This window comes from Sphingomonas sp. IBVSS2, assembly GCF_002127225.1.
Taxonomy (GTDB): Bacteria; Pseudomonadota; Alphaproteobacteria; order Sphingomonadales; family Sphingomonadaceae; genus Sphingomonas.
Genome location: NZ_NFUR01000003.1, coordinates 169,880 through 225,870, shown reverse-complemented (window position 1 = coordinate 225,870; position 55,991 = coordinate 169,880). Strand labels below are relative to the sequence as shown.

Annotated in this window: 55 protein-coding genes (2 of these 55 running past the window's edge); 31 read left to right on the top strand and 24 right to left on the bottom strand. The window is 68.3% G+C overall.

Translation table 11 applies throughout. From position 1 onward, the window contains the following. Positions 1 to 228 carry the 3' end of a TetR/AcrR family transcriptional regulator gene (locus tag CAP40_RS11215; RefSeq protein ID WP_086129606.1) on the top strand. The gene continues 1,011 nt to the left of window position 1, outside the view, so 228 of the gene's 1,239 nt are visible here — the last part of the coding sequence; the start codon falls outside the window, past its left edge; it ends in the stop codon at positions 226 to 228. Here CAP40_RS11215 and CAP40_RS11210 read toward each other — a convergent pair. Continuing rightward, complete coding sequence (locus tag CAP40_RS11210; protein WP_086129605.1) at positions 174 to 1,121, bottom strand: AraC family transcriptional regulator; 948 nt, start codon at positions 1,119 to 1,121, stop codon at positions 174 to 176. The genes CAP40_RS11215 and CAP40_RS11210 overlap by 55 nt on opposite strands. A 150-nt stretch (positions 1,122 to 1,271) precedes the next feature. Here CAP40_RS11210 and CAP40_RS11205 point away from each other — a divergent pair, with 150 nt between their 5' ends. Next, positions 1,272 to 1,997, top strand: coding sequence for an SDR family oxidoreductase (locus CAP40_RS11205; protein WP_086129604.1), 726 nt, complete (start codon positions 1,272 to 1,274; stop codon positions 1,995 to 1,997). A 39-nt stretch (positions 1,998 to 2,036) separates the two neighbouring features. Here the strand turns inward: CAP40_RS11205 and CAP40_RS11200 are convergent, their stop codons facing one another. The 8 genes from CAP40_RS11200 to CAP40_RS11165 all read right to left on the bottom strand — a co-directional run bounded on the left by CAP40_RS11200 (position 2,037) and on the right by CAP40_RS11165 (position 13,414). Beyond that, complete coding sequence (locus tag CAP40_RS11200; protein ID WP_086130071.1) at positions 2,037 to 3,110, bottom strand: PepSY domain-containing protein; 1,074 nt, start codon at positions 3,108 to 3,110, stop codon at positions 2,037 to 2,039. 14 nt (positions 3,111 to 3,124) lie between these two features. Further along, on the bottom strand, positions 3,125 to 5,356 hold the full coding sequence (locus tag CAP40_RS11195) for a TonB-dependent receptor (protein ID WP_086129603.1): 2,232 nt from the start codon (positions 5,354 to 5,356) through the stop codon (positions 3,125 to 3,127). A gap of 123 nt (positions 5,357 to 5,479) precedes the next feature. Further along, positions 5,480 to 6,625, bottom strand: a complete 1,146-nt coding sequence (locus CAP40_RS11190; protein ID WP_086129602.1) for an MFS transporter — start codon at positions 6,623 to 6,625, stop codon at positions 5,480 to 5,482. Positions 6,626 to 6,642: 17 nt separating this feature from the next. Next, positions 6,643 to 7,416, bottom strand: coding sequence for a DeoR/GlpR family DNA-binding transcription regulator (locus CAP40_RS11185; protein WP_086129601.1), 774 nt, complete (start codon positions 7,414 to 7,416; stop codon positions 6,643 to 6,645). Positions 7,417 to 7,471: 55 nt separating this feature from the next. Then, positions 7,472 to 7,846, bottom strand: coding sequence for a hypothetical protein (locus CAP40_RS11180; RefSeq protein WP_086129600.1), 375 nt, complete (start codon positions 7,844 to 7,846; stop codon positions 7,472 to 7,474). 121 nt (positions 7,847 to 7,967) lie between these two features. Beyond that, the gene (locus CAP40_RS11175; RefSeq protein WP_306298571.1) at positions 7,968 to 10,739 is read right to left on the bottom strand and encodes a TonB-dependent receptor; all 2,772 of its coding nucleotides are present in this window, start codon (positions 10,737 to 10,739) and stop codon (positions 7,968 to 7,970) included. A gap of 289 nt (positions 10,740 to 11,028) precedes the next feature. Beyond that, complete coding sequence (locus CAP40_RS11170; protein WP_086129599.1) at positions 11,029 to 12,099, bottom strand: acyl-CoA dehydrogenase family protein; 1,071 nt, start codon at positions 12,097 to 12,099, stop codon at positions 11,029 to 11,031. 94 nt (positions 12,100 to 12,193) lie between these two features. Further along, positions 12,194 to 13,414 carry an acyl-CoA dehydrogenase family protein gene (locus CAP40_RS11165; protein ID WP_086129598.1) on the bottom strand — a complete coding sequence of 407 codons (1,221 nt, stop codon included), beginning with the start codon at positions 13,412 to 13,414 and terminating at the stop codon, positions 12,194 to 12,196. Positions 13,415 to 13,639: 225 nt separating this feature from the next. Between CAP40_RS11165 and CAP40_RS11160 the strand changes: the two genes are divergently transcribed. From CAP40_RS11160 to CAP40_RS11135, 6 genes are all read left to right on the top strand, one after another. After that, on the top strand, positions 13,640 to 14,866 hold the full coding sequence (locus tag CAP40_RS11160; protein WP_179188114.1) for a TCR/Tet family MFS transporter: 1,227 nt from the start codon (positions 13,640 to 13,642) through the stop codon (positions 14,864 to 14,866). A gap of 73 nt (positions 14,867 to 14,939) precedes the next feature. After that, positions 14,940 to 16,463 (top strand): class I adenylate-forming enzyme family protein, encoded by a 1,524-nt coding sequence (locus CAP40_RS11155; protein WP_086129597.1) that lies wholly within the window; start codon positions 14,940 to 14,942, stop codon positions 16,461 to 16,463. Continuing rightward, entirely contained in the window at positions 16,460 to 17,233 is a 774-nt protein-coding gene (locus CAP40_RS11150) for a thioesterase family protein (RefSeq protein ID WP_086129596.1), read from the top strand. The genes CAP40_RS11155 and CAP40_RS11150 overlap by 4 nt, the downstream gene beginning before the upstream one ends. Before the next feature lie 109 nt (positions 17,234 to 17,342). Further along, entirely contained in the window at positions 17,343 to 17,768 is a 426-nt protein-coding gene (locus tag CAP40_RS11145; RefSeq protein WP_086129595.1) for an EF-hand domain-containing protein, read from the top strand. Positions 17,769 to 17,857: 89 nt separating this feature from the next. After that, positions 17,858 to 18,577 carry a response regulator gene (locus tag CAP40_RS11140; protein WP_086130068.1) on the top strand — a complete coding sequence of 240 codons (720 nt, stop codon included), beginning with the start codon at positions 17,858 to 17,860 and terminating at the stop codon, positions 18,575 to 18,577. Between the two features lie 97 nt (positions 18,578 to 18,674). After that, complete coding sequence (locus CAP40_RS11135; RefSeq protein WP_086129594.1) at positions 18,675 to 20,087, top strand: ATP-binding protein; 1,413 nt, start codon at positions 18,675 to 18,677, stop codon at positions 20,085 to 20,087. Positions 20,088 to 20,112: 25 nt separating this feature from the next. Here CAP40_RS11135 and CAP40_RS11130 read toward each other — a convergent pair whose 3' ends face one another. Beyond that, entirely contained in the window at positions 20,113 to 21,228 is a 1,116-nt protein-coding gene (locus tag CAP40_RS11130; protein WP_179188112.1) for a purine nucleoside permease, read from the bottom strand. 141 nt (positions 21,229 to 21,369) lie between these two features. Between CAP40_RS11130 and CAP40_RS11125 the strand changes: the two genes are divergently transcribed. Continuing rightward, entirely contained in the window at positions 21,370 to 21,816 is a 447-nt protein-coding gene (locus CAP40_RS11125; protein WP_086129592.1) for a hypothetical protein, read from the top strand. A 135-nt stretch (positions 21,817 to 21,951) separates the two neighbouring features. On the opposite strand, the gene ndk is transcribed toward CAP40_RS11125, so the two are convergent. Next, the gene (gene ndk / locus CAP40_RS11120) at positions 21,952 to 22,374 is read right to left on the bottom strand and encodes a nucleoside-diphosphate kinase (protein WP_086129591.1); all 423 of its coding nucleotides are present in this window, start codon (positions 22,372 to 22,374) and stop codon (positions 21,952 to 21,954) included. A gap of 162 nt (positions 22,375 to 22,536) precedes the next feature. After that, entirely contained in the window at positions 22,537 to 22,980 is a 444-nt protein-coding gene (locus CAP40_RS11115) for a DNA polymerase III subunit chi (RefSeq protein ID WP_086129590.1), read from the bottom strand. A gap of 120 nt (positions 22,981 to 23,100) precedes the next feature. Between CAP40_RS11115 and CAP40_RS11110 the strand changes: the two genes are divergently transcribed. The 4 genes from CAP40_RS11110 to rsmA all read left to right on the top strand — a co-directional run bounded on the left by CAP40_RS11110 (position 23,101) and on the right by rsmA (position 28,695). Then, on the top strand, positions 23,101 to 25,401 hold the full coding sequence (locus CAP40_RS11110; RefSeq protein ID WP_256924150.1) for an LPS-assembly protein LptD: 2,301 nt from the start codon (positions 23,101 to 23,103) through the stop codon (positions 25,399 to 25,401). A gap of 96 nt (positions 25,402 to 25,497) precedes the next feature. After that, positions 25,498 to 26,886, top strand: a complete 1,389-nt coding sequence (locus CAP40_RS11105; protein WP_256924149.1) for a peptidylprolyl isomerase — start codon at positions 25,498 to 25,500, stop codon at positions 26,884 to 26,886. Between the two features lies 1 nt (position 26,887). Further along, complete coding sequence (pdxA, locus tag CAP40_RS11100; RefSeq protein WP_086129588.1) at positions 26,888 to 27,883, top strand: 4-hydroxythreonine-4-phosphate dehydrogenase PdxA; 996 nt, start codon at positions 26,888 to 26,890, stop codon at positions 27,881 to 27,883. Further along, entirely contained in the window at positions 27,880 to 28,695 is an 816-nt protein-coding gene (rsmA, locus tag CAP40_RS11095; RefSeq protein WP_086129587.1) for a 16S rRNA (adenine(1518)-N(6)/adenine(1519)-N(6))-dimethyltransferase RsmA, read from the top strand. Before pdxA ends, rsmA begins: the two co-directional genes overlap by 4 nt. Positions 28,696 to 28,760: 65 nt before the next feature. Here rsmA and CAP40_RS11090 read toward each other — a convergent pair whose 3' ends face one another. Together CAP40_RS11090 and CAP40_RS11085 are read right to left on the bottom strand one after the other, a co-directional pair. Then, on the bottom strand, positions 28,761 to 29,276 hold the full coding sequence (locus CAP40_RS11090) for a lipopolysaccharide assembly protein LapB (RefSeq protein WP_179188110.1): 516 nt from the start codon (positions 29,274 to 29,276) through the stop codon (positions 28,761 to 28,763). A 29-nt stretch (positions 29,277 to 29,305) separates the two neighbouring features. After that, entirely contained in the window at positions 29,306 to 30,490 is a 1,185-nt protein-coding gene (locus CAP40_RS11085; protein WP_086129586.1) for an RsmB/NOP family class I SAM-dependent RNA methyltransferase, read from the bottom strand. 101 nt (positions 30,491 to 30,591) lie between these two features. On the opposite strand from CAP40_RS11085, the gene purT reads away from it, so the two are divergent. Beyond that, on the top strand, positions 30,592 to 31,761 hold the full coding sequence (gene purT / locus CAP40_RS11080; RefSeq protein ID WP_086129585.1) for a formate-dependent phosphoribosylglycinamide formyltransferase: 1,170 nt from the start codon (positions 30,592 to 30,594) through the stop codon (positions 31,759 to 31,761). 15 nt (positions 31,762 to 31,776) lie between these two features. On the opposite strand, the gene CAP40_RS11075 is transcribed toward purT, so the two are convergent. Beyond that, positions 31,777 to 32,685 (bottom strand): AraC family transcriptional regulator, encoded by a 909-nt coding sequence (locus tag CAP40_RS11075; protein ID WP_086129584.1) that lies wholly within the window; start codon positions 32,683 to 32,685, stop codon positions 31,777 to 31,779. Between the two features lie 98 nt (positions 32,686 to 32,783). On the opposite strand from CAP40_RS11075, the gene CAP40_RS11070 reads away from it, so the two are divergent. Then, positions 32,784 to 33,533 (top strand): SDR family oxidoreductase, encoded by a 750-nt coding sequence (locus CAP40_RS11070; RefSeq protein ID WP_086129583.1) that lies wholly within the window; start codon positions 32,784 to 32,786, stop codon positions 33,531 to 33,533. Between the two features lie 96 nt (positions 33,534 to 33,629). Further along, entirely contained in the window at positions 33,630 to 34,391 is a 762-nt protein-coding gene (locus tag CAP40_RS11065; protein ID WP_086129582.1) for a class I SAM-dependent methyltransferase, read from the top strand. Between the two features lie 12 nt (positions 34,392 to 34,403). Here the strand turns inward: CAP40_RS11065 and CAP40_RS11060 are convergent, their stop codons facing one another. The 4 genes from CAP40_RS11060 to CAP40_RS11045 form a co-directional block, all read right to left on the bottom strand. Further along, a complete protein-coding gene (locus tag CAP40_RS11060) occupies positions 34,404 to 35,417 on the bottom strand; it encodes a phosphatase PAP2 family protein (protein ID WP_256924148.1) in 1,014 nt (337 codons plus the stop codon). Positions 35,418 to 35,504: 87 nt separating this feature from the next. Beyond that, the gene (guaB, locus tag CAP40_RS11055) at positions 35,505 to 36,962 is read right to left on the bottom strand and encodes an IMP dehydrogenase (protein ID WP_086129580.1); all 1,458 of its coding nucleotides are present in this window, start codon (positions 36,960 to 36,962) and stop codon (positions 35,505 to 35,507) included. After that, the gene (locus tag CAP40_RS11050; protein WP_179188108.1) at positions 36,931 to 37,410 is read right to left on the bottom strand and encodes a hypothetical protein; all 480 of its coding nucleotides are present in this window, start codon (positions 37,408 to 37,410) and stop codon (positions 36,931 to 36,933) included. The genes guaB and CAP40_RS11050 overlap by 32 nt, the downstream gene beginning before the upstream one ends. 57 nt (positions 37,411 to 37,467) lie before the next feature. Continuing rightward, a complete protein-coding gene (locus CAP40_RS11045) occupies positions 37,468 to 38,307 on the bottom strand; it encodes a CoA ester lyase (protein ID WP_275912950.1) in 840 nt (279 codons plus the stop codon). 78 nt (positions 38,308 to 38,385) lie between these two features. On the opposite strand from CAP40_RS11045, the gene CAP40_RS11040 reads away from it, so the two are divergent. From CAP40_RS11040 to CAP40_RS11015, 6 genes are all read left to right on the top strand, one after another. Continuing rightward, positions 38,386 to 39,378, top strand: a complete 993-nt coding sequence (locus CAP40_RS11040; RefSeq protein ID WP_086129578.1) for an SPFH domain-containing protein — start codon at positions 38,386 to 38,388, stop codon at positions 39,376 to 39,378. Between the two features lies 1 nt (position 39,379). Further along, positions 39,380 to 39,829 (top strand): NfeD family protein, encoded by a 450-nt coding sequence (locus CAP40_RS11035; protein ID WP_086129577.1) that lies wholly within the window; start codon positions 39,380 to 39,382, stop codon positions 39,827 to 39,829. Positions 39,830 to 39,854: 25 nt separating this feature from the next. Beyond that, positions 39,855 to 41,675: a DUF885 family protein gene (locus tag CAP40_RS11030; protein WP_086129576.1), complete on the top strand. Its 1,821-nt coding sequence runs from the start codon at positions 39,855 to 39,857 to the stop codon at positions 41,673 to 41,675. Next, positions 41,675 to 42,043: a DUF2809 domain-containing protein gene (locus CAP40_RS11025; protein ID WP_086129575.1), complete on the top strand. Its 369-nt coding sequence runs from the start codon at positions 41,675 to 41,677 to the stop codon at positions 42,041 to 42,043. Before CAP40_RS11030 ends, CAP40_RS11025 begins: the two co-directional genes overlap by 1 nt. Before the next feature lie 32 nt (positions 42,044 to 42,075). Continuing rightward, positions 42,076 to 42,909, top strand: a complete 834-nt coding sequence (locus CAP40_RS11020) for a helix-turn-helix transcriptional regulator (protein ID WP_144034326.1) — start codon at positions 42,076 to 42,078, stop codon at positions 42,907 to 42,909. A gap of 61 nt (positions 42,910 to 42,970) precedes the next feature. Further along, a complete protein-coding gene (locus CAP40_RS11015; RefSeq protein WP_179188106.1) occupies positions 42,971 to 44,674 on the top strand; it encodes a serine hydrolase in 1,704 nt (567 codons plus the stop codon). A 49-nt stretch (positions 44,675 to 44,723) separates the two neighbouring features. Here the strand turns inward: CAP40_RS11015 and CAP40_RS11010 are convergent, their stop codons facing one another. Together CAP40_RS11010 and CAP40_RS11005 are read right to left on the bottom strand one after the other, a co-directional pair. Then, on the bottom strand, positions 44,724 to 45,044 hold the full coding sequence (locus tag CAP40_RS11010; protein ID WP_086129572.1) for a hypothetical protein: 321 nt from the start codon (positions 45,042 to 45,044) through the stop codon (positions 44,724 to 44,726). A gap of 103 nt (positions 45,045 to 45,147) precedes the next feature. Beyond that, the gene (locus CAP40_RS11005; RefSeq protein WP_086130064.1) at positions 45,148 to 46,755 is read right to left on the bottom strand and encodes a phosphoenolpyruvate carboxykinase; all 1,608 of its coding nucleotides are present in this window, start codon (positions 46,753 to 46,755) and stop codon (positions 45,148 to 45,150) included. A gap of 175 nt (positions 46,756 to 46,930) precedes the next feature. Here CAP40_RS11005 and CAP40_RS11000 point away from each other — a divergent pair, with 175 nt between their 5' ends. The 8 genes from CAP40_RS11000 to CAP40_RS10965 all read left to right on the top strand — a co-directional run bounded on the left by CAP40_RS11000 (position 46,931) and on the right by CAP40_RS10965 (position 52,821). Further along, complete coding sequence (locus tag CAP40_RS11000) at positions 46,931 to 47,638, top strand: response regulator transcription factor (RefSeq protein WP_086129571.1); 708 nt, start codon at positions 46,931 to 46,933, stop codon at positions 47,636 to 47,638. Continuing rightward, the gene (locus tag CAP40_RS10995; RefSeq protein WP_086129570.1) at positions 47,607 to 49,187 is read left to right on the top strand and encodes a stimulus-sensing domain-containing protein; all 1,581 of its coding nucleotides are present in this window, start codon (positions 47,607 to 47,609) and stop codon (positions 49,185 to 49,187) included. The genes CAP40_RS11000 and CAP40_RS10995 overlap by 32 nt, the downstream gene beginning before the upstream one ends. Further along, complete coding sequence (locus CAP40_RS10990; protein ID WP_086129569.1) at positions 49,187 to 49,612, top strand: HPr kinase/phosphorylase; 426 nt, start codon at positions 49,187 to 49,189, stop codon at positions 49,610 to 49,612. Before CAP40_RS10995 ends, CAP40_RS10990 begins: the two co-directional genes overlap by 1 nt. After that, the gene (rapZ, locus tag CAP40_RS10985; protein ID WP_086129568.1) at positions 49,609 to 50,538 is read left to right on the top strand and encodes an RNase adapter RapZ; all 930 of its coding nucleotides are present in this window, start codon (positions 49,609 to 49,611) and stop codon (positions 50,536 to 50,538) included. Before CAP40_RS10990 ends, rapZ begins: the two co-directional genes overlap by 4 nt. Position 50,539: 1 nt before the next feature. Next, a complete protein-coding gene (locus tag CAP40_RS10980) occupies positions 50,540 to 50,947 on the top strand; it encodes a PTS sugar transporter subunit IIA (RefSeq protein WP_086129567.1) in 408 nt (135 codons plus the stop codon). Between the two features lie 14 nt (positions 50,948 to 50,961). Continuing rightward, a complete protein-coding gene (locus tag CAP40_RS10975) occupies positions 50,962 to 51,216 on the top strand; it encodes an HPr family phosphocarrier protein (protein ID WP_373384898.1) in 255 nt (84 codons plus the stop codon). Positions 51,217 to 51,249: 33 nt separating this feature from the next. Continuing rightward, entirely contained in the window at positions 51,250 to 52,050 is an 801-nt protein-coding gene (locus tag CAP40_RS10970) for an RNA methyltransferase (RefSeq protein WP_086129565.1), read from the top strand. Between the two features lie 75 nt (positions 52,051 to 52,125). Next, complete coding sequence (locus CAP40_RS10965) at positions 52,126 to 52,821, top strand: META domain-containing protein (protein WP_086129564.1); 696 nt, start codon at positions 52,126 to 52,128, stop codon at positions 52,819 to 52,821. Between the two features lies 1 nt (position 52,822). Here the strand turns inward: CAP40_RS10965 and CAP40_RS10960 are convergent, their stop codons facing one another. From CAP40_RS10960 to recR, 3 genes are all read right to left on the bottom strand, one after another. Further along, on the bottom strand, positions 52,823 to 54,100 hold the full coding sequence (locus tag CAP40_RS10960) for a DNA recombination protein RmuC (RefSeq protein WP_256924147.1): 1,278 nt from the start codon (positions 54,098 to 54,100) through the stop codon (positions 52,823 to 52,825). 196 nt (positions 54,101 to 54,296) lie between these two features. Next, positions 54,297 to 54,824, bottom strand: coding sequence for a peptide deformylase (def, locus tag CAP40_RS10955; protein WP_086129562.1), 528 nt, complete (start codon positions 54,822 to 54,824; stop codon positions 54,297 to 54,299). 181 nt (positions 54,825 to 55,005) lie between these two features. Then, positions 55,006 to 55,602: a recombination mediator RecR gene (gene recR, locus CAP40_RS10950; protein WP_086129561.1), complete on the bottom strand. Its 597-nt coding sequence runs from the start codon at positions 55,600 to 55,602 to the stop codon at positions 55,006 to 55,008. Positions 55,603 to 55,715: 113 nt separating this feature from the next. Here recR and fmt point away from each other — a divergent pair, with 113 nt between their 5' ends. After that, positions 55,716 to 55,991: the beginning of a methionyl-tRNA formyltransferase gene (gene fmt / locus CAP40_RS10945; RefSeq protein WP_086129560.1), read on the top strand. Its footprint extends 663 nt past the window's final position; 276 of the gene's 939 nt are visible here — the first part of the coding sequence; it begins with the start codon at positions 55,716 to 55,718; its stop codon lies beyond the right edge, outside the window.

Genomic DNA, 55,991 nt, shown 5'->3' with positions numbered 1-55,991 from the left:
TCGAACCGCATCGCCCGCCGCTTCGCCGGCATGCTGTCGGACGGCATCGCCCAGGGCTCGATCCGCGCGATCGACCCGCTGGTCGCCTCGCAGACGCTGATGGCGCTCCAGAATGCCGCGTTCGACATGCGCAAATGGGCCAGCACCATGCCGCGCGAGCGCGCGGTGGCCTTCTATGCCTCCACGCTGGCGTTCGGCCTGTTCGACGATCGGGTACTGGCGGGGTAGAGCGCCTCCACCAGTTCCCCTTCGGCCTGCAACCGCTCCATATCCTGTCTTGGCGGCGCCCCGAACAATCGGCGATATTCCCGGCTGAACTGCGACGGACTGTCATAACCCACCGCGAACCCCGCCGATCCCGCGCTCGCGCCTTCGGCCATCATCAGCCGCCGCGCTTCCTGCAGGCGGAGCTGTTTCTGATATTCGAGCGGGGTCATCCGCGTCGCTGCCTTGAAATGCGCGTGCAGCGAAGAGGCGCTCATCCCGGCGGCGGCGGCGATCTCCTCGATCCGCAGCCGTTGGTCGAACCCGGCCCGGATGCGCGCGATCGCCCTGCGGATCTGGCCAAGATGGCTATCCCCCTTCGCCATGCGCCGCAGCGTCGCGCCATGCGGACCGGTAAGCAGCCGGTAGACGATTTCCCGCTCGATCAAGGGCGCCAGCGCGCCGATGCTCGCAGGCCGGTCGAGCAGCTTGACCAGCCGGCACGCGGCATCGATCAAGTCGGCATCGCCCGGATACACCGCCATGGCCGGTAGGTCTGCGCCCGAAATGGCCTGGCCCTCCGCAATCATCAGATCGGCAAGCGCTGGCAGGTCGAGATCGATCTTGCAGCAAAGATAAGGCGCATCCGCGCTCGCCTCGAGCACATGTCCGACCAGCGGCAGGTCCACCGAGACCAGCAGATAGCGCGACGCATCATAGATCACGCTATGATCGCCCAGCGACACCTGCTTCGATCCCTGGGCAATCAAGCAAAGCGAAGCCTCATAGACCGACGGCACCGGCATGCTCGGCTGGTCCGCCCGGATGAGCGTCAACCGCTGAACGGCTGTTCCCACCATTCCGCCTTCAGGCACGTGCCGCAGGATCGCGGCGGCAAGATCGGTGATATGGTGCATTCCCCTGCTTCCCGCATACGAAAGCAGTCCGCAATTGCTTTCGCACAACTCTGGAGGATCGTACAAAGCCTCCGGGCAATTGCTCTACCGCCCGGGCCCGCCCGTGCCCCACATCCCCGCTCGTCATTCCAAACGAGAAGGAGCCCCCTCATGACGGGACTGAGCGACAAGACCATCCTCATCACCGGTGCCTCCAGTGGCATCGGCGAAGCCACGGTCCGCGAGTTGGCCGCGACCGGTGCCCGGCTGTTCATCGGCGCCCGGCGCGGCGACCGGCTCCAGGCGCTCGCCGACGAACTCGGCGCCAACATCGCCTGGCGAGAGCTCGACGTCACCGATACCGCGAGCTTCAACGCCTTTGCCGACGCCGCCGAGGCGAAGTTCGGCCGGATCGACGTGTTGATCAACAATGCCGGTGTGATGCCGCTCTCCCCCCTCGCCGCGCTCAAGATCGACGAGTGGAAGCGGATGATCGACGTCAACATCCACGGCGTGCTCAACGGCATCGCAGCGGTGCTGCCCCGCTTCGTGGCCCGCCGGAATGGCCATATCGTCAACGTCGCATCGGTGGGCGCGCACCTCGTGCTGCCGACTGCCGCAGTCTATTGCGGCACCAAATACGCGGTCTGGGCAATCACCGAAGGCCTGCGCCAGGAACATGACGACATCCGCGCGACGATCATTTCGCCCGGTGTCACCGCGACCGAGCTGGGCGACGACATCAGCGATCCTCAAGTCGCCGCCGCGCTAAAGGACTGGCGCCGGAAGTCGCTGACCCCGGACGCCATCGCCCGCGCCATCCGCTATGCAATCGAGCAGCCCGATGGCGTGGATGTCAATGAAGTGATCGTCCGCCCCACCGCCGCCAACATGTAGGGCGACCATCGAACCTTCGGGCGCATGCCGCCCGAAGGTTCACCCCGCCCGCACCTTCCCCATCTTCGGCCGCTTGAACCAGAAGCTCCACACCGCCAGGCTGCCGAGCAGCAGCATCGCCAGCCCCGATACGGTGAGCAGCAGCCGATAGAACAGCCCGCCCACCTTGGCGGCGTGCACCGGATAGGCGCCGTTGAAGATCTGCGCCCCCCTCGGCAGCGCCAGCGCATCGATCGATCCCAGCACGTGCCCGTCGGCAGCGTCGAACCAGATGTTCGAGCGGCCATTGGGCAGCCACTCGCCCGCCCGGCGCATCCGCACCAGGATCGGGTCGCCGGCCTTGCGCGGCAGCGAGAGGATGCGGATCTGCGCGTCGGGGAAGCGCGCATGCGCCGCCGCCACGATCGCCCGCCAGTCGGGATGCGCCGCCAGCGGACCGCTCTTCGCCCGGGGCGGCTTCATCGCCGCGGCATCGGCCGCCGGCGAGGAGAAGGGCATGGTGACGAGCGCCGCGAAAGGCTTGAAGATCATCATCGTGCCGGTCACCGCCGACAGCAGCAGCAGCGGCGCCACCACGATCCCCAGGTCGCGGTGCTGCATCACGATCATCGGCCGGCTCAGCCGCTTGGGCCAGAGCCGGAACCTGAAGGTCCTGCGCGTCCGCCACCACAGGATCGTGCCGGTGATCACGAACAGGATCGCCGCCAGCCCGGCGATGCCGATCACCGTCTCGCCGGTATCGCCGGCGAAGAGATGGTGGTGCAGGTCGAACAGCCACAATTCGGGCCGGCTCCACTGACTGTCCCAGCGCATCACCACATTGCCGGCCTGGTCGGCATAGGCTCCCGCGCCCTTGGCCAGGCGCAGCTGGTGCAGCCCGAACCGGTCGTCGGCATAGACGATGCCCTGCACAGCCGGCTCGGCCGCCATCAGCTTCGCCGTGGTCGCGGCGATCGCGCCTTCGTCCGCCACGCGCACATCCACCGCGTGCGGCAGGGTGAGCGCCAGCCAGCTCTCCTCATGGACCAGGATCGCCCCGGTCAGCCCCATGATCGCCAGCACCAGGCCGAGCACGCCGCCCGTCCAGCGATGGACCAGGTCCAGCCAGTGCATCGCGCCGCGCCGCATCAGAAGCGATAGTCCCAGCTCAGCGTGAAGGTGCGCCCGCGCCCGGCGTAGAACACCGTGTTGTCGTTCGGCAGGCGCGTGTCGGAGCTATAGTCGATGTACATCTTGTCGAACAGGTTGGTGACGCTGAGGCTCAGCCCGCCCAGCCTAGTCTGGTAGCGGACATAGGCGTCGGTCAGCACATAGCCGCCGAAATCGTTCATGAACAGCTTCTGCGGATGCAGCGGATTGGCATCGTCGATCGTGCGCGCCTTGCCGTCGAAGCGGCGCGACAGGTAGAATTGCGTCTGCACGCGGGCGCTGAACGGCCCGCTGGCATAGTCCGCGGCCAGGTTGATGCGATCGGGCGAGATGTTGGTCCCGTCGAGATCGGTGTCGACCTTGCCGTCCGGCACTGCGTCCGCGTCGTAGCGGCCGTTCAGATGCGCATAGCCGATGCTCGCCTTCAGGCCCGGCACCGGCAGCTTCACGCCAAGATTGATCTCGAGCCCCTGGATCTCCACGCGCTGGCGCTGCACGTCGAAGATCCCGCCCGCGCGCGCGATCAGCAGCTGCCCCTTGTCGCTCGACGACCAGAAATACGTGACCGAGCCGTCGAGCGGCCCGCGCTTCACTTCCACCCCGATCTCGCGGTTGTTCGAGACGATCGGCGAGATATCGAGATAATTGTCCAGGTCGACGCCGGGCACCTTGATCGCGCGGGTGATGCGGCCGATGTCGGGCACGGTGAAGCCTTCGGCATAGCTTGCATAGGCGCGGATGCCGGCCACCGGCTCCACGATCACGCCACCGTTGAAAAGCAGATCTTCGAATTTCGGCTTGCCGCCGGCCACCGCGACGCCGCCATAAGTCGCCTTGTTCGGCGCGACATAGGTGGTCGAGGCGAGCGTGTGGTAGTCGTCGATCCTGATCTCGACATTCTCGTAGCGCGCGCCGCCGGCCAGGCGCAGCTTGCCGCCGAACAGCTTGAGGTTCGCCTGGGCGAACGGCGCCAGGCTGCGGAAGTCGCTGGGCGGCACCCATATGCGGCCGGTGGCGATCAGCCGCTGCTCGGTCTTGTCGATCAGCGCGTCGAAGCCGAGCGTGGCGGTCAGCGCCTCGAAGCCGGGCACCGCGCGCTCGTAGCTCAGCTTGGCGCCCAGCTTGCGCGAGCGGTTCTCGGACTGGTCGAACAGCTTCTCGGTCGGGTCGAGCTTCGGATCCTGGAACGTCGCGATCGGGGCGATCTCGCCGCCGAACCTGTCGTGCGTGCGGTTGAAGAAGATCTGGCCGACGAAGTTGCCGCCGCCGAGCCCCGTGTCGGTATAGGTGAGCGCCACGCTCTCCGTCCGGCTCGCCGCCGGCTTGCCCGGGGCATCGCCGCGGACCGCGCTGGTCGGCAGGCCGGTGGCGCGGTTGCCCGGCACCGCGACATAGTTGCCGCCGCCCTTCAGCTCGAAACGGCTGGCGATCAGGTCGATCCGGCCGGTATCGCCCAGCTGGTAGCCGATGCGCGAGAACAGCGAGACCGTGGCCGAATCCTGCGTCTCGCCCTGGGTTAGGTTCAGGCCGACGCGGCGCCCGTCGCCATCGTAGAAGACGCCACGCTTCTCATAGGCCGCGCCGAAGCTCGCATCGAAGCGGCCCGACTTCCACTGCACCAGCCCCGCGGCCTTGCCGCCGATGCCGTCGCTCCGGAAATCATTGTCCGCCGTGCCCTGCAACAGCACCCGCCCGCTGATCCCGTCGGTCTTCGGCGCCCCCACCGTCACCTGGTTGACGATGCCGCCGGTGCCGCCGATCCCCTGCAGTGCGTTCGAGCCGTAGATCAGCTCGACCCGGTCGACGAAGAAGCCGTCGATGGTGAAGCCGTCGCGGCTGCCGTCGCGCATCGGCGTCGATTGCGGGATGCCGTTGATCGCATAGAGCGGCGAGCGGCCGCGCAGCGTCTCGCCCGCACCGGACAGCTTCTGGCGCGTCGGCGAGAAGGACGGGGTCAAGTTGGCCACTGCGTCGGTCACCGATCCCGAGATCGCGATCTGCTGGTCGAGCCGCTGCTTGTCGATCACGTCGATGGTGAGCGGCAGCGCGTTGGGCGGCAGCATTGTGCGCGCCGCGGTGACGACGATTTCCTCGGAAGCGTCCGCATCCTTCCGCGGCTCGGCCTGCTGGGCCTGCGCGACCTGCGGCATCACCGCGACGAGCACCGGCAACGGCAGGGAAAGCAGCGAAAGTCGCGCACGCACGGCCATGAATGAACCCCCGGAGATTGTCGCCGTGCCACCATGGGCCGGCCTGTTCGCGGGAGCCGCTAGCAGTGGCGAGATGCTATTGCAACTGGCTTGCAATAGCTCCTGGGCAGTGCCGGCTCCGCTTCAGGCCGAACGCGCCGCCCTCGCCGTCCGCCGGGCAGTGAAGGGCACCAGCAGCAGCAGTACCGCCAGCATCCAGAAGGCGGCGCGCAGCCCCACCGCCTCCGCCACCACGCCGATCCCCGCCGGCCCGGCGAGAATGCCGGCATAGCCGAGCGTGGTGATCGCGCCGATCGCCAGGGCCGGCGGCATCTGGGTCTGCGCCCCGGCCAGACGGAACAGCACGGGCACGATGTTCGACGCCCCCAGCCCGATCAGCAGGAACCCCGCCAGGGCGATCGGCGCGAACGGCACGCTCAGCAGCACCCCGAAGCCCGTAACCGCCACCAGGCCGCCACCGAGCAAGGTGTGATAGTCGCCCAGCCGCGCCGTGAGCCAGTCCCCCGACAGCCGTCCGCCCGTCATCGCGATCGCGAACAGGATATAACCCAGCCCGCCCTGCGTAGCGCCGACCAGCCCCATTTGGGTGATCAGCAGCGCGCTCCAGTCGAGCATCGCGCCCTCGGCGAGGAAGGTCGCCATGGCGAGCACCGCCAGCAGCAGCACCACGCCGTGCGGCCGCACGAACAGCGGCCCGTCCTCGCCCTTCATGGCCGGCAGCAATCGCGGCCAGGCGAACAGCATCGCCGCCAGCATGATCCCCGCGCACACCAGGCTGCCGGCGAGCGCGCTCACCTCGAGCGACAGGAAAATCGTCATCAGCGCGGCACCGGCAAAGCCGCCGATGCTGAACAGCGCATGGAAACCGGACATCAGCGGCCGGTCCGCCGCGCGCTCCACTTCCACCGCGTGCACGTTCATCGCCACGTCGAGCGAGCCCAGCGCGGCGCCGAACAGCAGCAGCGCGCCGCCGAGCGCCAGGGGCGTCGCCGCGATCGTCAGCAGCGGCAGGATCACCGCGAGCGCGATGCCGCTGGTCACGATCACCGGCTTTCCGCCATAGCGCGCGCTGAGCGGCCCGGTCGCCAGCATCGCCGCGATCGAGCCGATGCCGATGCAGAGCAGCAGCACTCCCAGCATCGCGGCGTCGATGTGGAGGCGCGCCTTGGCAAAGGGCACCAGCGGCGCCCAGCAGGAGATCCCGAACCCGGCGACCAGGAAGGAAAGACGGGTGGCCAGCCGGGTGGCCGGGCGATCGGCGGAAATCATGGAATGCTCCGGCTGGTTCAGGCGGGATCGGCGACGAGGATGGCGCGGCACCCCGCCGCATCGAGCGCGGCGCGCTGCGCGGCGGAGGCGCTCGCTTCGACCACCAGCATATCGATCTGGCCCAGCACAGCGACCTGGTGCGGCGCGGCACGACCGAGCTTGTCGTTGGCGATCAGCGCCACCGCGCGCCCGGCCCGGGCAAGGACCGCGCGCTTGAAGGTGGCATCGGCAAGCTGCGCCGCCCCCACGCCTTCCTCCGACACCGAGCAGGCGCCGAGAAATGCCCGGTCGAACCGCATCTGCACCAGCGCCTGCAGCGCCACCGCATCGACACAGCCGCCGACGATCGGATCGGCCTCGCCGCCCAGCACGATCAGCTTCAGGTCCTGTCGCCGCAGCACCGCAGCGGCGATGTCGATCGCATTGGTCGCGATGGTCAGATCCTTGTCCTCGGGCAGGAACTCGACCAGCGCGAGGTTGGTGCTGCCGCAGTCGAGAAACAGGAACTCGCCCGGCCGGATCGTCGTCGCGGCGGCGCGGGCCAGCGCGCGCTTGTGCCCCTGGTCACCCTCGATCCGCGCCGCCATCGGGGCCGAGACCGGAGTGACCGGCAGCGCTCCGCCATAGACGCGCCGGCACTTGCCCTCGGCGGCCAGCGCGCGCAGATCGCGCCGGATCGCGTCTTCCGAAACCTCGAACTCGGCAGCCAGGGCCCCGGCCGAGACCGGCTGCCCGTCGGCAAGGCGCGCGGCAATCGCATCGCGCCGCGCATTGGGGAGATCAACAATCATGAATCGGCATTATCGTGCATAATCACGCGAGTCAATTCGCACAATCGTGCACGATTCAGTTCTTTGGCTGTCGTGGCACCTCGAAGCGCAGGCCGCCGCGCGCCTCCACCGTTATCGGCCCGCGCGGTGTGGCGGGCAGCGCCGCCTTCACGCGCCCGAACAGCCGCCGCGCATCGCCCGGCCGGCGCGTCCGCACGCAGAGCGTCGTTTCGCCTTCGCGCCCCCAATGCCGCTGGTCCACTGCCCGCACGCCGCGATCGCGCGCGAGCAGCGCCCGCACCCGTTCGAAGGCGGGCCCGTCGATCCCCATCGCATAGCTGCCGAACTGGATACTTACCGCGCATTCCGGCGCCGGCGCCGCCTGGGCGAAGGCCGATGCGGGCGCGGCCGATGCCAGCAAGACGGACAGGGACAACAGGAACACACGCATGCGGCATCTCTCCACGATCATCTCCCCCTCTCCTTCCGCCTGCCCGGCTGAACCGCGTCTGAAACAGCGAAACGGGCCCGCGGATCGCTCCGCGGGCCCATCCCGATCCTTGCCTCAGGCGTCAGAAGCGCGAGCGCAGCGTGATGCCATAGGTCCGCGGCTCGGCGAGATAGGCCGAGAAGATCTGCGACCCGCCCGGATAGCCCGGCGTCGGCGTGGTGCTCACCGCCTGGAAGGGCGAGCTGAAGCCGACCTGCATGTAATTGGCCTTGGTCGCGTTCTGGACCCAGAACTCCAGCGCCCAGAGCTGGTCGTTGCCGCTGATGCCGATACGGCCGTTGACCACCACGAAGCTCTGCTGCTCCTTCTGCGGGAACAGGTCCGAGCCGGTGTTGTAGCGGTCCGCCAGGCGGGCATCGACATAGAGCAGGCCGCGCAGCGATCCGCCCAGCGACGGCGTCCAGCCCGCCGAGCTCGTCACCACCCATTCGGGTGCGTTCGAGAGCAGCTGGCCCGGCAGCAGCCGCAGCGCCGGATCGAGCGGCGCGCCGCTCCCCGAGCCGACCAGGTTGTTGGCATATTTGGTCTTGGCATAGGTCACGCCGAAGTTGAAATTCAGGTCGCGCACCGGCGACATGCCCATTTCGACTTCGAAACCGGTCGAGACCACGCCCGGCTTGATCTGGTTCGACGGGCAGGCTCCGGTAGTGGCGCTCAGGTCGCGATCGCCGCCGCCCAGGTCGACCTTGCAGCCATTGATGTTCTGGACCAGGTACACCGTGCCGTTGAACGTGTTCAGCTGGAAGTTGCTGAACTCCTGGCGGAAGCCGGCGACGTTCAGGTTGAAGCCCCGGGTCGAGAGCTTCATGCCAGCTTCATAGGCGGTGACCGTCTCCTCCTCGAACTGGAGGACATCGGCATAATAGCCGGCATTGGCCAGGCTGATCGGGAAGATCGGCAGCGGCTGGGCCGGGTTCGGATTCTTGAAGGCCGAGCGATCGAGGTTGAAGCCGCCCGCCTTGTAGCCGCGCGAATAGCTTGCATAGAGCAGGATGTTGTCGACCGGCTTCCACGAAAGGATCGCGGTGCCGGTGAACTTGTTCTCCTTGCGCTGGTCGTTCAGCGTCAGCCCGTTGAGCGCCGAGGACGAACCGCCCTGGCAGCTCAGCGTGATGATGCCGCCGGCGAGCGGCGCCAGCGCGGCCACCCCCATATAGGGCAGCAGGTTCGCCTGCTGCACCGGGCATATCGTGTTGGTGTTGTTGAAGTTCGCGTTCAGCTTCTTGGTCTCGTTGGTGTAGCGCAGGCCCACCGTCAGATCCACGTTGCTGGTGACGTGGAAGATATTGTGCGTGAAGAAGGCGAAATTCGAGCTGGTCTGGTCGAAATTCGCCGTGTCGTCGCCGACGTTGCGGACCGTGTCGAGCCGCTGGAGCCCCTGCACCATCGCCGATCCCGCCGCGCCGAGCGGCCCGAGCGTGTTGCTCAGCACCGCCACGCCGGTGGGCGTGAGGCAGCCGACATTGTTCGGATTGTAGAAGGCGCTGAACGAGCCATAGACGATGCGACAGGCGGCGAACCGGCCATAATCGTTGCCGAACTTCAGCTCGCTCTTCGTGTCCAGGTCCTCGTGCGCGTAATAGCCGCCCACCAGCCAGTCGAGCTTGCCGCCGAACGCCTCGCCATGGAAGCGCAGCTCCTGCGTGAAGGTCTTGAACTGGCGGCCGCTCTTCGGGCCGAAATAGAGGATGTCGGCCAGGCCGTAATCGGCATCCGCCGCCTGGGTGTTGTCATAGTTGCGATAGGCGGTGATCGACGTCAGCTCGACGCCGCCCAGGTTCCAGTTGATCTCGCCCGAAAAGCCCCAGTCCTTGGTCTTGCCGGTATAGGAGCGGTTGGCGCTGGTCGCGATGCGGCGCGAATAGGCGTTGTTATAGCCCGGGAAATATTGCGCGAAGGTCGTGCCGGTGATCCCGGTCAGCACCGTCGCCACCGGCGTGCCTGGCGCGATCAGCCCGGGATTGGTCGGCGAGACATAGGCATTGGCCTGGGACACGTCGGCCGTCGCATAGACGGCGGCGCAGCAATCCTCCTTGCGATAGCTATAGTCGCCGATCAGCCGGACCGAGAGATCCGAGCTCGGCTGGAACAGCAGCTGGCCGCGGACGAGATAGCGGTCGCGATTGTTGATGTCCCGCCCGGTATTCACGTCGTGATAGAAGCCGTCGCGCTTCGAATAGAGCCCGTCGAGGCGGAACGCGACCTGCTCGGAGAGCGGCCCCGTCACCGCGCCCTGGAGGCGCCACGCGTCGTAATTGCCATAGGTCGCCTCGGCCATGCCGCCAAAGGTGAACTCCGGCCCCTTGGTGGTGACGCTGAGCATGCCAGCCGAGGCGTTGCGCCCGCCCAGCGTGCCCTGCGGCCCGCGCAGCACTTCGATGCGCTCGATCTCGCCCAGGTCGTTCAGCCCCAGGCCGGTGCGCGAGCGATAGACGCCGTCGATGAAGGTCGCGACCGAGCTTTCGAGGCCCGGATTGTCGCCCACCGTGCCGACGCCGCGGATGCGGGCGGAGGTGTTGGCATCGCTGCCGGTCGAGGAGACGAGCAGCGAGGGGGCGACCTGGTTGAGCGCGCGAATGTCGTTGGCGCCGGTGCGCTCGAGCTGGGTCGCGGTCACCGCCGAGACGGCGAGCGGCACGTCGGCGAGCACCTGGGCGCGGCCCTGGGCGGTGACGACGATCTCGTTGGGATCGCGGGTTCCCGTGTTCTGCTCGGTCTGGTTCTGGGCAGTCGCGTCGGCCTGCGTCTGGGTGTCCTGCGCGAAGGCAGGGGCCGCCAGAGCAACGCTGAGCGCAGGAACAGCAACGCACGACAAAAGGCGTAACCGCATCATCATCATCTCTCCCACCACGGGCCAGAGCACTTTGGCGGCTCCATACCCTATCCTCGAATACTGACAGGTCCCGGAGGGACGTCAAGCAGAACAAAGGTTGCAAAAGGGGACTAACTCAGCAGTGTTGCGCAAATGTCATATATTGCTGGGTTATGTCTCCCAAGCCCAGCCGAATCGATCTTCGAAAAATTGGGACGCGTGTCGCTGGGAGACGATCGGACGCGACGATACGCAACCAATCCTCTCCCAAGGCGAGAGGATTGGTTGAAAGTCGGTACCGGTCGCCCCTTCAATACCCGTTCAGCCGGGCGAACCGGTCGCGGTGCCAGGCGGCATTGCCCCATTGCGCCTCCAGCACCCGCGCACGCTTCAGGTAGAAGCCCGCGTCATGCTCGTCGGTCATGCCGATGCCGCCATGGAGCTGGATCATCTCGCGGCTGACGAGGTGGAGCGTCTCGTTCGCCACCGCCTTGGCCAGGCTCGCTTCCTGCGCCACGTTCGCGCGGCCGCTGTCGATCGCCTCCAGCGCGCCCTCCACTGCCGAGCGGCACAGCTCGAGCTCGGTGAACATCTTCGCCATGCGATGCTGCAGCGCCTGGAAGCTCGCCAGCACCTGCCCGAACTGGACGCGCGTCTTCAGATAGTCGTTGGTCTGGGCAAAGGCGCTTTCGGCCATGCCGAGCATCTCCGCGCTCGCCGCCGCCGCCGCGCGGTCCGCGACCTGCCCGATCAGCTCCACACCGCCGCCCAGCGCCTCGGCCGGAGCATTGTCGAACGTCACCTGCGCATGGCTGCGCGCATCGGCCAGGTGGCGCGGCGCGCGCGTCACGCCCGCATCGCCCGAGACGAGATAGAGCCCATCCGTCGCCGCGACGACGAAGAGCTGCGCGCCGTCGCCCTCGGGCACGAAGGCCTTCACGCCGCTGAGCTTGCCGCCTTCCACCTTCGTCGCGATCCTCGAAGGATCGAAGCGCGGGCCTTCGTCGATCGCCAGCGTGGCGACCAGCTCGCCCGCCGCGATCCGCGGCAGCCATGCGGCCTTTTGCGCATCCGATCCACCCATCAGGATGGCGCTGGTGGCCGCCGCGGTGCTGGCGAGCGGCGTCGCGACCAGGTTGCGGCCGAGCTGCTCGAGCACCAGGCCCAGCGAGACATAGCCCATCCCGGCCCCGCCCTGCGCCTCGGGCACCAGGATGCCGGCCCAGCCCATCTCGGCCTGGGCCCGCCACATCTCGGCGTCATAGCCGGCGGCCGGAGCGGCATCGCGCATCTTGCGAAAGGCAGTGACGGGGGCCTCGTTGTCCGCCCATTCGCGCGCCATGTCGCGCAGCATCGTCTGTTCTTCGGTCAGGACTGCCATCTTGTTATCCTCGTCATCCCGGCGAAAGCCGGGATCTCGTGCCACGAGCCGCACGCTGGCGGCCTGAGACCCCGGCTTTCGCCGGGGTAAGGCACTATTGATGATCCAGCATCCCCAGGATGCGCTTGGCGATCACGTTGTTCTGGATCTCGGTCGAGCCGCCATAGATCGACACCGCCTTGCCGAAGAGCCAGCTGCGCACGTCCTTCAGCGCGTCCTCCTCGAACCCGTCGCCGTCCCAGCCGAGGCCGGCCAGTCCGCGGATCTCGATCAGCAGCTCGGAGCGCTCCTGCATGATCCGCGCGCCGACATTCTTCATGATCGAAGTGGCGGCGCTCGGCCCCTGGTTGGACTTGGCCTCCAGCGCGGTGCGCCGGAGCGTGAGCATGAAGCTGCGCAGGTCCATCTCGTGCCGGGCGATGCGCGACCGCAGATCGGCATCGGCGATCCGGCCCTCGCCGTCGACGCCGACATATTTCTTGGCGAGCTGCCCCAGCGAGGCGCCGGCGAACATCCGCCCCGCCGCCGATCCGCCGCCCGACAGGCTGGAGCGCTCGTGCTGGAGCAGCCGCTTGCCGATCGTCCAGCCCTCGCCTTCCTGGCCCACCCGGTTGCTCTTGGGCACCTTCACGTCGGTGAAGAAGGTCTCGCAGAAGGGCGACGAGCCCGAGATCAGCCGGATCGGCTTCACTTCCACGCCCGGCGTGTCCATGTCGACCAGCAGGAAGGTGATGCCTTCATGCTTCTTCGTCTTGTCCGTGCGGACGAGCATGAAGCATTTGTCCGCCCATTGCCCGCCGCTGGTCCAGGTCTTCTGGCCGTTGACGACATAATGGTCGCCATGATCCTCGGCAAAGGTCTGAAGCGAGGCGAGGTCCGATCCCGCGCCCGGCTCCGAATAGCCCTGGCACCAGCGCACCAGCCCCTTGGCGATCGCCGGGATGTGCTCGCGCTTCTGCTCTTCCGAACCATATTCGAGCAGCGTCGGGCCGAACATCATCACGCCCATGCCGCCGATCGGGTTCCAGGCGCCGGCGCGCTGCATCTCCTCCTGGAGCACGCGCGCCTCGGCCCGGCTCAGGCCGCCGCCGCCATATTCCCTGGGCCAGGTCGGCACGCCCCAGCCCTTGTCGCCCATCGCCTGCTGCCAGGCGGCTTCCTCGGGCGAATTCTCGTGCGGCCCCTCGATCGCGGACATCGCATTGTCCTTGCCCTTCAGGCCGGGCGGGAAATTCGCCGCGATCCATGCGCGGGCCTCGGCGCGGAACATATCCTGGGGATTCGCCGGGGCGTCGATATCGGGGGCCGTGGCCATCACTCTCTCCGGTGCTCTTGTTGTTTCGAATTTGCGGTACGGCAGCGCGGGCGTCAAGCCATTCCATTGCCGCATCCGTCGTCCCGCCGATCTCCGGCTCCGCCCCATGTCCGTCATCCGGGTGAAAGCCGGGATCTCCTGCGGCTCCGCTCCCGCCCTCGCCCGAGATCCCGGCTTTCGTCGGGATGTCGGGAAGGCTAAGACGCGCCCGCAAAGGGGATAATCATGAAATTCGAACATCGCGCGGTGCCGATCGTGCTGATCGCCGTGCTCATCGACGTGATCGGCTTCGGCATCGTCATGCCGGTGCTTCCCGCGCTCGTCACCGAGCTGGGGCATGTCGAGCTCGACGCCGCGACCCGCATCGCCGGCTGGATGCTCGCCGCCTTCGCCATCGCCGGCTTCTTCGCCGGCCCGGTGCTCGGCAATCTGGGCGACCGCTATGGCCGCCGCCCGGTGCTGATCCTGTCGATGGTGGCCTTTGCGATCGACTATGCGCTGATGGCCGCCGCGCCCAGCCTGGCCTGGCTGTTCGTCGGCCGGGTCATCGCCGGCATCGCGGGCGCCACCTTCGGCCCGGCGAGCGCGGTGATCGCCGACGTGACGCCACCCGAGAAGCGCAGCGCGGTGTTCGGGCTGGTCGGCGCGGCGTTCGGCGTCGGCTTCATCCTCGGCCCGGCGCTGGGCGGGATCAGCTCGGTGCTCGGCCTGCGCGCGCCCTTCCTCATCGCCGCGATCTGCGCGGCGCTGAACGCAGTGGTGATGTTCTTCTTCCTGCCCGAGACGCTGGCCAAGGAGAATCGCCGGCCCTTCCGCTGGTCCGACGCGCACATCATCGGCGCCTTCCGCCCGCTCTTCCATGCCGGCAATGCCGGGCCGCTGCTGCTCGCCTGGTTCTTCTGGCAGCTCGCCGGCACCGTCTACCCCTCCACCTGGTCGTTCTGGGCCGCGATCCGCTTCGGCTGGGACGCGACGGCGATCGGCTGGTCGCTCGCCTATGTCGGCTTCCTCACCGTGCTGGTGCAGGCGCTGCTCACCGGGCGGGTGATCAAGCGCTTCGGCGAGCGCGGAGCGGCGCTGATCGCGCTCTGCGCCGCCTCGTTCACGCTCTTCTCCTATGCCTTCATCCAGCAGGGCTGGCAGGTCTATGCCTTCTTCCTGGTCGGCGCCTTCGGGGCCTTCGCCTATCCGGCGCTTAACGGCACCTTGTCGGGCATGGTCGGCGCCTCGCACCAGGGCGCGCTGCAGGGCGGCATCTCGAGCATGAACAACGTCGCGGCGATCCTTGGCCCGCTGATCGCCACCCAGGCGCTGGCGGCAGGCTCGCACCGCGGCTTCGACGGTGCCGCCTTCCTCGTTGCCGGTACGCTGATGGCCTGTGCCGCCCTGATCATCGCGCTGTTCGTCCATATGCGCCCCGCCCCCGCCGCGGAACCGCAACCGAGCGATTGAGCATTTTTTCGAAAAATGCGTATGGCCTTCGTCCCGGCGCTCTTCTAGGCGTGCCGGGAACGGGGGAGAAGCTATGCGTACCGAAGCGATGCTCGCCGGCGAATTCGCCACATTGTCCGATCTGATCCGCGGCCATGCGGAGGAGCGGCCGGACAAGCCGGCGATGATCTGCGAGGACCGGGCGATCAGCTATGCCGCGCTCGACGCGACGCTCGACCGCGTCGCCGCGGCGCTCCAGCGCGAGGGCCTGGCCAGGAACGAAGCGGTCGCGATCCTCGGCGCGCCCTCGATCGAATATGCCTGCGCCTTTTTCGGTGCGCTGCGGGCCGGCTGCGTCCCCACGCCGCTCCAGCCCTCGGCCACGCCGGCGCAGCTCGCCGCGATGATCGCCGATTGCGGCGCGAAGATCCTGTTCCTCGATGCCACCGGGGCAAAGGCGCTGGGCGACGCGACGGTTGCGGCGCAGCGCGTGGCGCTCGACGACGGCGAGGCGGGCATCGCTTTCCACGCGTTCCTGGCGCCCGAGGGCAGCCGGCCCGCACCGGTCGAGATCGGCCCGGACGATCCGTTCAACATCATCTACAGCTCGGGCACCACCGGCGTGCCCAAGGGCATCGTCCAGCCCCAGGCGATGCGGTGGATCCACATCGCCCGCGCGCCCGGCGGCTTCGCCAACGCAGTGACGATGATCGCCACCCCGCTCTATTCGAACACCACGCTGGTCAGCTTCATCCCCACCATCGCCTGGGGCGGCACCGCGGTGCTGCTCGGCAAGTTCGACGCGCACACCTTCGTGTCGCAGGCGGCAAAGCATCGCGCCACCCATGCGATGCTCGTGCCGGTCCAGTATCAGCGGATCATGGCGCTGCCCGATTTCGACAGCTTCGACCTCTCCGCCTTCGTCCTCAAGACCTGCACCAGCGCGCCCTTTTCCGCGGCGCTGAAGGCGGATGTGCTCGCGCGCTGGCCGGGCCTGCTCGTCGAATATTACGGGATGACCGAGGGCGGCGGCACCACTGCCCTGCTCTGCAACATGCATCCCACCAAGCTCCACACCGTCGGCACGCCCCTGCCCGGGCAGGACATCCGCCTGATCGACGAGGCGGGCAATGAAGTCCCGCAGGGCGAGATGGGCGAAGTGGTCGGCCGCTCGGGCGCGATGATGAGCGGCTATCACGGCCGCGCCGAGGCAACGCGCGATGCCACCTGGCACGACGCCGAGGGCAATCGCTACATCCGCCACGGCGATGTCGGCCGCTTCGACGAGGACGGCTTCCTGATCCTGATGGACCGCAAGAAGGATCTGATCATCTCGGGCGGGTTCAACATCTACCCCTCCGACCTCGAGGCGGAGCTGGTCGCGCATCCCGGCGTGGCGGATTGCGCGGTGGTCGGCATCCCCTCCGAGCAATGGGGCGAGACGCCGGTCGGCTTCTTCACCGGCCCCGGCGACCCGGCCGAGATCCTTGCCTGGTTCAATGCCCGGGTCGGCAAGACCCAGCGCCTGGCCGACCTCGTCAAGCTCGGCGAGCTGCCCCGCAACGCGATCGGCAAGGTCCTCAAGCGCGAGCTGCGCGACCGGTACGCCGCCGGATGACGCCGCTCGCGGACATATTGGCCGGGGCCGCGCGCACCGGCGGCGGCTTCACCACGGCCGTGCCCGCCGACTGGATGCAGGGCCGCACCGCCTATGGCGGCCTTTCCGCCGCGCTCGCGCTCCAGGCGGCGCTCGAGGCCGAGGCCGACCTGCCGCCGCTCCGCTCGGCCCAGATCGCCTTTATCGGCCCGCTCGCCGGCGCGGTGACCGTCACCGCCACGAAGCTCCGCCGCGGCCGCAACGCCGCCTTCCTCCAGTCCGACGTCGTCTCGGAAGCGGGACTCGGCCTGCGCGCCACCTTCGTGTTCATGGCGCCGCTCGCTTCGGCCCTCGCCCATGACATGGCGCCGCGCGCGCCCGTGCCGCCGCCAGCGCCGGACGCCGAACTCTATACGGGTCCCGAGGACTTCTTCACCGGCAACTTCAACTTCCGCGATCACCGGGAAGGCACCGGCCCGGCCGAATGGCTGCGCTGGGCCCGGCTGCGCGCGTCTGCCGGCATCCATCCGTTCGTCGAGCTGATGGCGATCGGCGATGCGCTGCCGCCCGCCGCATTCAAGCTGATCGAAGAGCGCCGCACGCCGCTCAGTTCGCTGAACTGGCAGATCAACTTCCAGACCGCCGAGCCGCGCACCACCGATGGCTGGTGGCTGCTTCACGCCGCCGCCGACACCGCGCATCACGGCTATTCCACCCAGCGCATGGCGATCTGGAACGCGGCGGGCGAGCCCGTCGCCGAAGCGATGCAGGGAGTCGCCATCTTCGGCTGAGACAATTTGCGACAGTTTCCCGGGCGCATGACAAACCCATGCGACAGCTGCCGTCCAGAAATCGGACCCTGTCGGGGCGACACCCCCGGAACACAGGAGTTCGACCCCGATGAAGAAGTTCCTCCTCGCCGCCGCTTTCGGCGCGACGCTGCTGGGTGCGTCTGCCTTCGCGCAGGACGCCCCGCCGGCCCCGCCCCCGCCCGGCGGCGGCATGTTCGACCGGCTCGACACCAATCACGACGGCGTGATCACCAAGGACGAGTTCCAGGCCGATGTCGCCGCCCGCTTCGCGCGGCTCGACACCAACCATGACGGCAAGGTGAGCGCGGAAGAGCGCGCCGCCGCGCGCCCCGGTGGCGGTGGCCGCGGCATGGCCGGCGACATGACCCTTGCCGACATGCAGGCCCAGGCCGAGCGCCGCTTCGACCGGCTCGACGCCAATCACGACGGCAAGATCGATCAGGCCGAGTTCGCGGCGATGCGCGCGCGAATGGAACGTCGCGGTCCCCCGCCGGGCGGCTCGGAGAGCAACTGAGCCCGCCCGATCTGGCCCGGGCGGGTTTGCCTCCTCACCCGCCCGGGCACCCCTTGTCTTGCGGCATGCCCATGACTTACGAACCCGACATGCCGGACACGCCGCACCTCCTGCTCGTCGAGGACGAACGCTCGATCCGAGAGCCGCTCGCCCAGTATCTGACCAGGCAGGGGTTCCGGATCACCCAGGCCGGCGATGCCGAGGGCGCGCGCGCCCGCATGGCCGCCTATGCCATCGACCTGGTGGTGCTCGACATCATGATGCCCGGCGAAGACGGCCTGTCGCTCTGCCGCCATATCCGCGAGAACAGCGATACTCCGGTGATCCTGCTCACCGCCCGGGGCGAGGAGACCGACCGGATCGTCGGGCTCGAAATGGGTGCCGACGACTATGTCGTGAAGCCCTTCTCCCCGCGCGAGCTCGCGGCCCGCATCAAGGTGGTGCTGCGTCGGCTCCAGGCCGGCGGCATCCGCCAGCACGCGCCCGACGCGGGCAGCTTCGCCTTTGCCGGCTGGGTGCTCAAGACCGGCGAGCGCGCCCTGGTCGACCGCGAGGGCGTGTCGGTGCCGCTCTCCACCGGCGAATACAGCCTGCTCCACGCGCTGGTCACCCGCCCCCGCGCGGTGCTCACCCGCGACCAGCTGCTCGACCTGACCCAGGGCCGCGAGGCCGCCGCCTTCGACCGTGCGATCGACAACCAGGTCAGCCGGCTGCGCAAGAAGATCGAGCCCGATCCCCGCAACCCGGCGATCATCAAGACCGTCTGGGGCGGCGGCTATACGCTGGCGGCCGAAGTGACGCGGCTGTGATTTCCATTCGTCATCCCGGCGGAAGCCGGGACCGCAGGCGGCAGGCGATTGGCTTGGGGCACGAGATCCCGGTGTTCGCCGGGATGACGGCTTCTTGATGACTCGCCTCTTCCCCCGCTCGCTTCCCGGCCAGATCGCGCTGCTCGTCGCGGTGGCGCTGTTCGTCGCCCAGGCGATCAATTTCGGCTTTCTCGTCCGCGAGCGCCAGAGCGCCCGCTTCGCTCAGGTGATCGTCCCCACCGTCACCCGGCTGATCGACGCCGCCGAGCGGCTCGGCGCGCCGGTGAACCCGCGCCCGGACGCACCGGGCATGGCCGAGCGCCGCGGTGGGCACGAGGGGCGCGAGGGGCGAGACGGCCGCCGCCAGCTGCGCGGACGCGTCGATTTCGGCCCGGCCAATCCGATCCCCGCCGAGCTCGTCCGCCGCGCCGACATCGAACGCGACTTTCGCCGCGGGCTCACCGATGGCGGCGTCGCCGTCGGCCAGGTCATCGCCGTGGTCCGCCCGATCGACGGCAGCCGCCCGCTCCTGAAGCGCATGGATCCCGCCCGCGCCGAACGCCTCCGCCGCATGGGGGCCGAGCTGATGGTCGCGGTCGAGCTTCCCGGGCGGGGCTGGCTCTCGCTCAGTTCGGCCTGGCCGCGCTCCGAGCGTGCCCTGATCTGGCAGCTGCTCGCCCAGACGCTCATCCTCTATGTCGTCGTGCTGCTGCCCGTGCTCTGGGCCGGCCACCGCATCGCCAGCCCGCTGCGCAAGCTTGCCACCGCCGCGCGCGATTTCCACCCCGGCGACGGCGCCCGCCCGGTCGAGGAAAGCGGCCCCAGCGACGTGCGTGCGGTGATCGCCGCCTATAACGCGCTCAGCACCCGCGTGACGGGCATGCTGGACGAGAAGGACCGCATGTTGGGCGCGATCGGGCACGACCTGCGCACGCCGCTCGCCGCGCTGCGCGTCCGCATCGAATCGGTCGAGGACGAGGATGATCGCGCCCGCATGGCCGACACGATCGACGAGATGAACCGCACGCTCGACGACATCCTCAGCCTCGCCAGGCTCGGCCGCCCCAGCGAGCCGCCCACCGATGTCGACCTCTCGGCGCTGATCGACGCGGTGGTCGAGGATTTCCGCGATCTCGGCCGGGACGTGACGTTCGAGGAAGCGCCGCGGCTGCGCATGCACCTGCGCCCCGCGCTAATGCGCCGCGCGGTGCGCAACCTGATCGAGAATGCCGTCAAATATGGCGGCGGCGCCGAAGTCCATCTGCGCCCGGGCGAGCAGCGCGTCGCGATCGAAGTCTGCGATCGCGGTCCGGGCATTCCGCCCGAGAAGCTGGAAAAGGTCTTCGATCCCTTCACGCGCCTGGAGGAATCGCGCAACCGCGAGACCGGCGGTGCCGGCCTGGGCCTGGCACTGGCCCGCGCCATCGTCCGCGACGCGAGCGGCGAGATCAGCCTGGCCAATCGCGACGGCGGCGGCCTGGTGGCGACGATCACCCTGCCACGCAGCTGATCGCCGCCGGAACCGCGTCATATCCTCACTTCGGAGGCGCCTTGGAATAGGTCGGCCAGCCGCGGACGATCTCGTGCACCACCGGCGCGCCCACCCGGTAGAGCCCGTCCAGCGCCGGCAGATAGCCGGCAAAGGATTGCGGCCCCTCCCGGACGAGCTGCTCCGACGCGGGCACGCCCCGGGGCGGCATGTCGAAATTGCTCGCCGCGCGGAGCAGCAGCACCCGGTCGGGGTCGACCCGCCCTGCCCGGCCCAGCGCCGCCAGCGCCACCATCGCCCCGGCATCATTGGTCTCGGTGGTGCGGAACGTTCCGCGGCCGTCGGTCATATAGGCGACCCAGCGGCGCGCCCATGCGTCCAGCCGGCCGCCCAGCCAGAAGGTCTCAGACGAAAGCGTCGATCCGATCGCGACTTCCGGCACCGACCGCGCCCGAGGCTGGTCATATTCCGCCCGAACCGCCCGCATCTCGGCATTGTCGGGAAGCGCGACGCGAACGGTCAGCCGATAGGCCCAGCGGGCAAGCGACGCGTTGAGCATGGTGACCGTCCGCGCACGGTTCGTGCGGAACGGGCCGGTCCAGCCGCGGACGTCCTCCGGCGAGCCGGCCGCCACCCGCGGTTCGGGATAGGGCCTGGTCCTGCCGGCGGGGAAATATCCCTCCGGCCAGTCGGCGGGGATCTCGCGGGCGTCGATCTCATGGGCGACGTCGCCGTTGACGACGAAATCCGTCCAGATCAGGTCCCCGATGGTTCCCGTCTCCGGCGACGTGCCCGCAATGCCGTTGATCAGCCAGTAGGAGTGCGAAAGGTCGAAATTCGCATCCAGGCCGAGCGCCATCAGGTTCACGGCGGGATGCAGGCTGTTGGGCCCGATCTTCATTGCGATGATCGATCCGTCGGCATTGGCCCAGACGGGGTTGAACGCCCCCTTCACCGGCAGCCGCCGCTTGAGGTTCAGGCCCTCGATCCAGTGATGCAGTTCGCCCGGCTTGTCGGCATCGCCCCAATAGCCCTTCTCGCCATAGGCCTTGCTCGTCTCGAAATATCCCAGGATCACCACCTTGGGGTGCAGCACCGCCGCCCCGGCGTTCGAAGACAGGGCGGCCGATATCAGCGCCGCCGCCATTCCAAGCTTCCGCATCCCCCGTCGCATCCCTTCTCGCCTGCCCGTCACCCGATCCTGATAGCGGGGGCCGGCTTTGCAATCGATGGCCCTGGGGCAACCGCGGCCCCCGTTTCGCGTTTGCAGCTTCGGGACACAACAGAGGGAGGATCTGCGAAAATGCGCGCGATGATCGCCATGACGATGCTGGCACTGGCCGGCTGCACCCAATCGACTTCGACATCCGGGCCGCCGCCGGAGCTCCGCGGAGGCCAGATGAGCCCGGTCCCCGCCTTCAACGGTGGCGGCGAGGGCTGGAGCATCGACATCACGTCCACCGGCGGGGGCGCCCATGACGCCAGCCTCGTCTGGGCCAGCGGTTCGCAGCACAACGACTTCAAGCTGTTCTATCGCGGCCAGCCGGCGGACGCACCGAGCACGCTGATCGTCCTGAGCGGCGAGATGCGGGCGGGCGGCGCGCTCCGGCCGGTGATCGTCGAGATCAAGCGCGAGCCCTGCAGGGACGATGCGGGCGCGAGCTTCATGCACAGCGTGTCGGTGACCGCCGAAGGCGTGGTGCCGGGCACCAGCCAGATGCGCGGCTGCGGCCACCTCGCCATGCGCTAGGGTGCGGGTCGTGGTTCCAAACCCAGGGGCGAAACCGTCACATGGGACGCCGAAGTCCATACGCGTCCGGAAACGAAAAAGGCCGGGGCTTCCACCCCGGCCTTTCGCATCCAGATCGGTGTAGAAACCCGGCGATCAGCCGACGATCTCTTCCGGCTTGAAGAAGAAATCGATCTCGATCGCGGCATTCTCGTCCGAATCCGAACCGTGCACCGAGTTCGCCTCGATCGATTCGGCCAGTTCCTTGCGGATGGTGCCGGCATCGGCATTGGCCGGGTTGGTGGCGCCCATGATGTCGCGGTTGCGCTGCACGGCGTTCTCGCCCTCGAGCACCTGCACGACGACCGGACCCGAGATCATGAACTCGACCAGATCGTTGAAGAAGGGGCGCTCGCGATGGACGCCATAGAAGCCCTCGGCCTGCTCGCGGCTCATCTGGATGCGCTTCGAGGCGACGACGCGCAGGCCGGCCTCCTCCAGCATCTTGGTGACCGCGCCGGTGAGGTTGCGGCGGGTGGCATCGGGCTTGATGATCGAAAAGGTCCGGTTCGCGGCCATGGCCGTGCGGCTCCTGCTTTTGAGGTTGTGGAAAAGTCGCGGCTCCCTAGTCCCCGGCGGCGCGCGATGCAAGCGCTCCTGCCGGGCCGGTCCCGTCCTGCAGCACGATGTTCCGCCATTGTTCCTTCCAGAGCGCTTCCAGGCACCCGGAGCGCCCTAAACTCAGGCCGCCTTTTCCCAGCGCCCCTGCGCGTTCTGCTTCCAGTAGTTGCGCTCCACGCCCTCACGGTCGGCCAGCGCCTTCCAGGCGATACGCGCCTCGGCGATGCGGTCCTCGTCGAAGAAGTGGAAGGCCCGGTCGAAGCCCAGCGCCTCCTCGCGCCACACGCCGTCGGCCAGCGCCACGTTGCGCGCGCCATTGGCCGGAGTACCGGCCTCGGCCGCGATCAGTACCGGCTGGCGGTCGTCATCGGGGCCACCGGCCTGGCCATGGGGCAGGAAGCTTTCGGGCGCATAGGTCCAGAGCAGCTGGTCAAGCCGCGCGCGCTGGCTCGCCTCGCCCGCCACGATCAGCAGCCGTCCGCCGCTCTCGATCACGCGTTCGGCGATGCGGGGCAGCGCGCGTTCCAGGGGAAGCTGCGTCAGATGGTAGAAGTCGACCTGCATGGCTCCTGTTAGCGCTTCCGTGCGTTCGGGCCAACGCACGTGACGTTGCGGTGGCGCAACCGCTGCGATAGGGCGGTGGAAGCCGCGTGCACGGGAGTTGAAGCAAAGGTGGGAATCGAAGTGACGCGCAAGGCCTTGCTGCTGTCGGCCGCGCTCGGCCTGTGCCTGGCGGCCGAGGCGCGCGCCCAGACGCAGACCGAGCCGACTCGGGGCGCTCCCACCCCGGCGCCGACCCCGGCTGCGGCGCCCGACCTGCAGACTCCCGCGGTCGAGCCGCCGCCGCCTTCGCCGACGGCGCTGCCCGAGGGCGAGGACCAGATCCAGTTCACTGCCGATCAGCTCGATTACGACAACGAGCAGGACGTTGTGACCGCCACCGGCGACGTGCGCCTCTATCGCCGCAGCGAGCGGCTGCGCGCCGACAAGGTGGTATGGAACCGCAAGTCCGGCCAGGTGGTGGCCGAGGGCAATGTCGTTCTGGTCAATCCGCAGGGCGACAGCGCCTATGGCGACAAGATCGAGCTGACCGATACCCTGAAGGACGGCGTCGTCCAGAACATGCTGGTGGTGCTCGACGCGGGCGGTCGCGTCGCCGCGCAGCGCGGCGAACGCCATGCGGACGGCAGCTTCACCGTCCACAACGCCGCCTACACGCCCTGTGCGGTGAGCGATTCGGAAGGATGCCCCAAGGAGCCCACCTGGAAGGTCACTGCCGACCGCGTGGTCTATGAGCCCGACAAGAAGCGGCTGCGCTATACCGGCGCCCGTGTCTCGGTGTTCGGTTTCGCGACGATCCCGCTGCCGGTCTTCTCGCATCCGGTGGGCGGCCAGAGCGCCAGCGGCATCCTGTCGCCGGACCTGCGCTACAACCGCACCAACGGCTTCCAGTTCGCGCTGCCTTACTATCTCAGCTTCGCGCCCAATCGCGACCTGACGATCACGCCGCGCATCTACACCAACGTGCTGCCGGTGCTGCAGGCCGATTATCGCGAGCTGAATTCGCTCGGCGCCTTCCGCCTCAGCGCCTATGGCACCTATAGCCGCCGGGCGGACGATCTGACGGTTCCCGTCACTCCGGCCACCTCGAAGAACGATTTCCGCGGCTATCTCGACGCGGTCGGCAATTTCCAGCTCGATCCGGCCTGGAGCGCCAGCGCCTCGCTGCGCTTGACCACCGACCGCACCTTCCTGCGTCGCTACGATATTTCGCGCGATGACAGGTTGCGTAACAATATTCGCGTGGAACGCATTGATGCGGATAGCTATTTCTCGATAAACGCCTGGGTGGTGCAGACGCTGCGGGTCGGCGACCGCCAGGGCCTGCAGCCCTATGCCCTGCCCGAGATCGACTATCGCCGCCGGATGGACGACGGGCTGGTCGGCGGACGTTTCGAATTCCAGCTCAACACGCTGGCGATCGGGCGGTCCGACGGGCAGGATTCGCAGCGCGCCTTCGCCAGCGCCCGCTGGGACCTGCGCCGCCTGACCAACTGGGGCCAGGAAGTGACCCTGACCGCCTATGCCCGGGGCGATCTCTACAACGCCTCGGACACGAACCTGACCAGCGTCGTCAGCTATCGCGGCGAGGATGGCTTCCACACGCGCGGCATCGCCGCCGCGGCGGTGGACGTGAAATGGCCGCTGATCGGCAGCCTGTTCGGCGGCACCCAGCGGATCACGCCTCGCTTCCAGGTCGTCGCCTCGCCCAAGATCGCCAATCTGGAAGTCCCCAACGAAGACGCCCGCGCGGTGGACCTGGAGGATTCGAACCTCTTCGCGCTCAACCGTTTCCCGGGCTATGACCGGTTCGAGGATTCGACCCGGTTCACCTGGGGCATGGATTACGCGCTGTACCTGCCGGGATTCTCCATCGACGCGAATATCGGCCAGAGCTACCGCATCTCGTCGCGCCCCACGCTGTTCCCAGACGGGACGGGGCTGACCGACCGGGTGTCCGACATCGTCGGCCGCACGGTGATCCGCTTCCGCGACTTCATCAGCTTCACGCACCGCTACCGGCTCGACAAGGACAACCTCGCCTTCCGCCGCAACGAAGTCGACATGACGCTCGGCTCGCGGGCGACGTATATCCAGCTCGGCTATCTGCGCCTCAACCGCAACATCAGCGCGTCGCTCGAGGACCTGCAGGATCGCGAGGAGCTGCGGCTCGGCGCCCGTGTGCAGATCGCGCGCTTCTGGTCGATCTCGGGCTCCACCCTGGTCGATCTCACCGATCGCAAGGAAGATCCCGCCTCGCTCTCCGACGGATTCGAGCCGGTGCGCCACCGCGTCGGCATCACCTATGAGGACGATTGCCTGAGGCTGGGCTTCACCTGGAAGCGCGACTATGCCACCACCGGCGATGCGTCGCGCGGCAATTCCTATCTGTTCACGCTGGCGTTCAAGAATCTCGGACGCTAGGCTCCGCGACAGAGGGGAACCGCCGGTAAGCCTAAGTTCAGGCACAATTGGCCAGTAAGCGCCACGCTTCCGGCAGATTTGAGGGTACGGATTCACGTGAACATTGGTGTTACCAAGGCGATCCGCGCAGGCCGCTCGTCCGTTCTGGCGCTCGCGATCTCCAGCCTGGCATCCGCCGCCATGGCGCAGACCGCCCCGCACGCACCGGCACCGCCGACGCAGGAAGATCAGGAGGCGGCGCTCGCCGCCCAGCTCGATCTCCCCCGCGATCTCAAGCTGTTCGGCAAGGCCGATCCGAACGTCCGCAAGCCCACGGCGATCGTGAACGACACGGTGCTGACCGGCACCGACGTCGATCAGCGGCTCAACCTGATCATCGCGCTCAACAAGCTCAACCTGAAGCCGGAAGAGCGCGATCAGTATCGCATGATGATCCTGCGCCAGCTGATCGACGAGACGCTGCAGATCCAGGAGGCCAAGGCCAACGAGATCAAGGTCGACCCCAAGGAGATCGACCAGAGCTTCGCCTCGGTCGCGCGCCGCCTCCAGAAGACGCCGGAGCAGATGCGCGCCTTCCTGCGCGAGGCCGGCGCGTCCGAGCGCACGATGCGCAAGCAGGTCGAGGGCGAGGTCGCCTGGAGCCGCCTGCTGCGCCGCAAGGTGGACATCAACGTGAGCGACGAGGAGGCCAAGGCCATTCTCGACCGCCTCAAGGCCGCGCAGGGCAGCGAGGAATATCACGTCTACGAAATCTACATGAACGCGACCGACGACCGTAAGCAGGAAGTCTATGCGGGCATGCAGCGCATCATCCAGCAGATGAAGGAAGGCGCGCCGTTCGACTATCTGGCGAAGACTTATTCGGAAAGCTCGACCAAGGGCCAGGGCGGCGATCTCGGCTGGGTCCGCATGGCGCCCGGCATCCTGCCGGAGGAGATGGCCAAGGCCGTCGAGGAGATGCAGCCCGGCCAGGTCGCCGGCCCGATCCCGCTCAGCACGGGCTTCTCGGTCGTCTATCTCGCCGACAAGCGCAAGGTCGGCATGGCCGATCCGCGCGGTGCCAAGCTCTCGCTGCGCCAGATCACGATCAACTTCCCCAAGGGCACCAACGAGGCGCAGGCCACGGCGCGTGCCGGCCAGTTCGCCGCGGCGACCCAGGCGATCAAGGGCTGCGGCGATGCGTCCAACGTCGCCGCCGCGCAGAATGCCGAAGTGGTGGAGAAGGACGGCGTGGTGATCGGCGACCTGCCGCCCGCGCTCCAGCAGATCATCCTGCCGTTGCAGGTGGGCCAGGTGACCCAGCCCTTCGGCACGATCGAGGACGGCGTGCGCGTTCTCGTCGTGTGCGGCCGCGACGATCCGCCGTCCCCCGGCCTTCCCTCGATCGAGCAGATCCAGGACGGCGAGGCCGACAAGCGTACCAATCTGCGTGCGCAGCGCATGCTCCGCGACCTGCGGCGCGACGCGCTCATCGAATATCGCTGAAGTGATCCGGCCGCTCGCCATATCGATGGGCGATTCGGCCGGAATCGGCCCCGAGATCACTGCCAAGGCATGGAAGGCGCGCGAACTCCACTCGCTCGCGCCCTTCTTTGCCATCGGCTGTCCCGCCGCCGTCGAGCGCGTGTGGGACGGCCCGGTCGCCCGGATCAACAATCCGGACGAAGCGGCCGGCGTCTTCGGCGACGCGCTGCCGGTGCTCGCCGTCAGCGACACCTGCGAAGTCACCCCGGGCAACCCCGACGAGGCCAGCGCGAAAGCGGCGCTCCAGTCGCTCGAGCTGGCGGTGGGCCTCGCCAATGCCGGCGCGGCCGGCGGCGTGGTGACCGGCCCGGTGTCGAAGGTCCAGCTCTACAAGATCGGCTTCACGCATCCCGGCCAGACCGAATTCGTCGCCGAACGCTGCGGCATCGCGCCCGAGAACGCGGTGATGATGCTCGCCGGCCCCACGCTGCGCGTGGTGCCGATGACGGTGCACGAGCCGCTGGCCCGGGTGCCCGAACTGCTCACCATCGACCTGGTGCTCACCAAGGCGCGCGTCACCGCACGCGGCCTGCTGCGCAATTTCGGCATCGAGCGCCCCCGGCTCGCCTTTGCCGGCCTCAACCCCCATGCCGGCGAAAGCGGGGAAATCGGGCGCGAGGAGATCGACGTGCTCCAGCCCGCCATCGCCCGCCTGCGCGAGGAAGGGATCGACGCGATCGGCCCCTTCGCTGCCGACGCGATGTTCCATGCCCGTGCCCGTGCCGGCTATGATGCCGCGCTCTGCCCGACGCACGACCAGGCGCTGATCCCGATCAAGACGCTGCACTTCGACGAGGGCGTGAACATCACGCTCGGCCTGCCGATCGTCCGCACCTCGCCCGACCATGGCACCGCCTTCGGCATCGCCGGCAAGGACGCCGCCAATCCGGGGGCGATGATCGCCGCGATCAAGATGGCCGCCAGCGCCGCGCAGCGCCGGGCCGAAGCCGCGGCGTGACCGAGCTTCCGCCTCTCAGGGAAGTCATCGGCAAATATGGTCTCAGCGCGAGCAAGGCGCTGGGCCAGAATTTCCTGTTCGACCACCAGCTGCTCGCCCGCATCGCCAAGGTGCCGGGCAAGCTCGAGGGCGCCGAAGTGTTCGAGGTCGGCCCGGGCCCCGGCGGCCTCACCCGCGCGCTGCTCCAGGGCGGGGCCGGCGTCACCGCGGTGGAGCGCGACCGGCGCTGCATTCCCGCGCTGGAGGAACTCGGCACCTATTTTCCGGGCAAGCTCCGCGTCATTGAAGGCGATGCGCTGGAAGTGGACGCGCCTGCGCTGTTCCAGGGCAAGCCCCATGTCGTCGCCAACCTGCCCTATAATGTCGGCACGGCACTGCTCGTGGGCTGGCTCTCGGCGGCATGGGAGCCCTGGTGGGCCAGCCTGACGCTGATGTTCCAGAAGGAAGTCGCCGAGCGGATCGTCGCCGCGCCCGGCACCGAGCATTATGGCCGGCTGGCGGTGCTCGCCCAATGGCGCTCGACTCCGAAGATCGCGATGAACGTCCACCGCTCGGCCTTCACCCCGCCGCCCAAGGTGATGTCGGCCGTCGTCCATATCGTCCCCGGCACCGCGCCGGAGGGTGTGCGGCTGAAGACGCTGGAGACGCTCACTGCCGCCGCGTTCGGCCAGCGCCGCAAGATGCTGCGCCAGAGCCTGAAGGGCATGCCCGGCGCGCTGGAGGCGATGGAAAGGCTGGGCATCGATTCCAGCCGCCGCGCGGAGACGGTGACCGTCGAGGAATTCGTCGCCCTCGCCCGCGCCCTCGGCTGAAGCCGTCGGGGCCGTACCGCTCTGCCGGAATGCCCGGCAGGCGAGATCCTAGTTTGCAGACGGGATCAGGGCTTGGCCGTCGGCGTGGCGCTTGGCACCGGCACGGGTTCGGCCTGGGCGGTGGTGACCGGCGGCCCCTTGGCGATCGCCGCCGAGAGCTGAGTCGCATCGGCACATGCCTTGGCGCAGAGCTTCTCGATCTTGGCCAGATTCTCCTTGGCCCGCTCCATCGCGCCCTTGGCGACCATCGCCTCGCCCTGGCCACGCAGCGCCGCGGTGTCGTTCGGCTCAAGGCTCAGCGCCTCGCGATAGAGGCGGATCGCCTTGCCCGGCAAATTGTTCCTGCGCGCGATCTCGGCGAGGACGAGATAGGCCTCGCGATTGCGCGGGTCCACCGCCAGGGCGCTCTCCAGCACATCGCCCGCGCCCTCGACATTGCCGGCGGCCAGCGCCGCGCGGCCCTGCCGGACGAGTTCCATCGAACGCGGATCGATCTGGTTGTCGGCACGCTGCGCCATCAGCGAGGTGGAAACCGACAGCAGCAGCAACGCACCGGCCGCCCCAATCGCAGTGAAACGCATCACATTCTCCGAAATCTGCCCCGTCGCTATCATGGCCGGCGCATCCTCGCGACAAAAAAGCCATCGGTCGAGTCCGCAAGCGGGGTGAAGCGCAGCCCCGGTCCACGCGGCGTGCCGGCACCGAGCGACAGCGGCTGGGCGCTCCAGCCCGGATGCCGGTCGAGGAACGCCTGGGCCTGGCCTGCCCCTTCCGCATCGAGCAGCGAGCAGACGACGTGCACGAGCATGCCGCCGGGGCGCACGAGATCGGCGGCGATATCGAGCAGCGCGGCCTGGGTCGCGACATAACGGTCCAGCCGCTGCGGAGTAAGCCGCCAGCGCGCCTCGGGATTGCGGCGCCAGGTGCCGGTGCCCGAGCAAGGCGCGTCGATCAGCACCACATCCGCGCGGCCGCTCTGGTCGGCGAGCATCGCCGCCTCCTGGTTCGGGTTGAGGAGGCGAGTCTCGGCGATCGACACCCCCGCCCGCTCGGCACGGGGCATCAGCCGGGAAAGCCGCGGGCGATCGACATCGCAGGCGAGGATCGAACCATGGTTCGCCATCGCCGCGGCCAGTGCGAGGGTCTTGCCGCCGCCACCGGCACACAGATCGATGACGTGCTGCCCCCGCTCCACGCCCGCCGCCAGGCTGACGAACTGGCTGCCGGCGTCCTGCACTTCGAGCCGGCCTTCCTTGTAGGCGGGCAGTTGCTCGACAGCCGCATCCGACGGCACCCTCAGGCCAGCGGACAGGCACGGCAGCGGCACGGCGCCGGGGATCCCGGCCTGGATCGCCGCCGGATCGGCCTTGAGCGTGTTGACGCGGATATCGAGCGGCGCGCGCTCGAGCAGCGCCGCCTGCTCATCGGCATCCAGGCCGGACGAGGTGAAAGCCTCGGCCAGCCAGGCCGGCAGCACGCCCGCCGCGGCCGCGGGCTCATCCGGCGCGATCGCTGCGGGGCCATAGGGCGATCCGTCGAACAGCGCAGCCAGCTCGGGCTGGCGGCGGACCAGCGCCAGCATCGCGGCGCGGCCGCTCTCCGGGCGCTCGCCGAGCATGCGGATCGCGTCATAGACCAGCGCGCGGATGGCCCGGCGGTCCTTGGAGCCGGCATAGCGGCGCTCGGCGAACCAGCGGGCGATGATCGTATCGGCCGATCCGCCCTGATCGCGGGCGGCGGCGATGATCTTGTCGAGCAGGTCGATGGCAGCCTGGAGCCGCGCCGCGGGGTTCATGGCTTCGTCACAAGCAGAACGAATGCGGTTTTGACAGCGAAATCTCGACAAGCCCGCCCGATCCCGCCACTGACGCGCCAACCCAACAGGAAGGCAAGCACATGGCATTCACGGCGAAGATCCTGCTCCTCGGCTCGGGCGAGCTCGGCCGCGAGTTCGTGATCTCCGCCAAGCGGCTGGGCGCCCAGGTGATCGCGTGCGATGCCTATGCGGGCGCACCGGCGATGCAGGTGGCGGACGGCTTCGAAGTATTCTCGATGCTCGACGGCACGCTGCTGCGCGCGGCGGTGGAGAAGCACCGGCCGGACTATGTCGTGCCCGAAGTGGAAGCGATCCGCACCGAAGTGCTCGCCGAACTGGAGGCCGAGGGCTTCACCATCGTCCCCTCCGCCCGTGCGACGATGATGACGATGAACCGCGACGGCATCCGCGAGGTCGCCGCCGTCGAGCTCGGCCTGCGCACGTCGCGATACCGATATGCCGAGAGCCTGGAGGAAGTGCTGGCCGGGGCCGGGCACACCGGCCTGCCCTGCGTGATCAAGCCGGTCATGTCCTCTTCGGGCAAGGGCCAGAGCACGGTCCGCGAGGCGGGTGCGCTGGAGGCTGCCTGGGACTATGCCGTGGCCAATATGCGCGGCGACCGCAAGCGGGTGATCGTCGAGGAGTTCGTCGACTTCGACTATGAGATCACGCTGCTGACGATCCGCACGCGCACCGGCGTGCTCTTCTGTCCGCCGATCGGCCACCGCCAGGAACGCGGCGACTATCAGGAGAGCTGGCAGCCCGCCGCCATGTCGGCCTCCGCCATCGCAGATGCGCAGGACATGGCCCGCAAGGTCGTCGACGACCTGGGCGGCTATGGCATTTTCGGCGTGGAATTCTTCGTGAAGGGCGAGGAGGTGATCTTCTCCGAACTGTCTCCCCGCCCCCATGACACCGGCATGGTGACCTTGATCTCGCAGAACCTCAGCGAGTTCGACCTGCATGCGCGGGCGGTGATGGGCCTGCCGATCCCGTCGATCGCGCTTCGCGGACCTTCGGCGAGCGCAGTGATCCTGGCGGACCGGGCTTCGGAGGCGCTTTCCTATGCGGGACTGGCCGAGGCGCTGGCCGTGCCGGGCGGCGAAGTGGACGTGCGCATCTTCGGCAAGCCGAATTCGCGACCGTATCGACGGATGGGCGTGGCGCTGGCCCTGGCAGGGGATACCGATACCGCACGGCGATTGGCGGCCGAGGCTGCGCGCGCGGTGCGGATCGGCTATGGGGACTGAGCAGGCGGCCCGCCGCTACCTGCCGGTCACATCGCCGCGCGCGAACCTGCCCGGCGAACAACCGAGCCGCTTGCGGAAAGCGGTGCTGAACGCGCTCGCCGACTCATAGCCGATCTCGTCGGCGATCCGGTCCAGCGACTTCGTGCCCCGGCTCAGGGCGTCCTTGGCGATCGCCATGCGCCAGCGCGCCAGATATTCGATCGGGGCGCACCCAAGCACCTCGCCGAACCGGGCCGCGAAGGCCGATCGCGACATGCCGGCGACACCGGCCAGCTCGGCGACCGTCCAGCCCGCACGAACATCGGCGTGGATCGCGTGCAGGGCGCGGGCAAGCGCCGGGTCGCGCATGCCGCTGAGCAGGCCGGCCGGCATCCTCTGGTTTCCGATGCCGCGCCAGCGCAGCGCCTCGACCAGCAGCGCCTCGAGCATCCGCTGGACGATCAGCTCCTTGCCCGGATAATTGGTGACGCATTCCTCGGCGAGCAGCTCGATCAGCCGGCCGAACCGCGTCGTCCGGCCTTCCGAGGCCGGGATATGGATGCGGCCCGGCAACAAGGCGAGCAGGAGCGACGCATTCACGCGCTCGAACGCGAAGCTCCCGCCCAATGCCGTGAAATCCGGCTCCCCCTCCTGCTCGCCATGCCGGACCGCCTCGTTGCGCGGCTCCACCGCCGTCCCGGCCGTGCCGGGTTCGCTGGCGAGCGTGAAGGCCGGCGTTGTCGGCAGCAGCAGGAAATCCCCTTCGGCAAGCCGCAACGGCGCCTCGCCATCGAAGGTGATCCAGGCCTCGCCCGAAAGAATGATCGTGAATCCGGGCGCGTCGTGCGGACGATAGCGGACGCCCCATCGCCCGCGCCCGGATATCGGCTTGGAGACGGCGGCGCTGGGCCGGAGCAGCGCGATGATGTCGCTTAGAGGATCCATCTATTTTGGACGATCTATAATCTATTACGGATTTCTCATTATATATCGTCCCGAAGAGCCTGTCTATCTCATCGGCATCGAAGCCAAGGAGACAGGCAATGACCAAGACGATCCTCATCACCGGCACCTCGTCGGGCTATGGCAAGGCCACCGTGGAGCTGTTCCTTTCGCGCGGCTGGAACGTCGTGGCGACGATGCGACGGCCCGAAGCCGCGCGGTTCGGCGGCGCCTCGGCGCGGCTGCGGGTGCTGCCGCTCGATGTGACCGATCAGGGGAGCATCGACGCGCTGCTCGAAGCCGCGGGCCCGATCGACGTGCTCGTCAACAATGCGGGCATCGGCGGCGTGGGTGCCTTCGAGGCGATGCCGATGTCGCTGGTCCGCCAGCTCTTCGAAACCAACACGATCGGCGTGATGGCGATGTGCCAGGCAGTCATCCCCCAGATGCGCCGGCGCCGTTCGGGAATCCTCGTCAACGTGACCTCGAGCGTAACGCTGGGCGCCTTCCCGCTCGCCGCGGCCTATACCGGATCGAAACAGGCGATCGAGGGCTTCACCGGCTCGCTCGCGCATGAGCTCGCCCATTTCGGCATCCGGGCGAAGCTGGTCGAGCCAGGCTATGCTCCGACCACGCGGTTCGGCGCGAATGCCATCGTCCCGGTCGAGGAATTGCTGCCGGGCGAATATGCCGATTTCGCACGACCGATCCTGGAAGCCCTTGCCGCGCCCGCGATGACGACCACGGAAAACGACGTGGCCGAAGCGGTGTGGAACGCGGTGCGGGACGATACCGGCCAGCTCCGCTTTCCCGCGGGGCCCGACGCCGTGGCGCTCGCGCAGGCGCGCTGAACCTGGGCCCGTGCCGGTCTTCCTTCTCGATCGGCACGGGCCCGGCGGGCCAGCCTGCGCGTTGGCGGTGACGATGCAGCACAGGGAGCTGGCACGATGCGGATCCATGAACAGTCGAAGGGATATCACCGGGGCGCGCGGGACTATGTCGCAGGCCGGCCGGGCTACCCGCCCGAAGCGCTCGCCTGGCTCCGCGAGGTCCTGCACATCGGCCCGGGCCGCCGGGTGCTCGAGCTTGGTGCGGGCACCGGCAAGTTCATCCCGGTGCTGCGGGAAGCCGGCGGGGACATCGCCGCCGTCGAGCCGATCGCCGAGATGCGGGAACAGTTGATCCGCACCCATCCCGACGTGGAGGCGCTGGCCGGAACCGCCGAGGCGATCCCGCTGCCCGATGCCTCGGTCGATGTCGTGGTCTGCGCGCAGGCCTTCCACTGGTTCGCCACGCATGCGGCGCTGGCGGAGATGCACCGGGTGCTGAGGCCGGGCGGGATGCTCGGCCTGATCTGGAACGGCCGCGACGAGGCGGTGCCCTGGGTCGCGGCGCTTTCCGAAATCACCAACCGCCATGAAGGCGACACCCCGCGCTATCGCACCGGCGCGTGGCGCAGCGTCTTCCCCGCGCCCGGCTTCGAGCTGGTCGACGAACGCCATGTCCGCAACGCCCATATCGGCACCGCCGAGCAGGTGGTGCTCAAGCGCACGCTCTCGGTGAGCTTCATCGCGGGGCTTCCCGCGGAACAGCGCGACCAGGTCGAGCGCGATGTGCGGGCGTTCATCGCCCGAACGCCCGAGCTGGCCGGCGGGGGCGAGATCGCCTTTCCCTACGAGACGAGCATGTACGCCTATCGCAGGCGCTGAGACCATGCCCGCTCAGTGCGCCGCGCCGAACCGCTCCACCAACCTCCCCGCCGCCATCAGCGCCACCAGCGCCACCGCGGCCCCGATGATCATGTCCGACAGATAGTGAGTCCCCTCGATCGGAGTCGCCAGCAGCATCGCGAGGGTGAGGAAGATCAGCGGCCAGCGCAGACGACCGCAGCGCCAGGCAGCGGCGATGTAGAGAACGCCGGAAGCGGTGTGGAAGCTCGGCGCCGAGACCAGCCCGCGCAACTCGTCGAGGTTGACCAGCCCGACCTGGCGGGCACGCAATGCCGGGATCAGCTGCTCCTGCCAGATCGCGCTGGTCGGCATATAGGGGATCGGGCCCTTCCAGAGATATGTCAAAGGGCCCAGCGCGGGCATCAGCAGGTAGAGGCTCAGCGTGATCAGCGCGGCCAGCCAGAAGCCGGCAAGGAACCGGTGCGCCTCGCGCCGCTCGCCCCGGATCGCGAAGGCGGCGAGGAGCGCGGCCGGAATCAGGTAGATGCTCTGATAGGCAGCCACGCCGAGCCGCTGGAGGCTGGGATGCGCGGCCACCGTCTCGTACCAGGCAAGCCAGTGGAAGTGCAGCGCCTCGTCGATCCGCTGGAGCGGGGCATCGGCAAAGCCCTGCGACAACGCGGCCAGCGGATAGGTGCTCACCGCGCCGGTCAGCGCCATCGCCGTGAACAGGCCGAAATAGTCCGCGCCATCGGATGCCGGCTTCGCCCAGCGGAAACCGGTTCTGGCAAGCGCGGGTCGAACCGCGAAGGCGAGCGCCAGCCCGACGAGATAGGGCGCATTGCCCGGCCGCAGCAGATCCACCCGGAGTTCCGCCTTCCACAGCAGCACGGCGCAGATCGCCATGCTCAGCCCGAGCGCGCCCCACAACTGCATCGTCGAGAAGCCGGCCGAGGGGGGTAGACGATGCTCCGAAACGGGGTTGGCGGGTATCTCGGGCGCTGCGCTGAGCGGGCGAAAAAGGGCGTAGCCCGGCAGCAGCCGGGCGCGATCGAAACTTGGCACTATCCCGATGGATAGCGAATTACCAAGCGCACGCAATCACTTCGGCCGGGCCGGCCCACCCGCCCGTCTTCAATCGGGACCGCTCGCTCAGCGCGTCGGGTAGTTCGGCGCTTCCCGCGTGATCGTCACGTCATGGACATGACTCTCGCGCAGGCCGGCATTGGTGATGCGCACGAAGCGCGCCTTGCGCTGGAACTCGGGGATCGTGCCCGCGCCGACATAGCCCATCGAGGCCTTCACGCCGCCGACCAGCTGATGGATCACGTCGCGCGCCGGGCCCTTGTACGGCACCTGGCCCTCGATACCTTCGGGAACGAGCTTGAGCTGGTCCTTCACGTCCTGCTGGAAATAGCGATCGGCCGAACCGCGCGCCATCGCGCCGACAGAGCCCATGCCCCGGTACGACTTGTAGGCGCGGCCCTGATACAGGAAGGTCTCGCCCGGCGCTTCCTCGGTGCCCGCCAGCAGCGAGCCGATCATCGCGCTCGAGGCGCCGGCGGCAATCGCCTTTGCGACATCGCCCGAGGTGCGGATGCCGCCATCGGCAACCACCGGCACGTCGTGCTTCGCAGCTTCGTTGGCGGCATCCATCACCGCGGTGAGCTGCGGCACGCCGACGCCGGCGACCACGCGGGTCGTGCAGATCGAGCCCGGCCCGATGCCGACCTTCACGCCGTCCGCGCCCGCGTCGATCAGCGCCTTGGCGGCTTCGGCGGTGGCGATATTGCCCGCGATCACCTGGACCCGGTTGGACAGCTTCTTCACGCGCTCGACGGCGCGCGAAACGTCCTTGTTGTGGCCGTGCGCGGTGTCGATCACGATCAGGTCGACCTCGGCATCGACCAGCGCCTCGGTGCGCGCGAAGCCCTTGTCGCCCACGGTGGTGGCGGCGGCGACGCACAGGCGGCCGGCGGCATCCTTGGTCGCGGCGGGATAGTTCACCGCCTTCTCGATGTCCTTCACCGTGATCAGGCCGACGCAGCGATAGGCGTCGTCCACCACCAGCAGCTTCTCGATCCGGCGGGAATGGAGCAGGCGGCGCGCCTCTTCCTGCGCGACCCCGGCTCGGACGGTGACGAGGTTCTCATGCGTCATCAGCTCGGAAACGAGCTGGTCGGGGCGCTCGGCGAAGCGGACGTCGCGATTGGTGAGGATGCCGGCGAGCCTGCCGCTGGCCTCGACCACCGGCACGCCGCTGATCTTGTGCTGCGCCATCAGCGCACGGGCCTCGGCAAGCGTGCCGTCGGGGGCGATGGTGATCGGATTGACGACCATGCCGCTCTCGAAACGCTTCACCGCGCGAACCGCCTCCACCTGCTCCTCGATGTCGAGATTGCGGTGGAGCACGCCGATGCCGCCCAGCTGCGCCATCACGATCGCCATATCGGCTTCGGTGACGGTATCCATCGCCGAGGAGAGGATCGGAATGTTGAGCGAAAGGCCGCGGGTCACCCGCGTGCGGGTATCGGCCATGCTCGGCAGAACTTCGGATTCTCCCGGATAGAGGAGAACGTCATCGAAGGTGAGGCCGAGGGGGATGTCCATGGGGTGCGCCAATGTCCTGATTCGGAAGTTGGCGGCCCATGTAACCGCGAGGGTCGGAAAGCGCTAGGGGGTCGGCGCCTTCGGGCGTCATGCACAGCAGCGCCTGCTCGATCGCGATCTGCTGGCGGAGGCTGCGGACAAGGGCTGTGGAGGCGCGGCAATAGGCCGGCCAGTCCTCCGCGATCTCGCGCAGGCCCCAGGCGCCGACGTGCATCGTATATTCGATGCTCGTGTCGATGTTCGACTGACGCAATGCCGCGAACTGCTGGGCGATGACGCCGCCGGCCTGGCGCTCGCGCGCCAGGCAGAGCGCGTCGACCGTGTTGCGGCGCTCGCCATTGACCCTGGAGATGTAGAGGCGGACGCGCGACAGCCGCAGCTGGTCGAGCTCGGGCTGGGCGAGGAGCGACTCGATCTCGTCGAGCGCGGCGAGCAGGTCACGATGCAATATGGGCAGGCCGGGCATAAAGTCATCATAGAGGCTGTCCGCCCAACCCGGCCGGCTTCAGGCTTCGAAATGTTCCGTACTGGTCCGATCGGCGGCGCGCTCGAGCAGAGCTCGTGCCTGGTCGACATGCATCGCCTCGATCATCCGCCCCTCATACCGCTCGGCCCCTCCGGTCGCCGCCGCGATCAGCGCACGGGCGTCGGCGATCTCGGCCTCGCTCGGGCCGAAAGCGCGGGTGGCGATGGCAAGCTGGCCGGGATGGATCAGCGACTTGCCGTCGAAGCCCAGCGCCCTCCCCTCGCGGCACTCCGCCGCCAGGCCCTCGGCATCGTCGAGCCGATTGAAGACCCCGTCCAGCGCCCAGACCCCGCCGGCGCGGGCCGCGAGGACGATCGTCTGCAACGCGACCGACATCTGCGCGCGGCCGCTCGACGGCGGCAGGCGGAGCGTGGCGGCAAGGTCGTTGGTGCCGGCGATCAGGCCGGCCACGCCCGGTACCGCGGCGATCGCGGCGGCGGCGAGCACGCCGAGCGGGGTCTCGATCATCGCCAGCAGCGGCTTGCCGAGCGCATGCGCCAGCCGGGCGACCTCGCCGGCCTCCTCGGCCTTGGGCAGCACCGCGAAATCGGCGGCGGACGACGCCACGGCGGCGACGTCATCCGGATGCTCGCTCGATCCGATGCCGTTCAGGCGGATCGCGGCGAGACGCGGGCCGAACCCCTCGGCAACCGCCGCCACCGCGGCGAGGCGCGCTTGCGCCTTGTCCGCATCCTTCACCGCGTCTTCCAGGTCGAGGATCACCAGATCCGCCGCGAGCCCCCGCGCCTTCTCGATCGCCCGCGGGTTCGAGGCGGGAAGGAACAAGGCGGTGCGCGGTGCGAGACGGGCTGTGATCATGCCCCTTCTCTATGCTAGCAAGGAGCGGATTGGCGAGGACCACATTCTTTTGTGGCCACATTCTTCGGGGGAGTCGGAATGCTCGTACTCAATGTCTTCCTGGGCGCGGTGGCCGCGGTGGTCGTGCTCTATCTCTTCTCGAGCGTCACGATCGTCCGCCAGGGCTATCAGTACACGATCGAGCATTTCGGCCGCTTCACCACGGTCGCGACGCCGGGCTTCAACTTCTATCCGGCCTTCTTCTACCGGGTGGGCCGGCGCGTGAACATGATGGAGCAGGTGATCGACATTCCCGGCCAGGAGATCATCACCAAGGACAATGCGATGATCTCCACCGACGGCGTGGTGTTCTTCCAGGTCCTCGACGCGGCCAAGGCGGCCTATGAGGTGTCGGACCTCTATATCGCGCTGCTCCAGCTCACCACCACCAACCTGCGCACCGTGATGGGCTCGATGGACCTGGACGAGACGCTGTCGAAGCGTGACGAGATCAACGCGCGGCTGCTTTCGGTGGTGGACCATGCGACGACGCCCTGGGGCGTGAAGATCACGCGCGTCGAGATCAAGGACATCCGCCCGCCCGCCGACATCGTCAACGCGATGGGCCGCCAGATGAAGGCCGAGCGCGAGAAGCGCGCCAACATCCTGGAGGCCGAGGGCACCCGCGCCTCGGAGATCCTGCGCGCCGAGGGCCAGAAACAGTCCAAGATCCTCGAGGCCGAGGGCCGGCGCGAGGCGGCCTTCCGCGACGCCGAGGCGCGCGAACGCTCGGCCGAGGCCGAGGCCAAGGCGACCCAGCTCGTCTCGGATGCGATCGAGCAGGGCTCGAGCCAGTCGCTCAACTACTTCATCGCGCAGAAATATGTGGAAGCCGTGGGCAAGTTCGCCACTTCGCCGAATGCCAAGACCATCCTGTTCCCGGTCGAGGCGACGCAGCTGATCGGCACGCTGGGCGGCATCGGCGAGCTGGCGCGCGACGCGCTGGGCGGCAGCGGCAATGGCGGCGCGCCGCGTCCGCCCGCGCCGCCGGCACCGTCGCGCCCGCGGCCGTTCGGACCCCAGGAGAGTTGAGATGAACTTCGACCAACTGCTCGCCGTGCCGGGCCTGGCCTGGCTGATCCTCGCCGCGCTGCTCGCCATCGCCGAGCTGCTCGTACCGGGTGTCTTCCTGGTCTTCATCGCTGCGGGTGCCGCGGTGACCGGTATCGTCACGCTGCTCGTGCCCGCGTTCGACCTGGTGTTCGAGGTGTTCCTGTTCGCGGGGGCCTCGGCGGCGGCAGTGGCGGTCGGGCGGCGCTGGTATCGCGCCAATCCGGTGCCGAGCGAGGATCCGCTGCTCAACGACCGCGTCGCCCGGCTGATCGGCCAGGTGGTCACCGTGGTCGAACCCATCGTCGCCGGCCAGGGCCGCGTGAAGGTGGGCGACGGCGAGTGGCTGGCCAACGGCCCGGATGCCCCCGCCGGCGCGCATGTCCGCATCACCGGCGCGCGGAGCGGCTCGCTCGACGTCGAGCCGGCCTGAAGACTTTCGTTTCGAGGAATTCCAAATGCACACCACTCGCCGCCAGTTGCTGCTGGGCGCCGGCTCGACGCTCGCGATCGCCGGCTCGCCCGCCGGGGCCCGCGCCCTGCTGGCCGACAATGACGCGCCGGCCCAGGCGCTGATCGACCGGATCGCCGAGCAGATGCTGCGCGACTATCCCGAGACGGCAACCACCCTGGGCGTCGACAAGGACAAGCGCGCGAACCTGAAGCACCAGCTCACGGACCGCTCGGTCAAGGGCCAGGCGAAGATCGCGGCGAACCTGCGAAAGGGGCTGGCCGACCTGGCCAAGCTCGACATGAACGTGCTGAGCCCGGCGATGCGCACCCATGTCGATGTGATCCAGGCGAGCTTCTCCAATGCGCTCAAGGGCTTCGCCTTCGGCTATGGCGACGTGGCCACGGGCAGCTGGCGCAACTCGCCCTATGTGGTGGTGCAGAATGTCGGCGCGTTCCTCGACCTGCCGCGCATGCTGGACAGCGACCACCAGATCGCGACCCCCGAAGACGGCGAGGCCTATCTCGATCGGCTGGAAAGCTATGCCGAGCAGGTGGACGGCGAAACCGAGCGGCTGAAGCGCGCCGCCGCCAGGGGCGTGATCGCGCCCGACTTCCTGCTCGACAAGTGCCTGAAGCAGATCAGGCTGGCGCGCAGCGGCGACCCCGCCGGCTGGGGCGTGGTCACCTCGGTCGCCAATCGCACGGCCGGCATGGACGGCGATTTCGGCGAGCGGGCCTGGCTACTCGCCAGGGACAAGCTCGCGCCCGCGCTCGACCGGCAGATCGCCGAGCTTCAGAAGCACCGCGCCCGGGCGACCAGCGATGCCGGCGTGTGGAAGTTCAAGGACGGGGATGCCTATTATGCCTGGGCCCTGAGCGCGGGCACCACGACGACGATGACGCCGGACGAAGTCCACCAGATGGGCATCGACCAGCTGGCGAAGATCCAGTCCGAGATGGACGCCATCCTGAAGAAACAGGGTTATTCGCAGGGTTCGGTCGGCGCGCGGATGGAGGCGCTGGCCAGGGATCGGCGCTTCGCCTTCCCCGAGGGCGATCCGGGCCGCGCCGAGATCCTCAAATTCCTCAACGAGCGTGTCGCGGATATCCGCAGCCGCATGCCCCAGGCCTTCCACACGCTGGTGAAGGGAAATGTCGAAGTGAAGCGGCTGCCGCCCGAGGAGGAGCCCGGCGCGCCCGGCGCCTATGGCGGCGCGGGATCGATCGACGGGACGATTCCGGGCAAGTTCTGGATCAACCTGCGCACCACCAGCCTGCATACGCGCTTCAGCCTGCCCGACCTCGCCTATCACGAGGCGATCCCGGGCCATGTCTGGCAGGGCGAATATGCCAACAGGATGCCGCTGATCCGCTCGATCCTGGCCTTCAACGCCTATTCGGAAGGCTGGGCGCTCTATGCCGAGCAACTGGCCGACGAGCTGGGCGTCTATGCCGAGAATCCGGCGGAGAAGCTCGGCTATCTCCAGTCGCTCGGCTTCCGGGCCTGCCGGCTGGTCGTCGATACCGGCCTCCACGCCAAGCGCTGGACGCGGCAACAGGCGATCGACTGGTTCGTCACCGCCAACGGTTCCTCGGTGGAGGAAGTCTCGGGCGAGGTCGATCGCTATTGCTCCTGGCCGGGCCAGGCATGCGGCTACAAGGTGGGGCACAGCGAGATCAATCGCCTGCGCGACCATGCCAGGACCGCGCTGGGCGAGCGCTACGACTTCCGCGCGTTCAACGATGCCGTGGTGCTGGGCGGCAATGTGCCGATGACCGTGCTGGGGCATGTGATCGATCGGCATATCGCCGAACGCAAGGGCTGATGGTCTGGCGCCCGCGCCATGCGATCGTCGCGGCGCTGCTGCTGGTGGTGGAAGTGCTGATCGCACTCCGTGTCCGCGATCGCTTCATCCGGCCCTATCTGGGCGACGTGCTGGCGGTGATCCTGGTCCATTGCGCCCTGCGCGCGGTGCTGCCGATCCGGGCCCTGCCCGCCGCGGCCACGGCGTTCGGGATCGGCGCGCTGATCGAGCTCGGCCAGGCGATCCACATCCTCGACCTGCTCGGGCTGCGCGGCATCCGGGTCGTCGCGGTGGTGCTCGGCGGAAGCTTCGAATGGCTCGATTTCCTCGCCTATGCCGCCGGCGCGGGGATCGCGCTGGCAGTTGATCGAAGAGTGTTAGACAACTAGTACAGCTGGCGAACCACAAGGGGTCGGGAACGGTGGCGTTGCGGCGGGCGCGGCATGAATTCTGGGGCGACGGCCCCGCCTATCGCGCGATCGGCGGCTTCACCTATCACCGGCTTGCTGCCACGGCGCCCGAGCACGAGGTCGAGACGCATACGCATGACGAGGCGCATTTCGTGCTCGTCCTCTCGGGCGGGTACAAGTCCTCGGCCAGGGATGCGCCGCCGGTCTCGCGCACGCCGCTGCTGGTGTTCAACCCGCCCGGCACCACGCATCGCGACCGATTCCACGAAGGCCGGGGCAGCTTCCTCGCCATTTCAGGCGGATATGCGCGCGGCGAAGGCCCTGCGGTGCGGGTGCTCGATCCCTATGCGATCTGGACGGCGCACGCCGTCGCGGCGCAGTTCGACCGGGCGGCATCCTCCCCCCTCGCCTTTGACGGGCGGGCGCACCAGCTGGTCGCCAGCGTGCAGCCGCTTTCCTCCGACGAAGCGCGGCGCGCCGCCAGGCCGCCTTCCTGGCTGCGCCGCGTGTTCGAAATGAGTTTCACCGCCGACGACCCGGCACTGTGCGTCGCCGATCTCGCGCGCGAGGCGGGCGTGCATCCGGTGCACCTCGCCCGCGTCTTCCGGCGCTATCTCCACTGCACGCCGGGCGAGCTGCTGCGCGGGCGGCGGCTGGAACGGGCGGCGGCCATGCTGGGAGGCGGCACCGCCTCGCTGGCCGAAGTGGCCTGTGCCGTCGGCTTCGTCGACCAGGCGCATCTGAGCCGCGCCTTTCGCGAAGCCTTTCGCGCAACGCCGGCGCGCTGGCGGCGGGAGGTTGCGCGGATACAAGACGATGGCGTGCCGGCGGCGCAAAGCGGCTGACGCAACCGATGAAAGGGTTTCGATGCGTTCCGTCCTCCTCTCCGCCCTGTTGGCCTCGGCAATGACCCTCCCGGTTCCTCTCGCCGCACAGGATGCGAAACAGGATATCACCGGGCTCTGGGCGGCGAAGAAGCGCTTCGGCCCGGATGTGCGCGGCACGCTCACCCTGGTCCGGGAAGCGTCGGGCTGGCGCGCCGAGATCGCCGGACGCGAGGCGGCGGTGACCCGGGCGGGCGACACGCTGCGTTTCACCCTGGCGGGCGAACTGGGCGGCTTTCGCGGGCGAATCGAGGGCAACCGCATCCGCGGTCACTGGATCCAGCCCCGCAGCGTCACCGGCGGGATGCGCTATGCGACTCCGGTGGTGCTCGCCGCCGCGGGCCCGTCGCTGTGGCGCGGCGAGGTGCGGCCGCTCGACGAGACCTTCACGCTCTACCTGAAGATCGACCGCGAGGCGGACGGGCGGCTCGGCGTGTTCCTGCGCAATCCGGACCGTAACATCGGGCGCAATGTCGACCTCAGGCACATCGAATTGAAGGACGGCCATGTGCGGCTGCTCGGCAAGCCCGGCGGCGCGACCGAGGAGGTGGAGATCGCCGCCGGCAGCTTCGATGCCGGCAACCGCCTGCTCTCGATCGCCATTCCCGGGCGCGGCAACAGCTATGATTTCGAGCCGGCGGGCGCGTTGAGCGATTTCTATCCCCGCCCCGGCCTCACGGCGCCCTATGCCTATCGCGCGCCGCTGCCGAAGCTGGACGGCTGGCCGGTGTCCACGCTGACGGCGGAAGCGATAGACCGCGCCGCGATCGAACGCTTCGTCCAGATGCTGATCGAGCAGCCGATCGACTCGGTCCATGCGCAGGACATCCATGCGGTGCTGATCGCGCGCCATGGCAAGCTGGTGCTCGAGGAATATCTGCACGGCATCGATGGCGACGCCCTGCACGACACGCGCTCGGCGGCGAAGAGCCTCACCTCGGTGCTGGTCGGCGCGGCGATGCAGCAGGGCACGCGGATCGGGCCGGAAACGCCGGTCTATGCGACGATGGAGAAGACGCTCCCCGCCGATCTCGATCCGCGCAAGCGGGCGATGACGCTGGGCGACCTGCTCGGCATGGCATCGGGCTTCCACTGCGACGATCGCGATCCCAAGGCGCCGGGCAACGAGGACGTGATGCAGGACCAGGAGGCCCAGCCCGACTGGTATCGCTATGCGCTCGACCTGCCGATGGTCGCGGCACCGGGGGCGAGCCGCGTCTATTGCAGCACCAACCCCAACCTGGCGGGCGGCGTGCTGGCGAAGGTTACCGGCGAGCCGCTGGAGCAGAGCTTCGACCGGCTGATCGCCCGGCCGATGCAGTTCGGGCCCTATGCCCTCAACCTGCAGCCGACCGGCGAGCCCTATATGGGCGGCGGCGCGCAGTTCCGGCCGCGCGATTTCATGAAGCTCGGCCAGCTGATGCTCGACGGCGGCAACTGGCAGGGCAAGCGCATCCTGAGCGCCGACTGGGTGCGCCGCTCCACCGCGCCGCGCGGCGAGCTGCGCGGGCTGCACTATGGCTATCTCTGGTGGGGGATCGACCTGCCCTGGCAGGGCGAGAAGCTGCCGGCCTTCTATGCGGCAGGCAATGGCGGCCAGGTGGTGATCGTGGTGCCGAAACTCGACCTGGTCGTCGCGATCTTCGGCGGCAACTATGGGGACAAGGTGATGTACGTACCCCAGGAGAAATACACGCCGGACCATATCCTGCCGGCAGTGCGCTGAAACGCGGGGCTCGCCCGGCCGATTGCGCCGGGCGAGCCCCGCGCAAATCTCAGCTCTTGGTGCCGAACAGGCCCGAGGCCAGGCCGCCGAGCTGGCCGAGCACGCCCTCGCCGCCTTCCTGCATCAGCTGCGAGAAGCGGCCGAGCGAACCCTCGCCACCGATATGGCCGATGATCTCCTGGAGCTTTTCCACCGGCAGGCCGGTCGCCGAGGCGGCGCCTTCGGCGGTATCGGTGTCCATCGGGTGGAACTTGGCGAGCGCCTGCACCGCCTGCTCGACATGCTCGGGCGAAAGCCCGACCTTGGACGCGAGATTGGCCACGTCCACGTTCTGCGAAACCTGGCCGAGAATGCCGTCGAGGATGCTCATATGCTTGCTCCCGTTACGAGTGATCGGAACGGGAGCAGGCTTAGCACAGCTTGGCACCGGCGCCCACAGTTTCCCCGGCATCCGGCCGGGAAAGCGCGGCGGGTCAGGCAGTCACTTTAGGCGCAGCCTCGCGCACGCCCGCATCGACATGGTCGGCGAACTGGGCGAAATTCTCGACGAACTGGTCGACCAGCCTGCCGGCGGTCGCGTCGTAATCCGCCTTGTTCGCCCAGGCGGCCCGCGGATCGAGGATCGCGCCGTCCACGCCCGGCACCGCGATGGGCACCATGAAGCCGAAATTGGGATCCCTGCGGAACTCGGCCTGGGCAAGGCTGCCGTCGAGCGCGGCGTTGAGCAGCGCCCGCGTCACGCGGATCGGCATGCGCTTGATGCCCGGATCGGTGGCGCGGCCGCCGCTCCAGCCGGTGTTGACCAGCCAGCAATCCACACCGCCCTTCGCGATCCGCTCCTTGAGCAGATTGCCATAGACCGCCGGGTGGCGCGGCATGAAGGCAGCGCCGAAGCAGGTGGAGAAGGTCGCCTCGGGCTCGGTCACGCCGATCTCGGTGCCGGCCACCTTGGCGGTGTAGCCCGAGAGGAAGTGATACATCGCCTGATCGGGCGTGAGCTTGGCGATCGGCGGCATCACGCCGAAGGCATCCGCGGTCAGGAAGATGATGTTGCGCGGCACCGGGCCGAGGTTCCGCTCGGAGGTGTTGGGAATGAAGTCGATCGGATAGGCGCCGCGGCTGTTTTCGGCGAGGCTGTTGTCGGCGAGATCGAGCGCGCGGCTCTCCTCGTCCATCACGACATTCTCGAGCACCGTGCCGAAGCGCTTCGTCGTGGCGAAGATCTCCGGCTCGGCCTCGGCCGAGAGGTTGATCATCTTGGCGTAGCAGCCGCCCTCGAAATTGAACACGGCGGTGTCCGACCAGCCATGCTCGTCGTCGCCGATCAGCGTGCGCGAGGCATCGGCGGAAAGCGTGGTCTTGCCGGTGCCGGACAGGCCGAAGAACACCGCGGTGTCGCCGTCCGCGCCGATGTTCGCCGAACAATGCATCGGCATGATACCGTCCTGGGGCAGCAGATAGTTGAGCAGCCCGAAGACGCTCTTCTTCATCTCGCCGGCATAGGCGGTGCCGCCGATCAGGATCAGCTTCTCGGTGAAGCTCACCGCGATCACCGTCTCGCTGCGGCAGCCATGGCGCTCCGGATCGGCGCGGAAGCTGGGCAGGTCGACGATCGTGTACTCGGGCACGAAGCCGGCAAGGTCTCCGGCCGGCGGACGGACCAGCATCGTGCGGATGAACAGATTGTGCCAGGCCAGCTCGTTGATCACGCGCACGTTGACGCGGTGCTCGGCCTGCGAGCCGCCATGGAGATCCTGCACGAAGAGCGTGTCGCGATCCGCCAGCGCGGCAAGGAAATCGGCCTTGAGCGCGGCGAAATGCGCCGGGCTCATCTCCTTGTTGACCTTGCCCCACCAGACGCTGTCCTCGGTGGCGGCGTCGCGGACGATGAACTTGTCCTTGGCCGAACGGCCGGTGTGCTTGCCCGTGGTGACGACCAGCGGGCCGTCCTTGGCCAGCTTGCCCTCGCCGCGGCGCACGGCATGCTCGACGAGCTGGGCGGTCTCCAGGTTCCAGATGATATCGGCGTCCGTCCCGATGCCCATCGCATCGAGACCATGGCGCGGGGTGCGCTCGGTCAAATTGGCCTCCGTCTCCAAGTGCTTGCCCGGAGTGTTGCCCTCCGGTGCAATAATATTGCGCGGCCTTGAACCTCGGCCGGACGGGGGTCAACCCGAGTAAACGTTGTCAGCCGATTGAGCGGCAAAGAACTTTCGGTTACGCCACGGATTCAATGGACCCGAGTGCCGCACAAGCATGACCGCAACGATCGCGTTGGTCGATGACGACCGCAACATCCTCACCTCCGTCTCGATCGCGTTGCAGACCGAGGGTTTCCTCACGCGCGTCTATTCGGACGGTGAGAGTGCCCTGAAGGCACTGATCGACAATCCGCCCGATCTGGCGGTGCTCGACATCAAGATGCCGAAGATGGACGGGCTCGAGCTTCTCCGCCGGCTGCGCGAGAAGAGCACGATCCCGGTGATCTTCCTCACCAGCAAGGATGACGAGCTGGACGAGGCGCTGGGCCTGGCGATGGGCGCGGACGACTATATCGCCAAGCCGTTCAGCCAGCGGCTGCTGATCGCGCGGATCCGCGCGATCCTGCGCCGCACCGAGGCCACGCAGCCCAGCGCGGAAGGGGGCGAGGAAGTGACCGCCGAGGCGCTGGAGCGCGGGCGGCTCACCATGGACCCGGCGCGCCACCGCGTGACCTGGAACGGCATCAACGTGACGCTGACCGTCACCGAGTTCCTGATCCTGGAGACGCTGGCGCAGCGCCCGGGCATCGTGAAGACGCGCAACCAGCTGATGGATGCCGCCTATCAGGACGACATCTATGTCGATGACCGCACCATCGACAGCCACATCAAGCGCGTGCGCCGCAAGTTCCGGCAGGTCGACTCGCAGTTCGACGCCATCGAGACATTGTATGGCGCGGGCTACCGGTTCTCGGACGAATAGGGACGAGCGCGACCTCGCGCTCAAATGGTCCAACCGGGTCAGCCTGACGCCGCGCATCCTCGCGGTGAACATCTTCGCGCTGGCGCTGCTGGGCGGCGGCTTCTCGTACCTGGATTCCTATCGCAGCCGGATCGTCGACAGCCGGGTGGAACAGGCCGGCCGGGAGGTGCGGCTGATCGCCCAGGCCCTCGCCTCCGCCAAGGACGCGAAACGCCGCGACCTGCTGGTGCTCAGCCTGGCGCGCGACACCGGCACGCGCATCCGCCTGTTCGACGAAAAGGGGAAACTGCTCTCGGACAGCAAGGCGCTCGGCCTGCGCAATGTGGTGCTGCGCGATCCGGACAAGGATCCCTGGGGGCTGGAGGCGGCACGCTTCCTCGACGCGGTGATCGATACGGTGGCGGGGGCCGATCGCGCGCCCCTCTATCGCGAGCGCCCGGCGGACCAGGGGCTCGACTGGCCGGACGTGCGCACGGCCCTCTCCGCGCATGGCACCCCGGCAACCGTCTGGCGCGCGCCCGATCGCACACCGGTGATCACCGCCGCCGCGCCGATCACCGAACTGGGCGTGGTGATGACCACGGTGAACGCGCGCGACATCACCCAGACGGTGCGGGCCGAGCGCTTCCGCCTGGGCATGGTCCTGCTCTTCGTCTCGGTCTTCTCGATCCTGCTCTCGCTGTTCCTGGCGCGCACGATCGTGCGGCCGCTGCGCCTGCTCGCGCGCGCCGCGATCCGGGTACGGCTGGGGCGCGCGCGCGAAGTGGTGGTGCCCCGCCTGCCCGACCGGAGCGACGAGATCGGCCTGCTCGCCCGTGCGCTGTCCGACATGACCCAGGCGCTGCGCGCCCGGATCGACGCGACCGAGGCCTTTGCGGCGGACGTCACCCATGAGCTGAAGAACCCCCTCGCCTCGCTGCGCTCCGCGGTGGACGGCATGGCGGCGGTGAAGAAGAAGGAGCATCGCGACCAGCTGCTCGAAATCGTGCGGGACGACGTGCTGCGCCTGGACCGGCTGATCACCGACATCTCGGAGGCTTCCCGGCTCGACGCCCAGCTCAGCCGCGCCACCTTCGAGCCGGTCGATATCGGCGCGATGATCCAGGCGCTGCTCGACCAGCGCGAAGCGCGCGGCATCCCGAACGGCATCCGCATCGCCTTCGATCGCGGGCCGGGCGTCGAGCTCACGGTGCTCGGCGAAGGCGCGCGACTGGAACGCGTGTTCGAGAACCTGATCGAGAACGCCATCTCCTTCTCGCCGCCCAGGAGCCTGATCGCGATCTCGGCTTCGAGCGACGCGGATTATCTCACCATCCGGGTGGAGGACGAGGGGTCCGGCGTGCCCGAGGAAGCGCGCGAGAACATCTTCCGCCGCTTTCATTCGGTGCGTCCGCAGGACGAGGCATTCGGCCAGCATTCCGGCCTGGGGCTTGCCATCGCCCGCACGATCGTCGAGGGCCATCAGGGGAGCATTTCAGTCGAATCGCGGGAGGATCGATTGAGCGGGGCGCGATTCGTGGTGCGACTGCCACTGACGGGACGCAATTGATGGCGGAGCTGTCGTCGGAAGCGATTCTGGGCGCCTGCGTGGCGATCGACGGCCGCGGCGTGCTGATCGAGGCACGCGACGAGGCGCAGCGCACCGACCTGCTGCTCCGCCTTCTGGATCGCGGCGCCACCCTGGTGGCCGATACGCGCACCGTCTGCGTGCGCCGCGGCGCCGAACTGCTCGGCACGGCACCGACGGGCACTGCCGGCCGCGTGGAGATTCGCGGCATCGGTTCGGTGGAATTGCCCAGCCTCGCCGAAGTGCCCGTCGCGCTGATCGCGGTGGTGCTCGACACGGCGCCGCGCGTGCCCGAGGACCGCCGCAACCAGCGCATCGCCGGCGTGGACGTGCCCGTGATCGCGCTTGCCCCCAACGAGCCGGCGGCACCGATCAAGGTCGAATATGCGCTGAAGGCATTCGCGTGACGAGCAAGCGCCCGAAGCAGATCCTGCTCGTCACCGGCATCTCCGGCGCCGGCAAGTCGACGGTATTGCGCACGCTCGAGGATCTGGGCTGGGAGACCGTCGACAACCTGCCCCTGCTGCTGCTCAACCGCCTGCTCGACACTGCGCCGGGCGATGCCGACGACGATCGGCCGCTGGCCATCGGCATCGGCACGCAGACGCGCGGCTTCGATCCGGAGAACATCGTCCGCCGCATCAAGAAGCTGCGCGAGGAACATGGCCATGACGTCGGCACGCTGTTCCTCGAATGTTCGGGCGCCGAGCTGGAACGGCGCTATTCGGAGACGCGCCGCCGCCATCCCATGGCCCAGGACCGCCCGGCGCAGGACGGCATCGCGCACGAGCGCGAACTGCTCACCCCGCTTCGCAGCTGGGCGAACCGGCTGATCGACACGACGGATCTCAGCGCCAACGAGCTGGCCCAGCAGATCCGGACCACTTTCTCGGGCGCGGGGCTGAGCGACACCGTTATCTCGGTCGTCTCGTTCGGTTTCGCCCGCGGACTCCCGCGCGATGCCGACCTGGTGTTCGACATGCGCTTCCTGCGCAATCCGCACTGGGACCCGGCGTTGCGCCCCGGCACCGGCAAGGATCCCAAGGTCGCCGCCTATATCGCGGCCGACCCGGCCTATCCGGCGGCGATGGCGCAGATCGAGTCGCTGCTGCTCCTGCTGCTCCCGCGTTACCAGGCCGAGGGAAAGGCGTATGTTACGATAGCGTTCGGATGCACCGGAGGCCGTCACCGTTCGGTACATGTCGCCGAACGGATGGCCGCGCGGTTGCGCGGCGCGGGTTTTTCGCCCACGGTGACGCATCGTGACACGAAGACCGCGCCGCAGGACTCGCTGGAGGGGGCCCCGGTGACCACGGCAGGGGGCGGAGTTTGAGATGATCGGTTTGGTGCTCGTGACGCACGGACGACTCGCGGAGGAGTTCGTAGTCGCGATGGAGCATGTAGTGGGCAAGCAGGAGCAGGTCGCCTCGATCTGCATCGGGCCCGAGGACGATATGGAAGGTCGCCGCGCGGATATCGCCGCGGCGATCAAGAGCGTCGATTCGGGCCGGGGCGTGATCGTGCTCAGCGACCTGTTCGGCGGCACCCCGTCGAACCTCGCCATTTCGCTGATGGAAGCGGGCCGGGTCGAGGTGATCGCCGGGATCAACCTGCCGATGCTGATTCGCCTGGGCAGTGCGCGCAAGACCATGAAGGTCACCGAAGCGGTGGCCGCAGCGCGCGACGCAGGCCGGAAATACATCACCATCGCATCCGAAGTGCTGGGAGAGGCCGCCGCTTGAACCGCTGCATCCGTATGGTCACGATCGAGAACAAGCGCGGCCTGCACGCGCGCGCCAGCATGGCCTTCGTGACGCTCGCCACCGCCCAGCCGGTCGAACTCACCGTCGAGAAGGACGGCAACACCGCTTCGGGCACTTCGATCCTCGACCTGATGATGCTGGGCGCCGCCAAGGGCGACACCATCTCGATCAGCGCCGAGGGGGATGGCGCCGACGGCGCGGTCCAGGCGCTGGTCGCGCTGGTCGAGGCGCGGTTCAACGAGGAATAGCCTCGGGCGGAAATTGGCATTAGGGCATCGCCGATGCCTCGCGAGATAACTGCCTTTTCTAATCCCCTCATCAAGCGCGTCCGCAACCTGCGCGACAAGAAGCACCGCCGCGAGGAAGGCCTGTTCCTGGCCGAGGGTCTGCGCATCCTCACCGAAGCGCACGAGGCCGGGTGGGTTCCCGAATATCTGTTCTTCTCGAAGGACATGGCGGGCCATGCGCTGGTCCGTTCGCTGATCGACGCCACCGAGGGCAAGGGCGGCTGGGCAGTCGAGACCAACAACGACATCCTCTCCAAGCTTTCGGGCAAGGACAATCCCGGCGCAGTGGTGGGCGTCTATCCCGAGTTCGCGGTCACGCTCGCCGATCTCGACCGGAGCAAGGCGGGTATCTGGCTGGTCGCCGAGCGACTGCGCGATCCGGGCAACATGGGCACCATCCTGCGCACTGCCGATGCAGTGGGCGCCGGCGGCCTGATCCTGATCGACGACTGTGTCGACCCCTTCTCGGTGGAGGCGGTGCGGGCCAGCATGGGCGCGCTGTTCACCGTGCCGGTGGCGCGGGCGAGCTGGGGCGATTTCCTCGTCTGGCTACGCAAGGGCCCCGGCCAGCTCGTGGGCCTCAGCCTCGACACCGAGCATGATTATCGCGCACCCCGCTATGAGGCGCCGACCTTCCTGCTCACCGGCAACGAGGCGCAGGGCATGCCCGGCTTCATGGCCGAGGCCTGCGACCTGCTGGTGAAGATCCCGATGCTCGGCAAGGCGGACAGCCTGAACGCCGCCATGGCCACCGCGGTGATGGCCTATGAAGTGCTGGGCCAGCAACGAAGCTGAACCTTCGATAATCGTTACGGCCATCGATCGTTCAGCCCGGTCCGCGCATTTCCCGCGGCGAAGAGGAGTGAGACCATGCGCATTTCGACGATCGCCGCCGCCAGCCTGATCGCGCTGACCGCCCTGCCCGCCACCGCCCAGGCCCAGGACGCGTATCGCGCTTCGGGCACCGAGCCGTTCTGGAGCCTGACCATCGGCGCGCGGACCATGCGCTTCGAGGCGCCAGGCCGTCCCACCGTCAGCGTGCCCACGCCCCGGGTGATCCACGGCTTTGCCGGCGAGATCTGGCAGACCCGCCGGATCGACGTGAACACCAACCATCGCCAGTGCAGCGACGGGATGAGCGACCGCATCTATCCCGACACGGTGACGGTCACGGTGGACGGCCGGACCTTCAAGGGCTGTGGCGGCGAGCCGCGTGCCCAGGCCGCTACCAGCGCGATCGACGGCAATTGGCGGATCGAGGCGCTGGACGGCCGGCCGGTGCTGCGCGGCACCAGCCCCGTGGTCGCGTTCGAAAAGGGCCGCATCTCGGGCAATGCCGGCTGCAACCGCTTCTTCGGCAGCTATGATTTCGCCCGCGGCCGGCTCAGCACCGGCGGCGTGGCCAGCACGAAGATGGCCTGTATCGATCGCGGCCGGAACCTGCAGGAACAGGCCATTCTCGGCCTGCTCGGCGAGCGCCTGACCGTGTCGGGCAACCGCGCCGGCAAGCTGGTGCTGACCGGTGCCCGCGGCCGCACCATGACCCTGGTTCGCGCCCGGCCCTGAACTATTCCGCCGCCGCCGCCTCGTCCGCCGGGCCCGCCACCAGTTTGGTGAGCGGGCGCGGTGCGTTCTCGACCATCGGCAGCGGCTCGATCTCCTTGGTGCCGCTCGACACTTCCAGCGCCTCGAACCGCTTGGCCTGGGTCATCACCTGGCTCTCCAGGCTGCCGACCATCGCATTATAGGCGCCCGTCGCCTGTTCGAGGTTGCGGCCCATCCGGGCGACATGGCCGCCCATCGTCGCGAGCCGCGAATGCAGCTCCTTGCCGAGCCGGGCGATCTCGGCGGCTTCCTCGGCCAGCTTCTCCTGGCGCCAGACGCTGGCGACGGTGCGGGCGATCGCGACGAGGTTGGTGGGCGTGGCGAGCAGCACGCGGCGCTCGAACGCCCATTCCCACAGCGCATCGTCCTGCTCCAGCGCCGCGGTGAGGAAATGCTCGCCGGGAATGTAGAGGATCACATAATCGGCCGCATCGCCGAACTGCGCCCAATAGTTCTTCGAGCCGAGCTGCTCGGCATGCCGGCGGATCGCGGCGGCATGCGCGGCGAGATGGGCGGCGCGGCTGCCCTCGTCATGCGCTTCGCTGGCGTCGAGAAAGGCGTTGAGCGAGCATTTCGCGTCGATGATCAGCTTCTTGCCGCCGGGCAGGCGCACGATCACGTCGGGGCGCAGCCGCCCGTCCTCGGTGTTCACCGAAACCTCGGTCTGGAAATCGGCGTGCTGCGACAGGCCGGCCTGTTCGAGCACGTTGCGCAGGCTCTGCTCGCCCCAGCGGCCGCGCGCCTTGGGGCTGGTGCGCAGCGCATTGACCAGCTTGGCGGTCTCGTCGCGCACCTGGGTGTGGCCGGCATGGAGCTGCTGCACCGCCTCGCGCAGCGCCTGATAGCTGCCCACCCGCTCCTTCTCGACTTCGCTCAGGCCCTGCTGGTAGCGGGTGAGCGTCTCCTGCACCGGGGCGAGCAGCGCCTTCATCTTCGCTTCGTTGCTCTCCCCTGCCTGGGCGAAGCGCTGGTCGGCCCGCTCGAGGAAGCTCTTCTGCGATTCGCCGAGGATGCGGTGGGCCAGTTCGGCGAAGCGGCTCTCCATGCCGCCGGTCTCCGCCTTGAGGCTGGCCAGCTCGATCTGGGCGCGACCGAGATCGGCGGCGGCGGCCTTGAACTCCGCCGCGCGGGCATCGCGTTCCGAACGCATCTGCGCCGCCGGGCGGCCGCCCAGGAACATGCCCAGGCCAAGCCCGACGAACAGCGCCGCCACTGCGATCACCAGAGCCAGAACGTCCAACCCAATCCTCCCAAACGTCACCAACATCGCGCACACAAGGCAAAGGGTCGCGCGATCGGGAGCGCCGGCAAAGAAGCGACCCGACAAGGAACATAACTCGAACAATCCGTGTAGGACAGCGCGAATTTCCGCCGCCCACGCAAAAGCCGCGGACGTTTCCGCCCGCGGCTCGCGATTTCACGGGAATGCGCCGGGTTCAGGCGGCCGCGCGGCGGGCCTTGTTGAGCTTCTTGAGGATCATGTCGCGCTTCAGGCGCGAGAGATGATCGATGAAGACGATGCCCTGGAGGTGATCCATCTCGTGCTGGATGCAGGTGGCCAGCAGCCCCTCGAACACCTCGTCATGCGCGGCGCCCTTCTCGTCCAGCCACTTCACCCGGCAACGCGCGGGGCGTTCGACATCGGCGAACTGCTCGGGAATCGACAGGCAGCCCTCGGTATAGACGGACTGTTCCTCGGCCGGATCGAGGATCTCGGGGTTGATGAAGACGCGCGGTTCGCGGATCGGCTTGCCTTCCTCGTCCTCGCGCTCCTGCAGATCCATCACGATCACGCGCTTGGGCACGCCCACCTGGATGGCGGCAAGGCCGATGCCGGGCGCGTCGTACATGGTGTCGAACATGTCCGCGATCAGGTCGCGCAACTCGTCGGTCACCTCCGCGACGGGTTCGGAGATGAGGCGCAGGCGCGGATCGGGTACTTCGACAATGGGTAGAATGGCCATCGGTCCAATTTAGGCGAGCGGGGCGCTCGAATCAATAATTCCTCCCCGAGCTCGTCTCGGAAAGGGGGACCATGCGCAGCATGGTGGAGGGGCGGGCTCGAACGTGGTGGGTCCGCCTCGCCCCTCCACCACTCGCTTCGCGAGCGGTCCCCCTCCCCCAGACAAGCTGGGGGAGGAATTTCTAAGCCACCGGCCGCCGCGCGCGCAACGCCTGGGCCAGCGTGCCTTCGTCGAGATAATCGAGCTCACCGCCCACCGGCAGGCCGTGGGCGAGCTGGGTGACGCGCACCGGATAGGTCTCGATCCGCTCCGCGATATAGTGGGCGGTGGTCTGGCCTTCGAGCGTGGCGTTCATCGCGAGCACCACTTCGTCGATCCCGCCCGCCGCGATGCGCGCGACCAGCCTGTCGATGCGCAGATCCTCGGGCCGCACGCCTTCCAGCGCCGAGAGGCGCCCGCCGAGCACATGGAAGCGGCCGGGGAAGAGCCGCGAGCGATCGAGCGCCCACAAGTCCGCCACTTCCTCGACCACGCAAAGCGCGCGCGTGTCGCGGCGCGGATCGGCGCAGATCTGGCAGGGATCCGACGTGTCGACATTGCCGCAGATCCCGCAGGTGGCCAGGTTGCGGCTCACCGCGCCCAGCGCCGAGAGCAGCGGGTCGAGCGCCGTCTCGCGCTTCTTGAGCAAGTGAAGCACCGCGCGGCGTGCCGAACGGGGGCCGAGGCCGGGAAGTCGCGACAGGGCCTGGGTGAGCGCTTCGATCTCGGGGGATGCCATGGATGGAGATGTAGCCATGCAGGAACAGAAAGGAAACCGCCCAGCCGCCTGCCCGCCGGGCCGCATGAGATCCCGGCTTTCGCCGGGATGACGGTTGGGGCTAAGGGCTGGGCATGCGAGTGATATTCATGGGAACCCCGGATTTCGCCGTGCCGGTGCTCGATGCGCTGGTCGAGGCCGGGCACGACGTCGTGGCGGCTTACAGCCAGCCGCCGCGCGCCGGCGGACGGCGGGGCAAGGCGCTGACGCCTTCACCGGTCCATGCCCGGGCCGAGGAACTGGGGATCGAAGTGCGCACGCCGCTCTCCTTCCGCAAGGAGCCGGAAGCGATCGCGGCCTTCGCGGCGCTGGAGGCGGACGTGGCGGTGGTCGCCGCCTATGGCCTGATC

Excerpts from the sequence above, each read along its gene's own strand:
- CAP40_RS11210 (WP_086129605.1), bottom strand. The coding sequence starts at position 1,121 with ATGCACCATATCACCGATCTTGCCGCCGCGATCCTGCGGCACGTGCCT.
- CAP40_RS11205 (WP_086129604.1), top strand. The coding sequence starts at position 1,272 with ATGACGGGACTGAGCGACAAGACCATCCTCATCACCGGTGCCTCCAGT.
- CAP40_RS11200 (WP_086130071.1), bottom strand. The coding sequence starts at position 3,110 with ATGCACTGGCTGGACCTGGTCCATCGCTGGACGGGCGGCGTGCTCGGC.
- CAP40_RS11195 (WP_086129603.1), bottom strand. The coding sequence starts at position 5,356 with ATGGCCGTGCGTGCGCGACTTTCGCTGCTTTCCCTGCCGTTGCCGGTG.
- CAP40_RS11190 (WP_086129602.1), bottom strand. The coding sequence starts at position 6,625 with ATGATTTCCGCCGATCGCCCGGCCACCCGGCTGGCCACCCGTCTTTCC.
- CAP40_RS11185 (WP_086129601.1), bottom strand. The coding sequence starts at position 7,416 with ATGATTGTTGATCTCCCCAATGCGCGGCGCGATGCGATTGCCGCGCGC.
- CAP40_RS11180 (WP_086129600.1), bottom strand. The coding sequence starts at position 7,846 with ATGCGTGTGTTCCTGTTGTCCCTGTCCGTCTTGCTGGCATCGGCCGCG.
- CAP40_RS11175 (WP_306298571.1), bottom strand. The coding sequence starts at position 10,739 with ATGATGCGGTTACGCCTTTTGTCGTGCGTTGCTGTTCCTGCGCTCAGC.
- CAP40_RS11170 (WP_086129599.1), bottom strand. The coding sequence starts at position 12,099 with ATGGCAGTCCTGACCGAAGAACAGACGATGCTGCGCGACATGGCGCGC.
- CAP40_RS11165 (WP_086129598.1), bottom strand. The coding sequence starts at position 13,414 with ATGGCCACGGCCCCCGATATCGACGCCCCGGCGAATCCCCAGGATATG.
- CAP40_RS11160 (WP_179188114.1), top strand. The coding sequence starts at position 13,640 with ATGAAATTCGAACATCGCGCGGTGCCGATCGTGCTGATCGCCGTGCTC.
- CAP40_RS11155 (WP_086129597.1), top strand. The coding sequence starts at position 14,940 with ATGCGTACCGAAGCGATGCTCGCCGGCGAATTCGCCACATTGTCCGAT.
- CAP40_RS11150 (WP_086129596.1), top strand. The coding sequence starts at position 16,460 with ATGACGCCGCTCGCGGACATATTGGCCGGGGCCGCGCGCACCGGCGGC.
- CAP40_RS11145 (WP_086129595.1), top strand. The coding sequence starts at position 17,343 with ATGAAGAAGTTCCTCCTCGCCGCCGCTTTCGGCGCGACGCTGCTGGGT.
- CAP40_RS11140 (WP_086130068.1), top strand. The coding sequence starts at position 17,858 with ATGCCGGACACGCCGCACCTCCTGCTCGTCGAGGACGAACGCTCGATC.
- CAP40_RS11135 (WP_086129594.1), top strand. The coding sequence starts at position 18,675 with ATGACTCGCCTCTTCCCCCGCTCGCTTCCCGGCCAGATCGCGCTGCTC.
- CAP40_RS11130 (WP_179188112.1), bottom strand. The coding sequence starts at position 21,228 with ATGCGGAAGCTTGGAATGGCGGCGGCGCTGATATCGGCCGCCCTGTCT.
- CAP40_RS11125 (WP_086129592.1), top strand. The coding sequence starts at position 21,370 with ATGCGCGCGATGATCGCCATGACGATGCTGGCACTGGCCGGCTGCACC.
- ndk (WP_086129591.1), bottom strand. The coding sequence starts at position 22,374 with ATGGCCGCGAACCGGACCTTTTCGATCATCAAGCCCGATGCCACCCGC.
- CAP40_RS11115 (WP_086129590.1), bottom strand. The coding sequence starts at position 22,980 with ATGCAGGTCGACTTCTACCATCTGACGCAGCTTCCCCTGGAACGCGCG.
- CAP40_RS11090 (WP_179188110.1), bottom strand. The coding sequence starts at position 29,276 with ATGCGTTTCACTGCGATTGGGGCGGCCGGTGCGTTGCTGCTGCTGTCG.
- CAP40_RS11085 (WP_086129586.1), bottom strand. The coding sequence starts at position 30,490 with ATGAACCCCGCGGCGCGGCTCCAGGCTGCCATCGACCTGCTCGACAAG.
- purT (WP_086129585.1), top strand. The coding sequence starts at position 30,592 with ATGGCATTCACGGCGAAGATCCTGCTCCTCGGCTCGGGCGAGCTCGGC.
- CAP40_RS11075 (WP_086129584.1), bottom strand. The coding sequence starts at position 32,685 with ATGGATCCTCTAAGCGACATCATCGCGCTGCTCCGGCCCAGCGCCGCC.
- CAP40_RS11070 (WP_086129583.1), top strand. The coding sequence starts at position 32,784 with ATGACCAAGACGATCCTCATCACCGGCACCTCGTCGGGCTATGGCAAG.
- CAP40_RS11065 (WP_086129582.1), top strand. The coding sequence starts at position 33,630 with ATGCGGATCCATGAACAGTCGAAGGGATATCACCGGGGCGCGCGGGAC.
- guaB (WP_086129580.1), bottom strand. The coding sequence starts at position 36,962 with ATGGACATCCCCCTCGGCCTCACCTTCGATGACGTTCTCCTCTATCCG.
- CAP40_RS11045 (WP_275912950.1), bottom strand. The coding sequence starts at position 38,307 with ATGATCACAGCCCGTCTCGCACCGCGCACCGCCTTGTTCCTTCCCGCC.
- CAP40_RS11040 (WP_086129578.1), top strand. The coding sequence starts at position 38,386 with ATGCTCGTACTCAATGTCTTCCTGGGCGCGGTGGCCGCGGTGGTCGTG.
- CAP40_RS11035 (WP_086129577.1), top strand. The coding sequence starts at position 39,380 with ATGAACTTCGACCAACTGCTCGCCGTGCCGGGCCTGGCCTGGCTGATC.
- CAP40_RS11030 (WP_086129576.1), top strand. The coding sequence starts at position 39,855 with ATGCACACCACTCGCCGCCAGTTGCTGCTGGGCGCCGGCTCGACGCTC.
- CAP40_RS11025 (WP_086129575.1), top strand. The coding sequence starts at position 41,675 with ATGGTCTGGCGCCCGCGCCATGCGATCGTCGCGGCGCTGCTGCTGGTG.
- CAP40_RS11015 (WP_179188106.1), top strand. The coding sequence starts at position 42,971 with ATGACCCTCCCGGTTCCTCTCGCCGCACAGGATGCGAAACAGGATATC.
- CAP40_RS11010 (WP_086129572.1), bottom strand. The coding sequence starts at position 45,044 with ATGAGCATCCTCGACGGCATTCTCGGCCAGGTTTCGCAGAACGTGGAC.
- CAP40_RS11000 (WP_086129571.1), top strand. The coding sequence starts at position 46,931 with ATGACCGCAACGATCGCGTTGGTCGATGACGACCGCAACATCCTCACC.
- CAP40_RS10995 (WP_086129570.1), top strand. The coding sequence starts at position 47,607 with ATGGCGCGGGCTACCGGTTCTCGGACGAATAGGGACGAGCGCGACCTC.
- CAP40_RS10990 (WP_086129569.1), top strand. The coding sequence starts at position 49,187 with ATGGCGGAGCTGTCGTCGGAAGCGATTCTGGGCGCCTGCGTGGCGATC.
- CAP40_RS10980 (WP_086129567.1), top strand. The coding sequence starts at position 50,540 with ATGATCGGTTTGGTGCTCGTGACGCACGGACGACTCGCGGAGGAGTTC.
- CAP40_RS10975 (WP_373384898.1), top strand. The coding sequence starts at position 50,962 with ATGGTCACGATCGAGAACAAGCGCGGCCTGCACGCGCGCGCCAGCATG.
- CAP40_RS10970 (WP_086129565.1), top strand. The coding sequence starts at position 51,250 with ATGCCTCGCGAGATAACTGCCTTTTCTAATCCCCTCATCAAGCGCGTC.
- CAP40_RS10965 (WP_086129564.1), top strand. The coding sequence starts at position 52,126 with ATGCGCATTTCGACGATCGCCGCCGCCAGCCTGATCGCGCTGACCGCC.
- def (WP_086129562.1), bottom strand. The coding sequence starts at position 54,824 with ATGGCCATTCTACCCATTGTCGAAGTACCCGATCCGCGCCTGCGCCTC.
- recR (WP_086129561.1), bottom strand. The coding sequence starts at position 55,602 with ATGGCATCCCCCGAGATCGAAGCGCTCACCCAGGCCCTGTCGCGACTT.